The organism is Aquibium sp. A9E412, from assembly GCF_030398335.1.
Classification (GTDB): domain Bacteria; phylum Pseudomonadota; class Alphaproteobacteria; order Rhizobiales; family Rhizobiaceae; genus A9E412.
Genome location: NZ_JAOAOP010000008.1, coordinates 53,765 through 102,631, shown reverse-complemented (window position 1 = coordinate 102,631; position 48,867 = coordinate 53,765). Strand labels below are relative to the sequence as shown.

General features: G+C 72.0%; 46 protein-coding genes (1 of these 46 running past the window's edge). 29 read left to right on the top strand and 17 right to left on the bottom strand.

Annotated features, from left to right (window positions below; genetic code table 11):
• Nucleotides 1-79 precede the first annotated feature (79 nt).
• From N1F89_RS05840 to purH, 3 genes are all read left to right on the top strand, one after another.
• Nucleotides 80-1,471: an RsmB/NOP family class I SAM-dependent RNA methyltransferase gene (locus N1F89_RS05840; protein WP_290082478.1), complete on the top strand. Its 1,392-nt coding sequence runs from the start codon at nucleotides 80-82 to the stop codon at nucleotides 1,469-1,471.
• 131 nt (nucleotides 1,472-1,602) lie between these two features.
• Nucleotides 1,603-3,276 carry a heparinase II/III family protein gene (locus tag N1F89_RS05835; protein ID WP_290082482.1) on the top strand — a complete coding sequence of 558 codons (1,674 nt, stop codon included), beginning with the start codon at nucleotides 1,603-1,605 and terminating at the stop codon, nucleotides 3,274-3,276.
• A 252-nt stretch (nucleotides 3,277-3,528) separates the two neighbouring features.
• Nucleotides 3,529-5,145: a bifunctional phosphoribosylaminoimidazolecarboxamide formyltransferase/IMP cyclohydrolase gene (purH, locus tag N1F89_RS05830; RefSeq protein WP_290082477.1), complete on the top strand. Its 1,617-nt coding sequence runs from the start codon at nucleotides 3,529-3,531 to the stop codon at nucleotides 5,143-5,145.
• A gap of 165 nt (nucleotides 5,146-5,310) precedes the next feature.
• On the opposite strand, the gene N1F89_RS05825 is transcribed toward purH, so the two are convergent.
• Both N1F89_RS05825 and N1F89_RS05820 read right to left on the bottom strand, forming a co-directional pair.
• Nucleotides 5,311-6,699 (bottom strand): MFS transporter, encoded by a 1,389-nt coding sequence (locus tag N1F89_RS05825; RefSeq protein WP_290082481.1) that lies wholly within the window; start codon nucleotides 6,697-6,699, stop codon nucleotides 5,311-5,313.
• A gap of 44 nt (nucleotides 6,700-6,743) precedes the next feature.
• Complete coding sequence (locus N1F89_RS05820) at nucleotides 6,744-11,561, bottom strand: NAD-glutamate dehydrogenase (protein WP_290082476.1); 4,818 nt, start codon at nucleotides 11,559-11,561, stop codon at nucleotides 6,744-6,746.
• Nucleotides 11,562-11,681: 120 nt separating this feature from the next.
• On the opposite strand from N1F89_RS05820, the gene N1F89_RS05815 reads away from it, so the two are divergent.
• Nucleotides 11,682-12,248 (top strand): peroxidase-related enzyme, encoded by a 567-nt coding sequence (locus N1F89_RS05815; protein WP_290082475.1) that lies wholly within the window; start codon nucleotides 11,682-11,684, stop codon nucleotides 12,246-12,248.
• A gap of 12 nt (nucleotides 12,249-12,260) precedes the next feature.
• On the opposite strand, the gene N1F89_RS05810 is transcribed toward N1F89_RS05815, so the two are convergent.
• Complete coding sequence (locus N1F89_RS05810) at nucleotides 12,261-12,767, bottom strand: L,D-transpeptidase family protein (protein ID WP_290082474.1); 507 nt, start codon at nucleotides 12,765-12,767, stop codon at nucleotides 12,261-12,263.
• A 172-nt stretch (nucleotides 12,768-12,939) separates the two neighbouring features.
• Here N1F89_RS05810 and N1F89_RS05805 point away from each other — a divergent pair, with 172 nt between their 5' ends.
• Together N1F89_RS05805 and N1F89_RS05800 are read left to right on the top strand one after the other, a co-directional pair.
• The gene (locus tag N1F89_RS05805; protein ID WP_290082473.1) at nucleotides 12,940-13,623 is read left to right on the top strand and encodes a response regulator transcription factor; all 684 of its coding nucleotides are present in this window, start codon (nucleotides 12,940-12,942) and stop codon (nucleotides 13,621-13,623) included.
• Nucleotides 13,624-13,680: 57 nt separating this feature from the next.
• Nucleotides 13,681-14,136, top strand: a complete 456-nt coding sequence (locus tag N1F89_RS05800) for a cyclic nucleotide-binding domain-containing protein (RefSeq protein WP_290082472.1) — start codon at nucleotides 13,681-13,683, stop codon at nucleotides 14,134-14,136.
• Between the two features lie 36 nt (nucleotides 14,137-14,172).
• Here the strand turns inward: N1F89_RS05800 and N1F89_RS05795 are convergent, their stop codons facing one another.
• From N1F89_RS05795 to tesB, 6 genes are all read right to left on the bottom strand, one after another.
• On the bottom strand, nucleotides 14,173-14,979 hold the full coding sequence (locus N1F89_RS05795) for an exodeoxyribonuclease III (RefSeq protein ID WP_290082471.1): 807 nt from the start codon (nucleotides 14,977-14,979) through the stop codon (nucleotides 14,173-14,175).
• 303 nt (nucleotides 14,980-15,282) lie between these two features.
• The gene (locus tag N1F89_RS05790) at nucleotides 15,283-15,942 is read right to left on the bottom strand and encodes an outer membrane lipoprotein carrier protein LolA (RefSeq protein ID WP_290082469.1); all 660 of its coding nucleotides are present in this window, start codon (nucleotides 15,940-15,942) and stop codon (nucleotides 15,283-15,285) included.
• Nucleotides 15,943-16,148: 206 nt separating this feature from the next.
• A complete protein-coding gene (locus N1F89_RS05785) occupies nucleotides 16,149-18,665 on the bottom strand; it encodes a DNA translocase FtsK (protein ID WP_290082467.1) in 2,517 nt (838 codons plus the stop codon).
• A 219-nt stretch (nucleotides 18,666-18,884) separates the two neighbouring features.
• A complete protein-coding gene (gene amt / locus N1F89_RS05780; protein ID WP_290082466.1) occupies nucleotides 18,885-20,240 on the bottom strand; it encodes an ammonium transporter in 1,356 nt (451 codons plus the stop codon).
• Between the two features lie 28 nt (nucleotides 20,241-20,268).
• Entirely contained in the window at nucleotides 20,269-20,607 is a 339-nt protein-coding gene (locus tag N1F89_RS05775) for a P-II family nitrogen regulator (protein WP_290082464.1), read from the bottom strand.
• Between the two features lie 227 nt (nucleotides 20,608-20,834).
• Nucleotides 20,835-21,701, bottom strand: a complete 867-nt coding sequence (gene tesB / locus N1F89_RS05770) for an acyl-CoA thioesterase II (protein ID WP_290082462.1) — start codon at nucleotides 21,699-21,701, stop codon at nucleotides 20,835-20,837.
• A 116-nt stretch (nucleotides 21,702-21,817) separates the two neighbouring features.
• Between tesB and N1F89_RS05765 the strand changes: the two genes are divergently transcribed.
• From N1F89_RS05765 to rplS, 4 genes are all read left to right on the top strand, one after another.
• The gene (locus N1F89_RS05765; protein WP_290082461.1) at nucleotides 21,818-23,089 is read left to right on the top strand and encodes a ubiquinone biosynthesis hydroxylase; all 1,272 of its coding nucleotides are present in this window, start codon (nucleotides 21,818-21,820) and stop codon (nucleotides 23,087-23,089) included.
• Nucleotides 23,090-23,129: 40 nt separating this feature from the next.
• On the top strand, nucleotides 23,130-23,729 hold the full coding sequence (rimM, locus tag N1F89_RS05760) for a ribosome maturation factor RimM (RefSeq protein ID WP_290082460.1): 600 nt from the start codon (nucleotides 23,130-23,132) through the stop codon (nucleotides 23,727-23,729).
• Complete coding sequence (trmD, locus tag N1F89_RS05755; protein WP_290082458.1) at nucleotides 23,726-24,442, top strand: tRNA (guanosine(37)-N1)-methyltransferase TrmD; 717 nt, start codon at nucleotides 23,726-23,728, stop codon at nucleotides 24,440-24,442. The genes rimM and trmD overlap by 4 nt, the downstream gene beginning before the upstream one ends.
• A 221-nt stretch (nucleotides 24,443-24,663) precedes the next feature.
• Complete coding sequence (rplS, locus tag N1F89_RS05750; protein ID WP_290082457.1) at nucleotides 24,664-25,188, top strand: 50S ribosomal protein L19; 525 nt, start codon at nucleotides 24,664-24,666, stop codon at nucleotides 25,186-25,188.
• A gap of 210 nt (nucleotides 25,189-25,398) precedes the next feature.
• Here rplS and N1F89_RS05745 read toward each other — a convergent pair whose 3' ends face one another.
• On the bottom strand, nucleotides 25,399-26,397 hold the full coding sequence (locus N1F89_RS05745) for a zinc-binding dehydrogenase (protein ID WP_290082456.1): 999 nt from the start codon (nucleotides 26,395-26,397) through the stop codon (nucleotides 25,399-25,401).
• A 248-nt stretch (nucleotides 26,398-26,645) separates the two neighbouring features.
• On the opposite strand from N1F89_RS05745, the gene N1F89_RS05740 reads away from it, so the two are divergent.
• The 6 genes from N1F89_RS05740 to N1F89_RS05715 all read left to right on the top strand — a co-directional run bounded on the left by N1F89_RS05740 (nucleotide 26,646) and on the right by N1F89_RS05715 (nucleotide 31,980).
• Nucleotides 26,646-27,281 carry a class I SAM-dependent methyltransferase gene (locus N1F89_RS05740; protein ID WP_290082455.1) on the top strand — a complete coding sequence of 212 codons (636 nt, stop codon included), beginning with the start codon at nucleotides 26,646-26,648 and terminating at the stop codon, nucleotides 27,279-27,281.
• 83 nt (nucleotides 27,282-27,364) lie between these two features.
• On the top strand, nucleotides 27,365-27,910 hold the full coding sequence (locus tag N1F89_RS05735; RefSeq protein WP_290082451.1) for an MgtC/SapB family protein: 546 nt from the start codon (nucleotides 27,365-27,367) through the stop codon (nucleotides 27,908-27,910).
• A 222-nt stretch (nucleotides 27,911-28,132) separates the two neighbouring features.
• Nucleotides 28,133-29,542: a 3-isopropylmalate dehydratase large subunit gene (leuC, locus tag N1F89_RS05730; protein ID WP_290082449.1), complete on the top strand. Its 1,410-nt coding sequence runs from the start codon at nucleotides 28,133-28,135 to the stop codon at nucleotides 29,540-29,542.
• Nucleotides 29,543-29,732: 190 nt separating this feature from the next.
• A complete protein-coding gene (locus tag N1F89_RS05725; protein WP_290082445.1) occupies nucleotides 29,733-30,932 on the top strand; it encodes a GGDEF domain-containing protein in 1,200 nt (399 codons plus the stop codon).
• Nucleotides 30,933-31,033: 101 nt separating this feature from the next.
• Entirely contained in the window at nucleotides 31,034-31,435 is a 402-nt protein-coding gene (locus N1F89_RS05720) for a hypothetical protein (RefSeq protein WP_290082442.1), read from the top strand.
• On the top strand, nucleotides 31,423-31,980 hold the full coding sequence (locus tag N1F89_RS05715) for a hypothetical protein (protein WP_290082439.1): 558 nt from the start codon (nucleotides 31,423-31,425) through the stop codon (nucleotides 31,978-31,980). Before N1F89_RS05720 ends, N1F89_RS05715 begins: the two co-directional genes overlap by 13 nt.
• A gap of 12 nt (nucleotides 31,981-31,992) precedes the next feature.
• Here the strand turns inward: N1F89_RS05715 and N1F89_RS05710 are convergent, their stop codons facing one another.
• The 3 genes from N1F89_RS05710 to N1F89_RS05700 form a co-directional block, all read right to left on the bottom strand.
• Nucleotides 31,993-32,835, bottom strand: coding sequence for an ATP-dependent Clp protease proteolytic subunit (locus N1F89_RS05710; RefSeq protein WP_290082438.1), 843 nt, complete (start codon nucleotides 32,833-32,835; stop codon nucleotides 31,993-31,995).
• The gene (locus N1F89_RS05705; protein WP_290082436.1) at nucleotides 32,832-34,175 is read right to left on the bottom strand and encodes a hypothetical protein; all 1,344 of its coding nucleotides are present in this window, start codon (nucleotides 34,173-34,175) and stop codon (nucleotides 32,832-32,834) included. The genes N1F89_RS05710 and N1F89_RS05705 overlap by 4 nt, the downstream gene beginning before the upstream one ends.
• 74 nt (nucleotides 34,176-34,249) lie before the next feature.
• Nucleotides 34,250-34,603 (bottom strand): hypothetical protein, encoded by a 354-nt coding sequence (locus tag N1F89_RS05700; protein ID WP_290082434.1) that lies wholly within the window; start codon nucleotides 34,601-34,603, stop codon nucleotides 34,250-34,252.
• A 130-nt stretch (nucleotides 34,604-34,733) separates the two neighbouring features.
• On the opposite strand from N1F89_RS05700, the gene N1F89_RS05695 reads away from it, so the two are divergent.
• From N1F89_RS05695 to msrA, 9 genes are all read left to right on the top strand, one after another.
• Entirely contained in the window at nucleotides 34,734-35,195 is a 462-nt protein-coding gene (locus tag N1F89_RS05695; RefSeq protein WP_290082432.1) for a GNAT family N-acetyltransferase, read from the top strand.
• A 47-nt stretch (nucleotides 35,196-35,242) separates the two neighbouring features.
• Entirely contained in the window at nucleotides 35,243-35,584 is a 342-nt protein-coding gene (locus tag N1F89_RS05690) for a hypothetical protein (protein WP_290082430.1), read from the top strand.
• Between the two features lie 229 nt (nucleotides 35,585-35,813).
• Complete coding sequence (gene sdhC, locus N1F89_RS05685; protein ID WP_290082427.1) at nucleotides 35,814-36,233, top strand: succinate dehydrogenase, cytochrome b556 subunit; 420 nt, start codon at nucleotides 35,814-35,816, stop codon at nucleotides 36,231-36,233.
• 2 nt (nucleotides 36,234-36,235) lie between these two features.
• Nucleotides 36,236-36,619, top strand: a complete 384-nt coding sequence (gene sdhD / locus N1F89_RS05680; RefSeq protein ID WP_290082424.1) for a succinate dehydrogenase, hydrophobic membrane anchor protein — start codon at nucleotides 36,236-36,238, stop codon at nucleotides 36,617-36,619.
• A gap of 7 nt (nucleotides 36,620-36,626) precedes the next feature.
• Nucleotides 36,627-38,456: a succinate dehydrogenase flavoprotein subunit gene (gene sdhA / locus N1F89_RS05675; protein WP_290082420.1), complete on the top strand. Its 1,830-nt coding sequence runs from the start codon at nucleotides 36,627-36,629 to the stop codon at nucleotides 38,454-38,456.
• 91 nt (nucleotides 38,457-38,547) lie between these two features.
• Nucleotides 38,548-39,324: a succinate dehydrogenase iron-sulfur subunit gene (locus N1F89_RS05670; RefSeq protein ID WP_290082418.1), complete on the top strand. Its 777-nt coding sequence runs from the start codon at nucleotides 38,548-38,550 to the stop codon at nucleotides 39,322-39,324.
• A gap of 171 nt (nucleotides 39,325-39,495) precedes the next feature.
• Entirely contained in the window at nucleotides 39,496-39,750 is a 255-nt protein-coding gene (locus N1F89_RS05665; protein ID WP_290082415.1) for a DUF1902 domain-containing protein, read from the top strand.
• 3 nt (nucleotides 39,751-39,753) lie between these two features.
• Nucleotides 39,754-39,951 carry a type II toxin-antitoxin system HicA family toxin gene (locus N1F89_RS20685; RefSeq protein WP_354670307.1) on the top strand — a complete coding sequence of 66 codons (198 nt, stop codon included), beginning with the start codon at nucleotides 39,754-39,756 and terminating at the stop codon, nucleotides 39,949-39,951.
• A gap of 121 nt (nucleotides 39,952-40,072) precedes the next feature.
• Nucleotides 40,073-40,720, top strand: a complete 648-nt coding sequence (gene msrA, locus N1F89_RS05660; protein ID WP_290082413.1) for a peptide-methionine (S)-S-oxide reductase MsrA — start codon at nucleotides 40,073-40,075, stop codon at nucleotides 40,718-40,720.
• Between the two features lie 165 nt (nucleotides 40,721-40,885).
• Here msrA and N1F89_RS05655 read toward each other — a convergent pair whose 3' ends face one another.
• Nucleotides 40,886-42,007: a Glu/Leu/Phe/Val dehydrogenase dimerization domain-containing protein gene (locus tag N1F89_RS05655; RefSeq protein ID WP_290082411.1), complete on the bottom strand. Its 1,122-nt coding sequence runs from the start codon at nucleotides 42,005-42,007 to the stop codon at nucleotides 40,886-40,888.
• Between the two features lie 285 nt (nucleotides 42,008-42,292).
• Here N1F89_RS05655 and N1F89_RS05650 point away from each other — a divergent pair, with 285 nt between their 5' ends.
• From N1F89_RS05650 to N1F89_RS05635, 4 genes are all read left to right on the top strand, one after another.
• Nucleotides 42,293-43,219, top strand: a complete 927-nt coding sequence (locus N1F89_RS05650; protein ID WP_290082480.1) for a tyrosine recombinase XerC — start codon at nucleotides 42,293-42,295, stop codon at nucleotides 43,217-43,219.
• Nucleotides 43,220-43,304: 85 nt separating this feature from the next.
• Nucleotides 43,305-44,372, top strand: a complete 1,068-nt coding sequence (locus N1F89_RS05645) for a TraB/GumN family protein (RefSeq protein WP_290082408.1) — start codon at nucleotides 43,305-43,307, stop codon at nucleotides 44,370-44,372.
• A gap of 95 nt (nucleotides 44,373-44,467) precedes the next feature.
• Complete coding sequence (locus N1F89_RS05640) at nucleotides 44,468-44,659, top strand: hypothetical protein (RefSeq protein ID WP_290082406.1); 192 nt, start codon at nucleotides 44,468-44,470, stop codon at nucleotides 44,657-44,659.
• Between the two features lie 438 nt (nucleotides 44,660-45,097).
• Nucleotides 45,098-45,415, top strand: coding sequence for a hypothetical protein (locus N1F89_RS05635; protein WP_290082403.1), 318 nt, complete (start codon nucleotides 45,098-45,100; stop codon nucleotides 45,413-45,415).
• A gap of 94 nt (nucleotides 45,416-45,509) precedes the next feature.
• On the opposite strand, the gene lpdA is transcribed toward N1F89_RS05635, so the two are convergent.
• The 3 genes in view from lpdA to N1F89_RS05620 are tightly spaced (at most 30 nt apart) and all read right to left on the bottom strand, a layout consistent with a single transcriptional unit that may run on beyond the window.
• Nucleotides 45,510-46,922, bottom strand: a complete 1,413-nt coding sequence (gene lpdA, locus N1F89_RS05630; protein ID WP_290082401.1) for a dihydrolipoyl dehydrogenase — start codon at nucleotides 46,920-46,922, stop codon at nucleotides 45,510-45,512.
• Between the two features lie 28 nt (nucleotides 46,923-46,950).
• On the bottom strand, nucleotides 46,951-48,621 hold the full coding sequence (gene odhB, locus N1F89_RS05625) for a 2-oxoglutarate dehydrogenase complex dihydrolipoyllysine-residue succinyltransferase (protein ID WP_290082400.1): 1,671 nt from the start codon (nucleotides 48,619-48,621) through the stop codon (nucleotides 46,951-46,953).
• Between the two features lie 30 nt (nucleotides 48,622-48,651).
• On the bottom strand, nucleotides 48,652-48,867 hold the end of the coding sequence (locus N1F89_RS05620) for a 2-oxoglutarate dehydrogenase E1 component (protein ID WP_290082398.1). Its footprint extends 2,781 nt past the window's final position; only the last 216 of its 2,997 coding nucleotides appear in the window; its start codon lies beyond the right edge, outside the window — the gene reads right to left on this strand; it ends in the stop codon at nucleotides 48,652-48,654.

Sequence of the window (48,867 nt, the reverse complement as noted above, 5' to 3'; positions counted from 1 at the left end):
CGGCCGGCGCCGGCGACGACCGGGCGCCGCCGATGCCGTGGGGCCGCGGCGGCGGGAACGGGCCGCAGGGCCCGTGGTCGTGAGCCGCGCGCGCCCGCGCCGCACCGACAGAGCCGCACGCCACCCCGCCGCGCCGAGCGCCGACGGCGCGCCCGGGCTTGCAGCGCGCCAGGCGGCAGCCCGGCTGCTGGCCGCCGTGGTCGACGCGCGCACGCCGCTCGACGCGCTGACCGACGCCGAGAACGGCCACCCGCAATACCGCGCGCTCTCGCCGCGCGACCGGCTTCTGGTGCGCGCCATCGTGGTCAGCGCGCTGCGCCATCGCGTGACCATCACGCGGATGATCGAGGGCCGGCTGGAGCGGCCGCTGCCGGCCAAGGCGCGCACGCTCATGCACGTGCTGCATGTCGGCGCCGCGCAGCTCTTCTTCCTCGACGTGCCCGACCGCGCCGCGGTCGACCTCGCCGTCGCCCATGCCAAGGCCGATCCGCGCACCGCGCGCTTCGCCGCGCTCGTCAATGCCGTGCTGCGCGGCCTGCAGCGTGGCCGCGACGAGGCGCTGCCGCGCATGCTGGCCGAGACGCGCGACGCGCCGGACTGGCTGATCGAGCGGCTGACGGCGGCCTACGGCGCGGCGACGGCCGACGCCGTGCTGGCCGCCCACCGCGAGCCGCCGCCGACCGACTTCACCGTGCGCGCGGATGCCGCGGCCTGGGCCGCGCGGCTCGGCGGCATCGTGCTGCCGACCGGCAGCGTGCGCCTCGCCGAGCTGCCCGGTCCGGTCGCCGGACTGCCCGGCTATGCCGAGGGCGCCTGGTGGGTGCAGGACGCCGCCGCCGCGCTGCCGGCGCGGCTGCTCGGCCCCGTCGACGGCCTCGCCGTGCTCGACCTGTGCGCGGCGCCCGGCGGCAAGACGGCGCAGCTCGCCGCCGCCGGCGCGCGCGTCACCGCCGTCGACCGCTCGACGAACCGGCTCGCCCGGCTCGAGGCCAATCTCGCGCGGCTCGACCTCGCCGCCGAGACGGTGGCGGCCGACGCGCTCGTCTACCGGCCCGATGCGCCGTTCGACGCCGTGCTGCTCGATGCGCCCTGCTCGTCGACCGGCACGATCCGCCGCCACCCCGACGTCGCCTGGACCAAGACGCCGGCCGACATCGCCACCCTCGCCGAGCTGCAGGGCCGGCTGCTCGCGCATGCGGTCACGCTGGTGCGGCCGGGCGGCGCCGTCGTCTTCGCCAACTGCTCGCTCGACCCGGCCGAGGGCGAAGACCTGCTGGAGGCGTTCCTCGCCTCGCCGGCCGGTGCCACGGTCGCGCTCGAGCCCGTCGCGGCCGATGAGGTTCCCGGCATCGCGCCCTTCGTCACGGCGCAGGGGACGCTGCGCACGACCCCCGCCGGCATGCCCGGCACGACGGCCCGGCTGTCCGGCCTCGACGGCTTCTTCGCCGCCCGCCTGCGCCGCATGGCCTGAGGTCTTCCGCCGCACCGTATTTTCGCCTTCGCACAAATCGTTGAATCATTTAGACTCTTGTGAAAGCGGGGGCGTTCACGGAGAGGGTGCGGGGCTTGGCGAAGGCGAAGGGCGATGCCGGCCAACTGGCGATGCTTGTCGTCCAGCAGGCTTGGCGCCGGCTGCGCCGGCGGCTGCGCACCGGCCCGGTCTACCGCTGGCGCTACACCGGCCGCACGCCCGAGCGGGTGCTGATCGCGCCGCCCGACCTGCGGCTGGCCGACCCGCAGATCGCCAGCGAGATCTACCACGGCCGCTTTCCCTTCGCCGGCCGCATGGTCGAGGCCGGCGGCCAGTCGCCCTTCCAGCTCGACGTCGCCCATCGCGGCTGGCTCGAGGCGCTGCACGGCTTCCGCTGGCTGCGCCACATGCACGCCGCCGACAGCGAGCTCGCCACGGCCAACGCGCGCGCGCTGATGGCCGACTGGATGGCGAGCCACGGCCGGCGCATCGCCGGCGTGGCGTGGGACCCGGCCGTCACCGCGCGCCGCGTCATCGCCTGGCTGCAGCATTCGGCGGTGGTGCTCAAGGGCGCCGACTTCGCCTTCTACCGCCAGTTCCTGCGCTCGCTGTCGCTGCAGATCCGCTATCTGCGCTCGATGGCGCCGGAGATGGCCGACGGCGAGGAGCGGCTGCGCGCGCGCATCGCGCTCGCCTTCGCCGCGCTGTCGCTGCCGGTGCCGACGCCGGTGCTGCGCCATGCCACGCGCCAGCTCTGCCGCGAGCTCGACCGCCAGGTGCTGCCCGATGGCGGCCATGTCTCGCGCAGCCCGCACGCGGTGCTGGAGCTGCTCGCCGACCTGCTGCCGCTGCGCCAGACCTACGCCAACCAGGCCGAGGCGCCGCCCGGCGCGCTGGTCGGCGCGGTCGAGCGCATGCTGCCGATGCTGCGCTTCTTCCGCCACCGCGAGGGCAGCCTGGCCCGCTTCAACGGCATGGGCGTCACCGTGCACGACCGGGTGGCGGCGATCCTGCGCCACGACGACACCGCCGGCGCGCCGCTGCTGCACGCGCCCTATTCCGGCTACGAGCGGCTGGCGCTCGGCACCACGACGGTGATCGCCGACACCGGCGCGCCGCCGCCGCCGGAGCTGTCGCACGAGGCGCATGCCGGCTGCCTGTCCTTCGAGCTGTCGTCGGGGCGCACGCAGGTGATCGTCAACTGCGGCATCGACCGCTTCGGCGCCGACGACTTCCGGCCGCTCGGCCGCGCCACCGCGGCGCATTCCACCGCCACGGTCAACGACACCTCGCAGGCGCGCTTCAACCTGTCGGGCCGCCTCTGCGGCCTGCTCGGCACGCCGCTGGTCGCCGGGCCGCGCACGGTCGACTGCCGGCGCCACGACGGCGACGGCCGGCACGGCTTCCGCGCCAGCCACGACGGCTACCTGTCCCGCTTCGGCCTGGTGCACGAGCGCGCGCTGGCGCTGTCGGCGGATGGCGGCGTGCTGGACGGCGTCGACCGCTTCCTGCGGCCGGGCGGCATCCCGTCGGGCGGCGGCGCCGACCGCGTCGCGCTGCGTTTCCACCTGCATCCCGACATCGCGCTCGCGGAAGGCGACAAGGGCCGCCTCGTGCTGGCCGCCAGCAACGGCGAGACCTGGACCTTCGCCTGCGCCCACGCGCGCCCCGAGATCGAGGAATCGATCTTCCTGGCCGGCATCGCCGGGCCGGTGCGCAGCCGCCAGATCGTCGTCTATCTGGCGCCGGACGAGCGCCCCGAGCTGCACTGGCGGCTGTCGCGGATGGGCGCCAGCGAGGCATAGCGCGTTGCCAGGCGAAGTGGAAACCGGTTCGCCGTCCACAAACGCGTCAAGACAACCGGTTGGAGCCGATCTGCGATTTTGTGAAGAGCAGAGCGGCTCCGGCGCGCGGTGCGGCCGGGCCGGCGCGCCCGGCCGCGCAGCCGGCAAGACCGTTCGAGAGGCCGCGGTGGCGGCGCCGCGACGCCGCGCGCGCTTGCAAAGGCGCGGCGCTGTGCTACCTCCGGGCCGCGCAAGAACGGAGACCCGCCGCCGATGCCCGCCAAGCCCGCCGCCACCGCCATTCCCGATCTCGTGCCGGTGCGCCGGGCGCTGCTGTCGGTGTCCGACAAGACGGGCATCGTCGCGTTCGCGGCCGCGCTCGCCGAGCGCGGCGTCGAGCTGGTGTCGACCGGCGGCACCGCGGCGGCGCTGTCGGCGGCCGGGCTCGCCGTGCGCGACGTCGCCGAGCTGACCGGCTTTCCCGAGATCATGGACGGCCGCGTCAAGACGCTGCATCCGGCCGTGCACGGCGGCCTGCTGGCGGTGCGCGGCAACGCCGAGCACGAGGCGGCCATGCAGGCGCACGGCATCGCGCCGATCGACCTTGCGGTCATCAATCTCTACCCCTTCGAGGCGGTGCGCGCGGCCGGCGGCGACTACGCCACCACGGTGGAGAACGTCGACATCGGCGGCCCGGCGATGCTGCGCGCGGCGGCCAAGAATCACGCCCATGTCGCCGTCGTCACCGACCCGCAGGACTATGCGGCCGTGCTCGCCGCGCTCGGCGAGAACGACGGCGCGCTGCCCTATGCGCTGCGCCAGCGCCTGGCCGCCACCGCCTATGCCCGCACCGCCGCCTACGACGCGGCGATCTCCGGCTGGCTGGCGGCCGAGACCGGCAGCGCCATGCCGGCCTGGCGCGCGTTCGGCGGCCATCTCGCCCAGGTGATGCGCTACGGCGAGAACCCGCACCAGACGGCCGGCTTCTACACCACCGGCGAGGCGCGCCCCGGCGTCGCCACGGCGCACCAGGTGCAGGGCAAGCAGCTTTCCTTCAACAACATCAACGACACCGACGCCGCCTTCGAGCTGGTCTCCGAGTTCGACCCCGCGCGCAGCGCCGCCGTCGCCATCATCAAGCACGCCAATCCGTGCGGCGTCGCCGAGGGCGCCACGCTCGCCGAGGCCTACGGCCGCGCGCTCGCCTGCGATCCGGTGTCGGCCTTCGGCGGCATCGTCGCGCTCAACCGGCCGCTCGACGCGGATGCCGCGCGCGCCATCGTCGAAATCTTCACCGAGGTCATCATCGCGCCCGACGCCGACGAGGCGGCCCGCGCCATCGTCGCCGAGAAGCGCAACCTGCGCCTGCTCCTGACCGGCGGCACGGCCGATCCGCGCCAGCCGGGGCTGGCCGTGCGCTCGGTCGCCGGCGGCCTGCTGGTGCAGTCGCGCGATGCCGGCACCGTCGATGCGGTCGAGCTTCGGGTGGTCAGCAAGCGCGCGCCGAGCGCGGCCGAGCTGGCCGATCTGCGCTTCGCCTTCCGGGTCGCCAAGCACGTCAAGTCGAACGCCATCGTCTATGCCCGCGGCGGCGCCACGGTGGGCATCGGCGCCGGCCAGATGAGCCGCGTCGATTCCGCCCGCATCGCCGCGCGCAAGGCCGAGGACATGGCCGCCGCGGGCGGCCTTTCCGAGCCGCCGACGCGCGGCAGCGTCGTCGCCTCCGACGCCTTCTTCCCGTTCGCCGACGGCCTGATGTCGGCGGTCGAGGCGGGCGCCACGGCGGTTATCCAGCCGGGCGGCTCGATGCGCGACGACGAGGTGATCGCGGCGGCCGACGCCCACGGCATCGCCATGGTCTTCACCGGCATGCGCCACTTCCGCCACTGAAGCGTTTCCAGGCGAAGTGGGCACCGGTTCGCCGTCCGGAAACGCGGCACGACAAAGCGTTTCCAGGCGAAGTGGAAACCGGTTCGCCGTCCGGAAACGCGGCACGACAAAGCGTTTCCAGGCGAAGCGGAGAGACCGGTTCGCCGCGCCGCGCGCCGGGCGGTCTCAGGCCTGCGCCAGCGTCTCCTGGTGGCGGCTGCGCACCAGCGGCAGCAGCGCCAGGCCGATGGCGAACAGCACGATGATCGGCGTCACGCCGAGCCGCTGCGCGTCCTCCGGCGCCAGGCCGAAGGCCTCGCGCGAGAAATAGGCGGTGGCGAAGGCGATCGACAGCGGCCCGATGAAGGTCGTCGCCTTGCCCGACAGGGCGTAGAGGCCGAAGGCCTCCGTCACCCTCTCGCGCGCCACCTGGTCGACGAGCAGGGTGCGCGAGGCCGCCTGGATCGCGCCGCCCGCCGCGCCGATCAGCGCTCCGGCGACGTAGAACACGATGTCGGGCAGGCTGGAGCCGTCGCCGCCGGCGACGCTGACGAACAGCACCTCGCTGCGCGTCGTCGAGATCACCAGCAGGCAGCAGAAGGTGAGGATGAGGATGGCGCCGGTCACCACCGTCTTCGGCCCCAGCGCCTGGTCGATGCGGCCGCCGAGCCAGGCGCCGAGCGCGCCGGTGATGTTGGCCAGGATGCCGAAGATGCCGATCTGGATGATCGACCAGCCGAGCACGCCGGCCGCGTAGATGCCGCCGAAGGCATAGAGCGCGTTGAGCGCGTCGCGATAGAACATGCTCGACATAAGGAAGCCGAAATAGCTGCGCTGCCCGGGCAGCCCGCGCAGCGTGCGGCCGAGCTGGGCGAGACCGCGCGACACCGCGCCCTGCGCCGAGGGCCGGCGCGGCGCGTCGGGCGTGAACAGGAACATCGGCAGCACGAAGACGACGTACCAGATGGCCGTCAGCGGCCCGGCCGCGCGGTCGCCCTCGCGCGCGGCCGCGTCGAGGCCGAGGATCGGCTCGAGCCCGAGCAGCGTGCGGCCGCTTTCGGGCGTCGCCGCCATGAAGCCGAGCACCAGGATCAGCGACACCAGCCCGCCGAGATAGCCGAGACCCCAGGCCGAGCCGGACAGCCGGCCGAGCTCGGCGCGCGGCACCAGGCCCGGCATCATCGCATTGGTGAAGACGGCGGCGAACTCCATGCCGAAGACGGCGAGCGCGATGGCGACGAGCACGAAGGTCAGGTCGTCGAGGCCGGGCGCGGCAAACCACAGCGAGAAGCAGGCGATGACGCCGATCACCGAGAAGCCGAGCACCCAGGGCTTGCGCGGGCCCGACGCGTCGGCGATGGCGCCCAGCACCGGCGAGGACAGCGCGATCATCAGCCCGCCGAGGCCGGTCGCCAGCCCCCACAGCTCCTGTCCGCGCGCCGCCGTCGGCGCCACCGCGGCGGCGAAATAGGGCGCGAAGACGAAGGTGATGATCAGCGTGTGGAAGGGCTGCTGCGCCCAGTCGAACAGCATCCAGCCCCAGATGCCGCGGCGCGGGGCCCTCTCGTCCGTCATCTCGCTCACGCCCCCTCCCCGCCGTCCCGCCGATCTGAAGCCGGCTAGATCCCTGTCAGATCGGCGATCAGCCCCGATGCCACGGTAAGCCGCGACACGGTGATCTCGCCGCCCTCCGTCAGCGCCTGCAGCCGCTCGCGCACGCGCGCCACGCGCTCGCCGCCGGCCTCGAACCAGGCGGCCGCCGGATCGGCCGCCTCGCCGTGGCCGCACAGCGCCGAGCTGGCGATGCCGCGCCTGGCCGCGCTGATCATGTCCGTCGCGCGCGCCAGCGCAAGCCCGTCATAGTAGTCGGCCGGCGAGATGGCGCGCGCCGCCTCCTCGATGCGGCCGACCCGGAAGGCCTCGCTGATGGCGAAGAACACCTTCGCCGCCTCGACAGGCTCGGCCTTGGCCGCGTCGGCGACCAGCGCGATGTCGGGCACCATGGCCGAGATCGGCAGGAAGGCGAGCCGCGCGGCGAGCGCCTCCGGCACGCCGCCGGCCGCAAGCCGCTCCTCCTCGGCCGCGACCCGCTCCTTGAGGAAGGCCGGCAGCATGGCGCCGAGCGTCGGCTCCAGCGTGCCGCGCGCCTCGGCCAGCCGCTCGATGCGCGCGCCGACCGCGCCGCCGGCGGCGTCGTACTTGAGGAACCAGGCGGTCGTCGTGTGGATCAGCCGCCACACGCGCTGGTAGAGATCGAGCTGCAGCTCGCCGTCGATCCGCGTGTCGAGCGCGTCGATCTCGCGGTAGAGCGCCGGCAGCCCGTAGCCGTCGCGCACCACCGCGAAGGCGGCGACGATGTCGTGCACCGGCCGGCCGGTCAGGTCCTGCAGCCGGGTGATGAAGGTCGGCCCGCCGCGGTTGATGACATCGTTGGCGAGCTCGGTGGCGATGATCTCGCGGCGCAGCCGGTGGCCGCAGATCTCCTCGACGTAGCGCTCGCGCATCTGGCGCGGGAAGTAGGCCAGCAGGTCGGTCTCGAAATGCGCCTCGTCGGGCACCGGGCCGGCCACCAGCTCGTCGAGCAGCACGATCTTGGCATAGGCGAGCAGCACGCCGATCTCCGGCCGTGTCAGCGGCTCGCGGCGGCTCTCGCGCTCCTCCAGCGCCTGCGGCGAGGGCAGCGTCTCGACCGCGCGGTCGAGCAGGCCGCGCGATTCCAGCGCGCTCATCATGCGCGCCTGATGGCCGAGCTCGCCGATGCCGCGCCGCTCGACCATGGAGAGCGCCAGCGTCTGCTGGTAGTTGTTGGCGAGCACCAGGTCGGCCACCTCCTCGGTCATCTCGGCCAGCAGCGTGTCGCGCGCCGGCCGGGTCAGCGAGCCGTTGCGCATCGCCGCGGCGAGCGCGATCTTGATGTTGACCTCGACGTCGGAGGAGTTGACGCCGGCCGAATTGTCGATGGCGTCGGAGTTGCAGCGTCCGCCGGCCAGGCCGAACTCGATGCGCGCGCGCTGGGTGACGCCGAGATTGGCGCCCTCGCCGATCACCTTGACGCGCAGCTCCGGCGCGGTGACGCGGATCGCGTCGTTGGCCCGGTCGCCGACATCGGCGTTGGATTCGCCCGAGGCGCGCACATAGGTGCCGATGCCGCCGAACCACAGGAGGTCGACCGGCGCCTTCAGGATCGCGGCGATGATCTCGGCCGGCGAGCCGCTCTTGCGCGCAAAGCCGATCGCGGCGGCCGCCTCGCGGCTGAGCGACACCGACTTCTGGCTGCGCGAGACGATCATGCCGCCCTTCGACAGCTTGGCCGTGTCGTAGTCCTGCCAGCTCGACCGGCCCATCGCGAACAGCCGCTCGCGCTCGGCGAAGCTGACGGCGGGGTCGGGATCGGGGTCGATGAAGATGTCGCGGTGGTCGAAGGCGGCGACCAGCCGCGTGCAGCGCGACAGCAGCATGCCGTTGCCGAACACGTCGCCCGACATGTCGCCGACGCCGACGGCGGTGAACGGCTCGCTCTGGATGTCGCGGTTCATCTCGCGGAAATGCCGCTTGACCGCCTCCCAGCCGCCGCGCGCGGTGATGCCCATCTTCTTGTGGTCGTAGCCGGCCGAGCCGCCCGAGGCGAAGGCGTCGTCGAGCCAGAAGCCGTGCGCCTGGCTGATGCCGTTCGCGGTGTCGGAGAAGGTTGCCGTGCCCTTGTCGGCGGCGACCACGAAATAGGGGTCGTCGACGTCGTGCCGCACCACGCCAGGCGGCGGCAGCACCGCGTCGCCGTCCAGGTTGTCGGTCACCGACAGGAGGCTGGTGATGAAGTTGACATAGGCCTCGCGGCCGGCCTCGAAGACGGCCTCGCGCGTGCCGCCGTCGGGCAGCCGGCGCGGGAAGAAGCCGCCCTTGGCGCCGACCGGCACGATGACGGCGTTCTTGACCTGCTGCGCCTTGACCAGGCCGAGCACCTCGGTGCGGTAGTCCTGCGGCCGGTCGGACCAGCGCAGGCCGCCGCGCGCCACCGGGCCGAAGCGCAGGTGCACGCCCTCGACCTGCGGCCCGTAGACGAAGATCTCGCGCCACGGCCGGGGCTGCGGCAGGCCGGTGATGGCGCGCGAATCGAGCTTGAAGGCGAGCGACCGGTCGAGCGCATGCGCGGCCGGCGCGAAGTGGTTGGTGCGCAGCGTCGCCGCGACCAGGTTGAGGAAGCGGCGCAGGATCGTGTCCTCGTCGAGGTTCGGCACGTCCTGCAGCGCCGCCTCGATCGCCTCCTCGATGCCGCGCGCCGCCTCGCCGGCCTCGTCCTCGGCGGCGCGCTCCGGCTCGAAGCGGCTGACGAACAGCGCGAACAGCATGCCGGCGATCTTCGGATGCCGGTTGAGCACGGCGGCGATGTAGCCCTGGCTCTGCGGGATGCCGGCCTGCTGCAGGAAGCGGCTGTAGGCGCGCAGCACCGAGATGTCGCGTGCCCTCAGCCCGCCGGTGTGGGCGAGCGCGTTGAGCCGGTCGTTGTCGTGCTCGCGCCGCCACACGGCGAGGAACAGCTCCTCGAACAGCGCCCCGCCGTCGCTGAGGTCGATCGGCCGGTCGAAGGCGCTCTCCATCTCCATGTCGTGGATGAAGACCGCCTCGCCGTCGGCGTTCTCGACCTCGAAGGTGTGCTCGCTGATGACGCGGAAGCCCATGTTCTCGAGCAGCGGCACGCGCTCCGACAGCGCCACCGGCTCGCCGTGATGATAGATCTTCAAGGCCGCGCCGCGCTCGTCCTGGTCGCCGTGGCGGTGGAAGTCGATGCCGATCGGATTGTCGCCGGCAAGCTCGGCGATGCGCCGCGCGTCGGCGAGCGCGGTCTCCGGGCCGAAGCTGTTGCGGTAGCGCATGGGGAAGCGCTGGGCGAGCGCGGCATAGGTCGCGTCGGCGTCGCCGTCCTCGGCCGCCTCGCGCAGCGCGTCGTCCCAGGTGCGCACGATGTTGCGCACCGCCGCCTCGAGCGTCTCGCTGTCGATCTTCGGCGTCTTGCCGCCGGAACGGCCGATGATGAAGTGGACGCGCGCCAGCCGGCCTTCGGGAAAGGCCGGATAGTAGGCCGAAAGCCGGCCCTCGAAGGCGGTCTTCAGGTGGTCGCCGATGCGCTCGCGCACGCGCGAATCGTAGCGGTCGCGCGGCACGAAGACGAGCACCGAGACGAACCGGTCGAACTGGTCGACCCGGTGCAGCACCCGCACCCGCGGCCGCTCGCCGAGCGTCAGGATCGCCTCGGCGTGCTTGCGCAGCGTCGGCACGCTGACCTGGAACAGCTCGTCGCGCGGGTAGGATTCCAGCACGTTGAGCAGCGCCTTGCCGGAATGGTCGGTCGGCGCGAAGCCCATGCGCTCGATCACCGCCTGCGCCTTGGAGCGCAGATAGGGGATGCGCGTCACCGAGCGCGTGTAGGCGGTCGAGGTGAACAGGCCGACGATGCGCAGCTCGCCGGTCAGGTTGCCGTCGTCGTCGAAGGTCTTGACGCCGATGTAGTCGAGATAGATGCGCCGGTGGACGACCGACTTGCCGTTCGCCTTGGTGACGATCAGCGGATCGGGGCCGTGCAGGAAGGCGCGGATCTCCGGCGTGGTGGCGAGCTGGCCGCGGCCGCGCCGCAGCACCAGCACGTCGGGATCGGCCAGGATGCCGAGGCCGCGCTGGTCGGAGCGCGACAGCGTGCCGCTGTCCTCGCCGCCGCTGTAGACGAACTCGCGCATGCCGAGGAAGGTGAAGTTGTCGTCGCGCAGCCACTCCAGGAAGGCGATCGCCTCGTCGACCGCCTCCTTGTCGAGCGGGATCGGCGCGTAGCGCAGCTGCGTGATCTGCCGGTCGAGCCGGGCGAGCATCGGCCGCCAGTCGCTGACCGCCGCGCGCACCTGCGTCAGGATGGCGATCAGCCGGTCGCGCAGCGCCGCGCACTGCTCGGGCGCAAGCCGCGGCACATGCACGTGCACCACGCTCACCTTGTCGGCCCCGCGCTCGCCGCGCGCGCTCGCCGCGTCGCCGATCACCTCGTCGATTCCCGCCTTGCCGTGCCGCACCAGAAGCACCGGGTGCAGCACCAGGAGCGGTTCGCCGGCCGATTCGGTGAGCTCGCCGAGCACCGAATCGAAGATGAACGGCATGTTGTCCTTGACCACCGTCACGGTGGTGACGGCGCGGCCGAGATGGCGGATGTCGTCTTCCGTCTCGACGGTGACGATGCTCTCGCCAGGCTTGTGCTTCTCCAGCGCCGCCATCACGCGCGCCGCGCTGGCGGTCAGCGCGTCGGGCTCGTAGGGCTTCAGGTCCTCGGCTGGCGCGCGCGCCACCAGGATGTCGCGCAGCCGCTTGATCGCGCCCCCGTCGTCGCGCGCGGGCTTGCCGCGCGCCGCCGGTTTCTTGCGCGCCGACGCGGCGGAGCCCGATCGCGCCCGTTCTGCCATGACGTTCGTCTCCCCTGAGCGGCGTTTCGCCTGTATCGTACACACGGGCACAATTGGCCAGCCGCCGCAACCGCCTGCCCTCATACAGTCGACACGCCCGATTAAAAAGAGATGACAGCGATGACGAACGCCGTGACAGCCCTCGACCTGCCGCCAGCCGACGACCTCAGCGAGGAGACCCGCGCCTATTTCGCCAAGTGCGACGAGAAGCTCGGCCTCGTGCCCAACGTGCTTCTCGCCTACGCCTTCGACGAGGCGAAGCTGCGCGCCTTCACCGCCATGTACAACGACCTGATGCTCGGCGATTCGGGCCTCAGCAAGCTCGAGCGCGAGATGATCGCGGTCGCCGTGTCGAGCGCCAACCACTGCTTCTACTGCCTGGCCGCGCACGGCGCCGCCGTGCGCCAGCTCTCCGGCGACCCGGCGCTCGGCGAGATGATGGTGATGAACTACCGCGCCGCCCCGCTCGACGCCCGGCAGAAGGCGATGCTCGACTTCGCCGCCAAGCTGACCGAGACGCCCGACCGCATCGAGGAGGCCGACCGCGCCGCGCTGCGCGACCATGGCTTCTCCGACCGCGACATCTGGGACATCGCCGCGACCGCCGCCTTCTTCAACATGTCGAACCGCATGGCCGTCGCCGTCGACATGCGGCCGAACCCCGAATACCACGCCATGGCGCGCTGAGCGGCGGCCGCCTCAGCGCGTCACGACGAGCCGCGTGCCGCGCCGCACCAGCCCGAGCAGCCGCGCCATCGTCGGCCGGTCGACCGCCACGCAGCCTTCCGTCGGCGCGAAGCCCGGCCGCGCCAGGTGCAGGAAGATGGCGCTGCCGCGGCCGCGCCGGCGCGGCCTGAGGTTCCAGTCGAGCACCAGGCACACGTCGTAGAGGTGGTCGTCGCGGCGCATGCGCTCCGCGCTCGCCGGATAGGGCAGCCGCACCGGCCGGTTGTAGTTGCGGTCGGACGGCGCGTCGCACCAGCCGAGATCGGCGCCGATCGGCGCCAGGTCGAGCCGCGCGGCCGGCCGGCGGCCGGCCCGGCGCGGTCGGAAGTAGCCGCCGGTCAGCGGCATCGCCGCCAGCGGCGTGGCGCCATCGCCCTCGCGTTTCAGGACGGTGGTTGCGCCGCGCCCCAGCGCGCAGCGCCGCACCGTGCCGGCGAAGGCGATCAGCCCCTCGCGGGGATGCCCCGGCCGCGGCCGCACGACGAGCGGCGCCGCACGCGCGCTTTTGCCGCGCGAAACCTTCCGCTCACGTTTTTTGGAGTATGCTCGCATCGCGCTACACTTCACCGTGATGCCCTTTCGCGCCGGCGTCGAAGTGCATAGACGGTACGCGCCAGCGCGGCCAGACAGGAAAGGCACGGACGGGTCACCCATGACGTCACGCACCATACTGATTGTCGACGATGACGAGGACCTGCGGGCGACCCTCGTCGAGCAGCTCTCGCTCTACGAGGAGTTCGAGGTGCTGCAGGAGCCGACGGCGACCAAGGGCATCCAGACGGCGCGCGGCGGCGTCATCGACCTGCTCATCATGGATGTCGGCCTGCCCGACATGGACGGCCGCGAAGCGGTCAAGCTGCTGCGCAAGGGCGGCTTCCGCGCGCCGATCATCATGCTGACCGGGCAGGACACCGATTCCGACACCATCCTCGGCCTCGAGGCGGGCGCCAACGACTACGTGACCAAGCCGTTCCGCTTCGCCGTGCTGTTGGCCCGCATCCGCGCCCATCTGCGCCAGCACGAGCAGAGCGAGGACGCCACCTTCACCATCGGGCCCTACACCTTCAAGCCGAGCCAGAAGCTGCTGATCGACCAGCGCGGCGGCAAGATCCGGCTGACCGAGAAGGAGGCCTCGATCATCAAATATCTCTACCGCGCCGACCAGAAGGTGGTGACGCGCGACGTGCTGTTGGAGGAGGTGTGGGGCTACAATTCCGGCGTCACCACCCACACGCTGGAGACCCACGTCTACCGCCTGCGCCAGAAGATCGAGCGCGATCCTTCCAATGCCGAGATACTTGTGACAGAAAGCGGCGGATACAAGCTCGTTCCGTAAGACCGCGCGCACGCCGGGGGGCCGTCCGCTGTCGGAGGGGGCGCGGGGACAGGCTGCATGGCGCTGGACGACGACATTCGCGTTCTCTCGGGCGTGAACCTCTTCGACTGCTTTACCCGCGAGCAGGTGCGCCTGCTCGCCTTCGGCGCCGAGACGATCCCGCTGGGGTCGGGCCGCACGCTCTATCGCGAGGGCGACAAGGCCGACTGCGCCTTCGTGGTCGCCGAGGGGCGAATCGGCCTCTACCGCCGCAACGGCGAGGAGGCGCGGCGCGTCGCGCTCGTCGGGCCGCATGAGATCCTCGGCGAGTACGCGCTGATCGCGCCGGGCGTGCGGCTGACCGACGCGGCGGCCGAGACCGACGCGCAGCTCATCCGCATCAACCGCACGCTGTTCCGCCGCATCCTCGAGGAGTATCCCGACACCGCGCTCGCCCTGCAGCAGCGGCTGACCGGCGAGCTCGAGGCGCTGATGGCGAAGATCGAGGCGGTCGCCGCCCGCCTCGGCCGCTGAGGCGGCAATCCGCCGCGCCCCAACGCGGCGCCTGCGTCAGCCGAAGGCGAAGCGGGCGATCACGGGCACATGGTCGGACGGCCGCTCCCAGCCGCGCGCGGCGCGCAGCACCGAGACCGACTCCAGCGCGCCCGCCAGGTTCGCCGACGACCAGATGTGGTCGAGCCGGCGGCCGCGGTCCGAGGCGCTCCAGTCGCGCGCCCGGTAGCTCCACCAGGTGTACAGCCGCTGCTCGGGCGGGATGTGCCGGCGCACCAGGTCGACCCAGCCGCCGGCGCGGCGCATCGCCTGCAGGCTCTCGGTCTCGACCGGCGTGTGGCTGACCACCTTGAGGAGCTGCTTGTGCGACCACACGTCGGTCTCGAGCGGCGCCACGTTGAGGTCGCCGACCAGCACGCTCGCCGTCTCCGCCGAGGCGGCGGCCGGCACGCCGTGCATCTCGGCCAGGAAGTCGAGCTTGTGGCGGAACTTCGGATTGATCGCCGGGTCGGGCTCGTCGCCGCCGGCCGGAACGTAGAAATTGTGCAGCGTCAGCCGCGGCCCGCCCGTCTCGATCGAGACCGCCAGATGGCGGCTGTCGCCGACGCCGCAGAAGTCGCGCCGCTCGACCACCGTGATCGGCCGCCGGGCGATCGTGGCGACGCCGTGGTAGCCCTTCTGGCCGTGCATGGCGACATGCTCGTAGCCGAGCTTGCGGAACGCGGCGAGCGGGAACTGCTCGTCCCGGCACTTGGTCTCCTGCAGGCACAGGACGTCCGGCCGGTGCGTGTCGAGGAACTGCGCGACCAGCGGCAGGCGCAGGCGCACGGAGTTGATGTTCCAGGTGGCGAGCGTGAAGGGCATGGCGGGTCCGCGCGGCGTGGGCGGCGCAATCTGGCGCGCCGGCCCGTCCTGCGCAACCGCGCGGGAGACCTTTTCCACCGCCCGGCCGGCCGCGCGCCGCGCCGGCATCCTGGGCGCCGCCTCGCGGCGAGGCCCCGCGTCCCGAGTTCCGGGCAGCGCGTCCTTGCCGGCGCAAGGCCGGTGCCTGCGGCGCGCGCGGCCGTAGAGCCGGTCCGCATTTCAAGCGATCGCAGATCGGCTCCAAGTCATCGTCTTGACGCGTTTGCCGACGGCGAACCGGTTTCCAGTTCGCCTGGAACCGCTTCAGCGGCCGTGCTTGCGCTGGTTCATCTCGTCGACGCGGCGGTAGTTGATCTCGAACACGCTGGGGTCGAACTGGACGCCCTGCTGCACGTTGAAGATCATCACCGTGGTGTCCTTGCCCTGTGCGTCGGTGATGGTCCACTGGCGCAGCTCGTAGGAGTCCGGATCGAACATCATCGAGATCGTCGAATCGCCGAACACCGAGCGGTCGGCGAGCTGGATCGTCGTCAGATCCTCCTCCTCGCGCACCGCCTGGACCTTGCCGTCCGTCAGGTCGATGCGCTCGTCGAGCAGCAGCTTGAGCGGCGTCTTCGACAGCGGGTAGAGGTCGGCCGTGCGCAGCTTCTCGTTGTGGATGACCACCGACTGGCCGTCCGACACCACGCGATAGCCCGACGGCTGCTCGTAGTCGAAGCGCAGCCGGCCGGGCCGCTCGATGTAGAACTTGCCGCCGGTCTGCTCGCCGCTCGGGCCGAACTGCACGAACTCGCCGGTCATCGTGCGCACGCTGGAGAAGTGGTTGGCGATGCGCTGCGCCGGGTCGGCGGCGGCCTGCACCGCGGCGCTGCCGAGCGACAAGAGCGCGGCGAGCACGCCGACGGCGAGCCGCGGCGCCTGCCGCCGGGCGGCGTTGCTTGCCTGCTTTGCAAAACGGATCATGGGCCTTGCCTTTTCTTCTGCCTTCGCCCGATAGGCGCTCAGTGGGGCCGAAATTTGGCCGTGTCGGGGGCAACGGCGGCAGCCGGCACCGCGTTCCCGGCCGCCCGCGCCCGCGCGCCGTCCTGCTTTCCCGCGGACCGGCCCCAACGTCCCGTCCCGACGCGTTTCCGGACGGCGAACCGGTGTCCACTTCGCCTGGAAACGCTTTAGAACTCCTCGTTCTCCGTCGGCACCAGGATCTCGCGCTTGCCGGCATGGTTGGCCGGGCCGACGACGCCCTCCTGCTCCATGCGCTCGATGATCGAGGCGGCGCGGTTGTAGCCGATGCCGAGCCGGCGCTGGATGTAGCTGGTCGACGCCTTGCCGTCGCGCAGCACCACCGCCACCGCCTTGTCGTAGGGGTCGTCGGACTCCTCCAGGTTGCCGCCGCCCGAGCCGCCGCCGGCCGCCTCGTCGCCGTCCTCGTCCTCGGTGATGGCGTCGAGATACTCCGGCGTGCCCTGCACCTTGAGATGGGCGACCACCTGCTCGACCTCCGAATCGGAGACGAACGGCCCGTGCACGCGCTGGATGCGCCCGCCGCCGGCCATGTAGAGCATGTCGCCCATGCCGAGCAGCTGCTCGGCGCCCTGCTCGCCGAGGATCGTGCGGCTGTCGATCTTCGACGTCACCTGGAAGGAGATGCGCGTCGGGAAGTTGGCCTTGATCGTGCCGGTGATGACGTCGACCGAGGGGCGCTGCGTCGCCATGATGACGTGGATGCCGGCCGCGCGCGCCATCTGCGCCAGGCGCTGCACGGCGCCCTCGATGTCCTTGCCGGCGACCATCATCAGGTCGGCCATCTCGTCGATGATGACGACGATGTAGGGCATCGGCTCGAGGTCGAGCTCCTCGCTCTCGTAGATCGCCTCGCCTGTCTCGCGGTCGAAGCCGGTCTGCACCGTGCGCGTCAGCCGCTCGCCCTTGCGGTTGGCCGCGCCGACCCGCTGGTTGAAGCCGTCGATGTTGCGCACGCCGAGCTTCGACATCTTGCGGTAGCGCTCCTCCATCTCGCGGACGGTCCATTTGAGCGCCACCACCGCCTTCTTCGGGTCGGTGACGACCGGCGTCAGCAGATGCGGGATGCCGTCATAGACCGACAGCTCGAGCATCTTCGGATCGATCATGATCAGCCGGCACTGGTCGGGCGTCATGCGGTAGAGGATCGACAGGATCATCGTGTTGATGGCGACCGACTTGCCCGAGCCGGTGGTGCCGGCGACGAGCAGGTGCGGCATCTTGGCGAGATCGGCGATCACCGCCTCGCCGCCGATCGTCTTGCCGAGCGCCAGCGCCAGCTTGGCCTTGGAGACCTCGAAGTCGCGGCTGGCCAGGAGCTCGCGCAGGAACACCGTCTCGCGGCCGCTGTTGGGCAGCTCGATGCCGATTGCGTTGCGCCCCGGCACGACGGCGACGCGCGCGGCGATGGCGCTCATCGAGCGGGCGATGTCGTCGGCCAGGCCGATGACGCGCGACGACTTGATGCCCGGTGCCGGCTCCAGCTCGTACAGCGTGACGACCGGCCCCGGCCGCACATGGATGATCTCGCCCTTGACGCCGAAATCCTGCAGCACGCCCTCCAAAAGCCGGGCATTCTGCTCGAGCGCCTCGTTCGACAGGCTGGAATCGCGCGCCACCGCCTTCGGCTCGGCGAGGAAGTGCAGCGCCGGCATCTCGAAGCTGTCGGCGCGGATCAGCGGGGGCTGCGCCTCGCGCCGCACGCGCTTGCCTTCGACCGGGCGCGGCGCCGGCGTCTCGACGCGCGCGGGCTGCCGGGCGGCACGCACCGTGCCGTCGGCGGCGATGTCGAGCGCCGCCTCGTCGTCCGGCCCGTCTGCCGCCTCATCCCGGTCGGCGAAGGCGGGCTCGAAGTCGTCGTCGAGATCGTCCTGCGCGGCATCCTCGAGCGCCGGCTCGACACGCCGGCCGGGCGCCCGCCGCACCGCCTGCGGCCGGCCGCGCGCGGTCGCGCGGCGCAGGTGCGCGCGCAGCGACAGCCACCAGTGGGTGACGATGCCGAGCAGCACGAAGCCGCCGGCCTCGTCCGCCTCGTCGGCATCCTCCTCCTCCTCGTCGGCCGCGCCGTGCGGCACCGGCGCGGCAGCCGCGGTGCGGCCGAAGGCGCCGCCGGCGTAGAGCAGCAGCCAGCCGGCCGGCACGGCCAGCAAGAGCGCGGCGACGATGCCGAGGACGCCGGAGGGATAGACGCCCAGCACGAGCGCCGGTGGGCGCAGCGCCAGATCGCCGACGACGCCGCCCAGCCCGGTCGGCAGCGGCCAGGCCTGGCTCACCGGCAGGCAGCCGAAGGCCGCCGCCGCCAGCGCTGCGCCGCCCGCCCAGGCGGCGGCCCGCCGCGCGCTGCGCGCCAGCCGCCGGCCGGCGGCGAGCGTCACCCCCCACAGCACCGCCGGCACCAGCGCGGCGAGCGCGGCCAGGCCGAGAAACTGCATGGCCAGGTCGGCGACGACCGCGCCGGGATAGCCCATCGCGTTGGTCACCGGGTTGGCGGTGGCGTGGCTGAAGCTCGGGTCCGACACGGACCACGTCGCCAGCGCGGCGACGGTGAAGGCCACCGCCGCGAGCACCAGCACGCCGCCGAGCCGCGCGGCCAGTCGGCGCAGCAGCGGCGCCAGCCCGAAGCCGTCCTCGGTGAAGGCGAGTGCTGCGGAGGATCCCGAACGCATGCGATTCCTCTTTGTCCGTCGGCATTGGCTTCGCCCGCGCCACGACCGGCGGGCGACGGATTCCGCGCCGACACTAGCGGCGCGATGGTTAAGGCGGCATTAACCATGGCGCACGCCGCGCGGCCGGTTGCGGGCGGACGAAAAAAGGGGCCCGGCGAACCGGGCCCCAGGTGGCGCCGCCGTCCGCGGCGGCGCGACGGGATCGTCGTGCCGCCTCGTCTAGCGCACGCGCGAGGCGATGAACTCGGGATAGGCCTCGACCCCGACCTCGGCGACGTCGAGGCCGTTCATCTCCTCCTCGTCGGAGACGCGCAGGCCGACGGTGGCGCGCAGGATGGCCCACACGGCGAGCGCCACGGCGAAGGTGAAGATGCCGTAGGCCAGGATGCCGACGATCTGCGCGCCGAAGCTGGCGTCGGCGTTGGTGAGCGGCACCACCAGCGTGCCCCAGATGCCGGCGAGCAGGTGGACCGGAATGGCGCCGACCACGTCGTCGATCCTGAAGCGGTCGAGCAGCGGCACCGTGAGGACGACGATGACGCCGCCGACCGCGCCGATCAGGATGGCGGCGAACGGCCCGGGCGTCAGCGGCTCGGCGGTGATCGACACCAGGCCGGCGAGCGCGCCGTTGAGCACGAAGGTGATGTCGACCTTCTTGTAGAGCAGCTGCGTGAGGATCAGCGCGGCGACCACGCCGCCGGCCGCCGCCAGGTTGGTGTTGGCGAAGATGCGGCTGATGTCGGAGGCGTCGGCGTTGGAGCCCAGCGCGAGCTGCGAGGCGCCGTTGAAGCCGAACCAGCCGAGCCACAGGATGAAGGTGCCGAGCGTGGCGAGCGCCATGTTGGAGCCGGGGATCGGCTGCACCTCGCCGCCGGTGCCGTACTTGCCCTTGCGCGCGCCGAGCAGCAGCGCGCCGGCGAGCGCGGCCCAGCCGCCCACCGAGTGGACGATGGTCGAGCCGGCGAAGTCCTGGAAGCCCATGCCGTCGAGCCAGCCGCCGCCCCACTTCCACGAGCCGGTGATCGGGTACATGAAGCCGGTCAGCACGACGACGAAGATCAGGAACGGCCACAGCTTGATGCGCTCGGCGAGCGTGCCCGACACGATCGAGGCGGCGGTCGCCACGAACACCATCTGGAAGAACCAGTCGGAGGCGACCGAGTAGTCGCCCTCGTTGGCGGTGCCGGCGGCCGGCCAGGAATAGGGCCACAGCGTGCCGAAATAGCCGTTCACGTCGACATACATCAGGCTGTAGCCGACCAGCCAGAACATCAGCCCGGCGATCGAGTAGAGCGAGATGTTCTTGAGAAGCTGCATGGACACGTTCTTCGAGCGCACCATGCCGGCCTCCAGCATGGCGAAGCCGGCGGCCATCCACATGACCAGGAAGCCGCCGATCAGGAACAGCAGCGTGTTGAAGATGAAGGCGGTGTCGGCCGCGCTGGCGAATTGCGGTGCGGCCTCGGCCGCCTCCTGCGTCGCCTCCTGGGCGAAGGCGGGCAGGGCGAGGAAGGCGCCGGCGGCCAGGATGCCGAGGCTCGCGCGGCGCGCCGTGACGTGGTGAGACAGTTTCATCGTATTCCCCTTGTCTTGTGCGGGCGGCCTACAGCGCGTCGGCATCGGTTTCGCCGGTGCGGATGCGCACCGCCTGGTCGATGCCCCAGACGAAGATCTTGCCGTCGCCGATCTGGCCGGTCTTGGCGGCACGGCCGATCGCCTCGACGGCCTTGTCGACCATGCCGCTGTCGACGGCGATCTCGATCTTGAGCTTGGGCAGGAAGCTCACGGCGTATTCGGCGCCGCGATAGATCTCGGTGTGCCCCTTCTGCCGTCCGTAGCCCTTGACCTCGGTGACGGTCAGGCCCTGGATGCCGACCGCGGTCAGCGCTTCGCGGACCTCGTCGAGCTTGAACGGCTTGATGATTGCCATCACGATTTTCATCAGGCTTCACCCCTGTTGTCGCGGGTCTCCGCGATTGCGAGAAACCGCCGGGCGGCCCGTGGCGGGCTGCCGGCCGGTCGGTCACAGGGGATTCAAGCTTTGTGCCAGATGCGCCGTCGCATGGCCAAGGTCTTGATCTTCAAGAAGAACATGCGGCGCGCCGGCAGCCGGTTGTGCACCGCAGCACAACCGGACTGGCTATCGATTGGGCAATATTGGCGCGTTGCCTACTTCTTGCGCAGGCGCACCAGCCCCTCCTGCGCGACCGAGGCGACCAGCGCGCCCTGCCGGGTGTAGAGCGCGCCGCGCGAGAAGCCGCGCGAGCCGATCGCGTTGGGGCTGTCCTGGGTGTAGAGCAGCCAGTCGTCGAGCCGCGCCGGCCGGTGGAACCACATCGCGTGGTCGAGGCTGGCCATCTGCAGGTCGGCGTCGAAGCCCGAGCGGCCATGCGCGAAGGTCGAGGTGTCGAGCAGCGTCATGTCGGACAGATAGGCGAGCACCGCCGCCTGCAGCGCCCGGTCGTCGGGCACCGGCCCGGTGGTGCGCACCCACACGTTCTGGCACGGCGGCAGCTTCTCGCGGCTGGTGTAGTGCTCGACATTGACCGGCTTGACCTCGAGCGGCCGCTCGCGCGCCCAGTACTTGCGGATCGCCTCCGGCACGTGGCCGCCGATCGCCTCGAGCAGCTCGTGCTGCGTCTTCAAGGCCTCCGGCCCCGGCACGCCCTCGGGCATCGCCATCTGGTGCTCGAGGCCCTCCTCGTCGACCTGGAAGGAGGCCTCCAGCGAGAAGATCGCGTGGCCGTGCTGGATCGCCACCACGCGCCGCGTGGTGAAGCTGCCGCCGTCGCGGATGCGGTCGACCTCGTAGATGATCGGCACCGCCGGATCGCCCGGCCGCATGAAATAGCAGTGCAGCGAGTGCACGTGGCGACGCCGGTCGACCGTGCGCTGCGCGGCGACCAGCGCCTGGCCGATCACCTGGCCGCCGAACACCCGCTGCCAGCCGACCTGCGGACTGCGACCACGGAACAGGTTGTGTTCCAGCTTCTCGAGGTCGAGAATGGCGAGAAGCTCCTGCATGGCCGATGACATGGGCTGGGGGTCTCCGCGACGGTGGACGTGCCGGGTTTCCAAGCCGAAGCGCCGGGCTAAGTCAAGGAGAGGGCGCCCGGCGCGCCGACCGGCAGGACGGAAGAAGGATGAAGGCCATGGCTACGGTGACGGCGGACAACGACGCGCGCGGCGACGGTGCGGATGGCGCGGGCGCCCGCTTTGACGTGCTGATCGCGGGGGCCGGCTATGTCGGCCTCGCCACGGCGGTGTCGATCCGCCAGGCGCGGCCGAACCTGTCGGTCGCCGTCGTCGACGCCGCGCCGCCCGGCGTGTGGCAGCGCGACGGCCGCGCCTCGGCGATCGCGGCGGCGGCCTGCCGCATGCTGCAGCGTCTCGGCTGCTGGGACGAGATCGCGCCGGAGGCGCAGCCGATCGTCGACATGGTGGTGACCGATTCGCGCACCGCCGATCCCGTGCGCCCGGTGTTCCTCACCTTCGGCGGCGAGGTGGCGCCGGGCGAGCCGTTCGCGCACATGGTCGCCAACACGGTGCTGAACGGCGCGCTGCGCCGGCGCGCCGACGCGCTCGGCATCGACCTTCTCGAAGGGGTCGCGGTCGAGGGCTACGACACCGAGACCGGGCTCGCCCGGGTGCACCTGGCGGACGGCGTGAGCGTGGAGACGCGGCTGCTCGTCGCCGCCGACGGGGTGAAGTCGCGGCTGCGCGACATGGCCGGCATCAAGACGGTGCACTGGGACTACGGCCAGTCGGGCATCGTGTGCACCGTCGCCCACGAGCGGCCGCACAACGGCCGCGCCGAGGAGCACTTCCTGCCGGCCGGCCCGTTCGCCACGCTGCCGCTCAAGGGCAACCGCTCGTCCATCGTGTGGACCGAACGGACCGAGGTCGCCGAGCGCCTGGTCGCCGAGGACGACGTGGTCTTCGAGCACGAGCTCGAGCAGCGCTTCGGCCTCAAGCTCGGCGACATCCGCGTCGAGGGGCCGCGCCGCGCCTGGCCGCTCGGCCTGACGCTGGCGCGCGACTTCGTGGCGCCGCGCCTGGCGCTCGCCGGCGACGCCGCGCACGGCATCCACCCGATCGCCGGCCAGGGCCTCAATCTCGGTTTCAAGGACGCCGCCGCGCTCGCCGAGGTGGTCGTCGAGGCCGACCGGCTGGGCGAGGATTTCGGCCAGATCGACGTGCTGCGCCGCTACGAGCGCTGGCGCCGCTTCGACACGGTGCAGATGGGCGTCACCACCGACGTGCTCAACCGGCTGTTCTCCAACGATTTCGGCCCGCTGCGCGCGGTCCGCGACTTCGGCCTGGGGCTGGTCGACCGCATGCCGGCGATGAAGAGCTTCTTCATCCGCCAGGCCTCCGGCCTGGCCGGGCCGACGCCGCGCCTGCTGCGCGGCGAGGCGATCTGAGGGGACCGCGGGACCGGGGCATGAGCGCAGGACAACGGGCATGACCGCGCGCGACCCGGTGCGCATGGCCGTCCTCGGCGCCGCGCACGGCATCCGCGGCGAGATCAGGGTGCGCGCCTTCACCGAGGACCCGATGGACTTCGCCGCCTACGGGCCGCTGCGCAGCGCCGACGGCCGGCGCTTCACCGTCACCGCCGTGCGGCCCGGCAAGGCCGGCCCCATCGCCCGCTTCGCCGAGGTCGCCGACCGCAGCGCCGCCGAGGCGCTGGCCGGCACCGAGCTGTTCGTCGAGCGCGCCGCGCTGCCCGACGATCTCGAGGAGGACGAGTTCTACCAGGCCGACCTTATCGGGCTTGCCGCGCGCACGGCCGACGGCGGCGCGCTCGGCCGCGTCGTGGCGCTGCACGATTTCGGCGCCGGCGACATCCTCGAGCTGGCGCTCGCCGACGGGCGCAGCGCCATGATCCCGTTCAGCCGGGCGGCCGTGCCCGCCGTCGACCTGGCGGCCGGCACGCTCACCGTCGAGCCGCACGCGGCCGGCCTCCTCGCGAGCGACGACGATCGTGACGACGGCGAGACCGGCGAGGCCCGCGCGCCCGCCCCGGCGCCGCGCAGCACGGCCGACGGAGGTGCGGCGTGAGCTTTCGCGCCAGCGTGCTGACGCTCTATCCCGAGATGTTTCCCGGTCCGCTCGGCCTGTCGCTCGCCGGCCGCGCGCTCGAGGAGGGGGCGTGGTCGCTGCACACCGTGCAGATCCGCGACTTCGCCACCGACCGCCACCGCAGCGTCGACGACACGCCGGCCGGCGGCGGCGCCGGCATGGTGATGCGCGCCGACGTGCTGGCGCGCGCCATCGACCACGCCGCGCCGCCGGACGACCCGCGGCCGCGCCTGCTGATGAGCCCGCGCGGCCGGCCGCTCGACCAGGCCCGCGTGCGTGCGCTTGCCGCCGGTCCCGGCGCCGTCATCCTGTGCGGCCGCTTCGAGGGCGTCGACCAGCGGCTGATCGAGACGCGCGCGCTCGAGGAGGTGTCGATCGGCGACTACGTCCTGTCGGGCGGCGAGCCGGCCGCGCTGGTGCTGCTCGACGCGGTGGTGCGGCTGCTGCCGGGGGTGATGGGCAACGCGCTGTCCGGCCATGAGGAAAGCTTTGAGAGCGGCCTGCTCGAGCACCCGCACTACACCCGCCCGCAGCTTTTCGAAGGCCGGCCGATCCCCGAGGTGCTGACCTCGGGCAACCACGCCCGCATCGCCGCCTGGCGGCGCGCCGAGGCCGAGGCGCTGACGCGGCGGCGCCGGCCCGACCTCTGGGCCGCCTACCGCGCCGACCGGGAGACCGACGACACCGCATAGGCGCGGCCGCGCGGCCGCTCGCGGAGCGCCCGCCCCTGTTGATTCGCGCCGCGATGTCGTGTATGCGCGCTGCACGCAGACGGCCGAGGCCGGATGGCTCAATCCATGAACGCGTGAACCCGCTCCTGCCCCTCTGCGCGAAGGGCACTCTTCCAGGCGGTCGCAGACTGCCGTCGAGACGAGCGCTCTGACGGTTCGAGAAGAACAAGAGGACAAGTGCAATGGACCTGATCCGTCAGATCGAGGCCGAGCAGGCCGCCAAGATCGAGGAGAAGCGCAAGCTTCCCGAATTCCAGGCCGGCGACACGGTGCGCGTCCAGGTGCGCGTCACCGAGGGCACCCGCACCCGCGTGCAGGCCTATGAGGGCGTGTGCATCGCGCGCGCCGGCTCCGGCTTCCAGGAAAGCTTCACCGTGCGCAAGATCTCCTACGGCGAGGGCGTCGAGCGCGTCTTCCCGGTCTATTCGCCGCTGGTCGAGGCGGTCGAGGTCGTGCGCCGCGGCAAGGTGCGCCGCGCCAAGCTCTATTACCTGCGCGAGCGCCGCGGCAAGTCGGCCCGCATCACCGAGAACACCGGCGTGCGCGCCCGCCGTCTGAACGACGCCGAGCGCGAGGCGGTCGCCGCCGAGAAGCGCCGCGCCGAGGCCGAGAAGGTCGCCGCCGCCGAGGCGCTGGCCGCCGAGAAGGCCGCGCAGGAGGCCGCCGAGGCCGCCGCCAACACCGAGGCGGAAGCCAAGAGCGAGTAGCCGTCCGCGCCTTCGGGCGCGACCGGGCATCGAACGGGCGCGGCGGTCAGCCGCGCCTTTTTCGTTTCGCACGGTCATTGCCGAGGGGCAGCGCGAGCGTGTTCCGGGCCGTGCGCGACCCGGTCGCCGCCGGCGAGCGCGGCGCGCCGCGGCGCTGGCGCCGACCGGTGGACGGCGGAGCGGCGCGGCCCCGCCGGCCGCACCCGTGCCTCACAGCCCCGTCGTCACCACCACCTTGCCGTGGCGCTCGCGCGGCTGGCTCAGATAGTCGAACGCCTCGCGATAGGCTTCCATCGGGTAGACGCGGTCGATCTCCGGCTTCAGCGTGCCGTCGGCCAGCCGGTCGTAGACGAAGGCCGTTCCCCTGGCGCACATGGCCGGCGCCTCGACATAGTTGAACAGCGAATAGGGGTGGAAGACGGCGTTCTTCTGGAACATGTCGACGATCGGCAGCGTCGGGAACGCCGCGTCGAGCGTGCCGTAGAAGCAGATGCGGGCGTCGCGCGCCAGCGCCGGCGCATAGCGGCCGATCAGCCCGGCGCCGACCGGGTCGAAGGCGAGCACCACGCCCTTGCCGCCGGTGATCGCGTCGAGTTCGGCCGCCAGGTCGCCCGCGCCGGGCACCACCACGTGGTCGGCGCCCTTGGCTTCCAGGTAGGCGCGGTTGCGCTCGAAGCGCGTGGTGCCGATCATCGTCGCGCCCAGGTAGCGGCCGATCTGCAGCGCGGCCGCGCCGGCCGTGCCGGTGGCCGCGGTGACGAGCACGTCGTCGCCCGGGCCGACCCGGGCGATCTCGGCGAGCGGAAAATAGGCCGTCATGAACTGCATCCACACCGAGGCGCTCTCCACCGCGCTCAGCCCCTCGGGTGCCGGCGTCACGTAGCGCCGGTCGATGACCAGCTCCTCCGTCGAGGCGCCGCGGTTGCCGTAGAAATAGGGCAGCGTGCAGCAGCGCTGGCCGATCGCCAGGTCCTCGACCCCCGGCCCCAGCGCGTCGACGATGCCCGCCGCCTCGATGCCGACGCGCGCCGGCAGCTCGGGAAACGAGAACGAGTAGCGGTCCCACATCAGGTCCATGTCGCCCCAGTTGAGCGCGAAGGCCTCGACGCGCAGCCGCACCTCGCCCGGCCCCGGCTGCTGCGACGGCACGTCCTGGAACGTCAGGCACTGGTAGCCGGCATAGCGCGGGAGGAGCCAGGCGCGGGGCATGGGCGGATCCTTTCGGGAGCTTGCGGACAGCCGGGAGCGGCCGTCGTCGGGGAGGAATTTTAGTATGGCTAAAATCACGCCCATGCAGCGGCCTGTCAAGCCGACCGCGCGGCGGGCCGCGCGGCCCGGCCGGCCCGGCCGGACCGGCCGGTTCGGAACCGCGGCGCCGATGACGTATACCGGGGGCGGACCGATTCCGGCCGCCGGCGCCACGCCGGCGCCAACCAGCGATGGAAGGGAGCAAAGCCATGACCGCCGAGCAACAGAGCGACGCGCTGAACCGCGTCTACGCCGCCGACAGCCGCGACGCGCTGGCCGACGCCTATGGCGACTGGGCCGCCGCCTACGACCGCGAGACCGCCGCGCTCGGCTACTGCCTGCCCTATCTGGCGACCGCCTGGCTCGCCCGCCACCTGCCGGCCGACGCCGGGCCGCTGCTCGACGCGGGCTGCGGCACCGGCCTGTCGGGCCCCTATCTCGCGGCGCTCGGCTACCGGCCGATCGAAGGCCTCGACCTGTCGGAGGCGATGCTGGCGCATGCCGCCGAGCGCGGCGTCTATGCGCGGCTGGTGCGCGCCGCGCTCGGCGAGGCGCTGCCCTTCGAGGACGGCCGCTTCGCCGGCTTCCTGGCCGCCGGCGTGTTCACGCAGGGCCACGCCCCGGCCGCCGCCTTCGACGAGCTCGTGCGCGCCACCCGGCCCGGCGGCATCGGCGTGGCCACCGTGCGCGACCGGCTGGTCGAGGAGGCGGGCTTCGGCGCGACCTTCGCCGCGCTCGAGGCGGCCGGTCGCTGCCGGGTGATCGAGAAGAGCCCGCCCTTCCGCGCCTTCGCGGTGGCCGAGCCCGACGTCTTCGTGCATGCTTACGTGCTGCGCGTCGGCTAGCTGGCGCAGCCGGGCAAAGGCGTCGGCCGGACCGTCGGCGCGATGAGGAGGAACGGACGCATGGCAGGCGCGTTCTCGCCGCGATGAACGAGATACTCGCGGATTTCGTGCCGGGAACGACCCTGGCCTGGCAGGTGATCGCCGCCCGGCTCGGCGTCGCCGTGCTGCTCGGCGCCGTGCTCGGCTTCGAGCGCGAGCTGGTCGAGCGGCCGGCCGGGCTGCGCACGCACATGCTGGTGTGCCTCGCCTCGGCCACCTTCGCCATCATCGCGCTGGAGATCGTCTCGCTGTCGGCGTTCCGCGGCGACCACATCCGCGCCGACCCGATCCGCCTGGTCGAGGCGATCACCTCCGGCGTCGCCTTCCTGGCGGCCGGCTTCATCATCTTCAAGCGCGGCGCCGTGCGCGGGCTGACCACGGGGGCGGGCATGTGGCTCGCCGCCGCCACCGGGCTGGCTGCCGGTCTCGGCCTGTGGGTGGTTGCCGCGCTCGCCTGCCTGCTCGGCACGATCGTGCTGACGCTGGTGCGCTGGTTCGAGACCTCGCTGAAGTTCAAGCATCCGCGCCGCCGGCACGGCTATGCCGCCGACCGCGAGGCGCGCGCCGCCCACGCCAACGAGCCGGAGTGAGGCCGTCGCGCCGATTGCCCAAGCCGCCGCGAGTTGGTATGGACCTTTGCATGGAAGCGCTGTTCGCACATCCGGCCTATCGCCGCTTCGCCCTGCAGGACCGCAAGCGCCTGCCGGGCCGCTTCTTCGCGCGCTTCGCCGGGCTCGCCTCCGGCCGCGCCGGCTGACGCGCCGCGCCCGCCGCGCCGCCGCCCGAGACGCTTCTTTCAGGAACGAGAACCGATGACCAAACCGCGCACGCTCTACGACAAGATTTTCGACGACCACCTGGTCGAGCGCCAGGAGGACGGCACCTGCCTGATCTACATCGACCGGCATCTGGTGCACGAGGTGACCAGCCCGCAGGCCTTCGAGGGTCTCAGGCTGGCCGGCCGCGCCGTGCGCCATCCCGGCCGCACGCTCGCCGTGGTCGATCACAACGTGCCGACGACGCCGGACCGGGTCAACGGCATCCGCAACGAGGAAAGCCGCATCCAGGTCGACGCGCTGGCCAGGAACGCCGCCGACTTCGGCATCGAGTACTACGACCAGGCCGACCGCCGGCAGGGCATCGTCCACATCGTCGGCCCCGAGCAGGGCTTCACGCTGCCCGGCATGACGATCGTGTGCGGCGACAGCCACACCTCCACGCACGGCGCCTTCGGCGCGCTCGCCCACGGCATCGGCACCTCCGAGGTCGAGCACGTGCTGGCCACCCAGACGCTGCTGCAGTCGAAGGCCAGGAACATGCGCGTCGAGGTCGACGGCGCGCTGCCCGAGGGCGTGACGGCCAAGGACATCATCCTCGCCATCATCGGCGAGATCGGCACCGCCGGCGGCACCGGCCATGTCATCGAATATGCCGGCGAGGCGATCCGCGCGCTGTCGATGGAAGGCCGCATGACGGTGTGCAACATGTCGATCGAGGGCGGCGCGCGCGCCGGCATGATCGCTCCCGACGAGACCACCTTCGCCTATCTGAAGGACCGGCCGCGCGCGCCCAAGGGCAAGGCCTGGGACATGGCGCGCGCCTACTGGGAGACGCTGCACAGCGACGAGGGCGCGCATTTCGACCGCGTGGTGCGGCTAAACGCGGCCAACCTGCCGCCGCTCGTCACCTGGGGCTCCTCGCCGGAGGACGTCGTGTCGGTCACCGGCACGGTGCCGGACCCCGACGCGATCGCCGACGAGAACAAGCGCAAGTCGAAGCGGCGCGCGCTCGAATACATGGGCCTGACGCCCGGCACGCCGATCACCGAGATCGCGCTCGACCGCGTGTTCATCGGCTCGTGCACCAACGCCCGCATCGAGGACCTGCGCGCCGCCGCCAAGGTGGTCGACGGCCGCAAGGTGCACGAGCGCGTCGGCGCGATGATCGTGCCGGGCTCCGGCCTGGTGAAGGCGCAGGCCGAGGCCGAGGGGCTCGACAAGGTCTTCATCGAGGCCGGATTCGAGTGGCGCGAGCCGGGCTGCTCGATGTGCCTGGCGATGAACGAGGACCGGCTGAAGCCCGGCGAGCGCTGCGCCTCGACCTCGAACCGCAACTTCGAGGGCCGGCAGGGCTTCCGCGGCCGCACGCATCTGGTCTCCCCCGCGATGGCGGCGGCCGCCGCCGTGGCCGGCCGCTTCGTCGACATCCGCGACTGGCGCTGAGGCGCCGGCCCGCCGCGGCCTCCTTCGCACCCCGCCCGCCGGCCACCCGGCCGGACGGGGGTCGTGCATCGGGCGCATCGGCATCGCCCGGACGCGGGATGGCGAATTTTCCGCGTCGCCGCCCCCGGCATTAACCTCCCCTTGCGAACCGCTGCGCTAGGACGTGCCGACACGCGAGCGGGAGCCGGGCATGAGCGCCGCCGGATACATTCTGGCAATCAACCTCCTCGTCGCCGGCCTCTTCGCCGGCGCGTTCGGCCTGATCGGCACCTATGACAAGGTGCGCGTGCCGGCCCGCTGGATCGCGCTGTCCTTCCTTCTCGCGGCGGCCAACTTCGCGGTCGAATGGTCGGTCTCGGCCGTCGACCACCCGCGCCTCGTCGTCTTCACGGCCTTCGCCATCTCGCTCGCCGGCCTTGCCGTGCTCAATGTCGGGATCCTGAAGCACTATGCGGTGCCGATCCCGTGGCGGCTGCTGGCCGGTCTGTTCGTCGTGTCGCTGGCGCTCAATCTCGCCATCTACGACATGCCGCGCGCCTCCTTCCTGCGGGTGCTGCTCTACCAGGCGCCCTATGTCGCCGTTCAGGCGACGGCGGCGCTGCTGCTTCTGCGCGTGCCGGACAAGCGGCCGCTCGACCTGGCGCTGCTCGGCCTGCTCGCCGCGGGCGCGCTGCATTTCCTCGCCAAGCCGTTCTTCGCCGTCGTCTTCGGCGCGGGCGACCGGCCGCAGAGCTATGTCGACAGCATCTACGCGCTGATCTCGCAGTCGATGGGCGCGGTGCTGATCGTCGCGGTCGGCCTGATGATCGCCGTCATCCTGGTGCGCGACCTGCTGATCGACGCCACCGCCAAGTCCGAGACCGACGCGCTGACCGGCCTGCTCAACCGGCGCGGCTTCGAGCAGCGCGTGCCGCAGGTCGTGCGCCTCATGGCGGAGACGCGCCTGCCGGCGTCCATCGTGCTGTGCGACCTCGACCACTTCAAGATGGTCAACGACAGCTACGGCCATGCCGGCGGCGACCTCGTCATCCGCGCCTTCGCCGCGCGACTGGCCGAGGCGCGGGCGGAAAGCCACATCGTCGGCCGCATCGGCGGCGAGGAGTTCGCCGTGCTGCTGCCGGGCGCCAACGTGGCCGCCGCCCGCCTGTTCGCCGAGGGCATCCGCAGCGCCTTCGCCGCCGCCGCGGTGCCGGGCCTGCCCGAGACGATGCGCTTCGCCGCCAGCTTCGGCGTCGCCGAGCTGCAGGTGCACGACACCATGTCCGACATGCTGCGGCGCGCCGACATCGCGCTCTACGCGGCAAAGAACGCCGGCCGCAACCGCGTGCGGGTCGCCCCGCCCGGCGCGCGCGACGGCGGCGAGCGCCGCGCCCACCGCCCGGCGCGCTGATACCGCCGGCGCGCGCCTGCGTCGTTTTGCGTTGACAGCGGCCCGCCGATCCACAACCTTGCCGTGAGGTGCAGCATGCTGCACGCCGCGTCGGGGGCGCCATGAGCGAGACGGGCGAAAACGGTGGCGGCGGCCGGGATCCGGCGGCCTTGGGCTCGCTCGCGGTCGCCGTGCTGGCCCTCGTCCTGTCCGGGCTGTCCTACTGCCAGGTGCAGGGCGTCGAGACGCGCGAGCTGGCGGACGGCCTGGCCGCCGACGTCGCGGTCGCGCGGCAGAGCATCAGCGACTGCCTCGACACCGCGCCGGGCTGCGGGGCGGAGACGCTGCGCTTCCACCTGTTGTCCTACGAGGAGGCATTGTTGCGCGCGCAGACGCGCGCCGTGCCGATCGACGGCTATGTCCGGCCGGACGATCCGCAGGCCGGCTTCTGCGGCCTTGTCGCCGCCTTCAACGACCGTGCCGAGGTCGCCCAGCCCATGGAGTCGCGCCTATGCGAAGACTGATCGCCGCCCTCGCCCTCGCCCTTGCGTTGAGCCTGCCGGCGGGCCTTGCCGCCGCCGGCCCCGACGAGGCGCTCGCCGACCGTCTCAAGCAGACCGAGCTGGCCGGCCGGGTCGAAAGCCTCGCCTGCAGCCTCGGCGCCGGGCTCCAGGCCGGGCTCGAGCAGAACACCGAGGGGCTGGCGCGCCATCTGGGCGAGCTCGGCGAGACGGCGGCCGGGCTGGCGCGCGCCGCCGCATCCGCCGCCGAGACCGGCGGGCAGGAAGCCACGCCGATCGAGTACACCGACTGGGAGCGGGCGCTGATCGAGACGCGCTTCGGCGACGCCGCCTTCTTCGAGACCCACGAAGCGCTGTTTGCCGAGATCGCGCGGCGCGGCAGGGCGATCGCCGCGCATGTCGAGGCCGTGCTCGACGACGACGGCAATCTGCGCGACGGGCTCGAGCCGGCGGCGCTGCAGAAGGCCTTCGTGGCGGTGACGCGCGAGACGAGCGCGCTGCTCGACCTGTTCGGCATCGTCGCGGCCAAGCAGTCGAGCGTCGCCTGAGGCGGCCGCGCCCTACCGCTGCTGCGCGACGGCCGCGGAACCGGTGACGAGGCCGTAGCCGCGCATCTCCTCCGCGCTCAGATAGTAGAGCGCCTGCGGCGGCGTATCGAGCGCGTGCAGCCACAGCGCCGGATCGACGCCCATCGTCGCCAGGTGGCGGCTGATGCGCGCGGTGGTGAGCTGCGCGTCGGCCATCGCCTGCGCCGCCGAGGTGCCGCTGTCGGTGCCGGCGTAGAACTGGTGCACGCCGACCGCCGCCTCCGGCGCCACGCTGCGCGTCACCCCGCCGGCCAGCACGAGCGGACAGGACGAGGCGCACAGCGCGCCGTCCTCGACCCGCACCGCGATGGCGCGCTCGCGCAGCATGCGCGCGATCGCGATCGCGTCGTCGAGCGCGCCGCCCGGCGAGTTGAGCGAGACGGTCTCGACATATTCGCCGCGCGCGGCAAGCTCGTCGGACAGCCGCGCCGCCGCGCCGACATCGATGCTGCCCTCGGCGTTCAGCACGCCGCCGGGCTGCAGGGTGAAGCGGATCGGCCGGCTGAGCGCCGTCTCGTCGCCGCGCAGGAAGTCGCGCGGATCGATAGAGCGGCTGCCCGTCTCGCCGCCCTCCACCGCCGGCGGCAGCACCGGACGGGCGATCTCGGCCGGCGCGGCGCCCGAATCCGGCGCGCCGGCGCCGTTGGCGTCCATCAGCGCGCCGAAGTCGAGCACCAGCACGCCGACCGCGCCGGCGACCAGGCCACGGAAGGCCCAGCGCATCACCTCGCCGTCGTCGAAGCGGGCGAAATAGCGGCCGAGCACGCCCTTCGCCCGGGCGCTGGCGGATCGGAAGGGGCTGTCGCTGCGTGTCATGGGTCGCTCCGCTTGCGCTCGCCGCGCGCCAGCGGCGTCACGTTCTCCGGCGCGGCGGGTTCGTTCGGCTCGGCCGGTTCGGCCGGTCGGCCGGCCTGCGGCGCTTCCGCGCTGCCGCTCGCCGGCCCCTCTTCGCCCGCGCCATGCCGGCGCGCCGCCGTCAGCGCGTCGTGCAGGTCGAGCGAGCGCAGCATGTCGGCCGCGCTGATGCGCTCGGCGTCCGACAGGCTCTCCTCGTCGCGGCGGATGGCGCCGTAGACCACCGCCAGGACGCCGACCAGCACGCCGGGCAGCAGGTCGATCGAGATCGCCCCGGCCCAGCTCGGCAGGAAACTCGAGGCGTATTGCAGCACCGCCTCGGCCGACGACAGCGGCACGTAGCGCCGGTCGGGCACCGGCGGCTGCGCCATGATCTCGGCCGCCGCCTCCGACAGCGCCTTAGACTGGGCGTCGACCGAGCTCCGGACGGTCGCCATCACCGTGTCCTGGCGGCTGGCGAGATCGGCCGTGCCGCCGTCGGCCACCGGCGCGATGAAGCCGGCCGACAGGTCGGCCGCCGCGCGCGCCACCGACGGCGCGATCGAGGTCTGCTCGAGCGCGGCGATGACGCCGGCCAGCGCCACCGCCTCCTCGGCGAAGCGGTCGGAGCGCGGCGTCACCGGCCCGGCGCCGGAGACGAGGCCGCGCATCTCGGCCAGATGCTGCTGGCCCTCCTCGAACAGCGTGCGCACGGTCTCGCGCGAGCCCTGGATGGTCTCTTCCAGCTCGCGCATCTGGGCGGCCATCTGGGTGAGGAGCTGCACCACGCTGCCCGAGCCCGAGGTGCCGGTGAGCGCGCCGGATTCGCGCTCCTCCGCGGCCAGCCGCGAGAAGCGCTCGGCCGCCCGCTGGATGTCGGGCAGAAGCGACAGCGCGCCGAGCGCGTTGCCGTGCGCCTGGTCGAGGTCGCCGGTGTAGTCCTCCAGGGTCTCGGCCAGGTGCTGCTCGACGGCGGCCGAACCGGCGAGCGCGGCGGCGTTGAGCCACGACGACATGGCGACGATCATCAGCGAGCCGAGCGCCATGACGCCGATCAGCGTGGCGCGCGAGGCGGCGTCGCGCATTTCCGGCAGGAAGCGCGCCAGATAGGTCCAGAAGCCGTAGATGCCGACCGAGACGGCGGCCGAATAGACGACCGCGGCGAAGAAGACGAGCGGCGCCGAACCGTCGAGCAGGCTGCGCACGCCGAGATAGGTGTAGACGCCGCTCGCCAGCGCCAGCGTGGCGAGCACGAAGCGGGTCATGGTCTGCAGCGAGGCGACGTGGTCGCGCAGCTGGCGTGCGGAGCGGGCTTGGTTCATGGCGTCCTCTCCCCTTCACGGAGCGGAGAAAGATGACGAAAGCGGGGCCGGCGGCGAGGCCGGCGGCGACCCGGTCAGCGGCAGGAGCCCTCGAGCACCGGCAGCGCGCCCTCGGGCAGGCCGTACATGTAGCTGCGCCCCTTGATCAGCGCGCCGTAGCGCGTGCAGTCGCGGCGGTAGACCACGCGGTCGGTCTTGCGCAGGTAGAGCACGTCGGGGCGCTCGGCCGCCGCATACTCCTCGGCCAGATGGCCGCGCCCCACGACGATGCGCTTGTAGCCGGCCGGGCTGTAGACGACGAGGTTGCCGAAGGAATCGGCATAGACGTGCTCGTGGCCGGCGCCGGCGGCGACCGGCAGCGCGCCGGCGGCCAGCAGGCCTGCGGCAAGGGCGAAGGCCGGGCTTCGCATCGATCGGGTCTTGCGCATGGCGCGCCTCCTTGTCAGCTCCGCCCCCTCCGAGCCGAACTTAACGCTTTCTTAACGCTTGTCACGCCGCCGGCGCGTCCTTCCTCCACCGCGATTGACAGACATGGTTAATTTCGCCGATGGAGAGGCCATGACCGATCAGAGCCCTCCCGCCGTTTCCCTGCTGCACCTCAAGGACGCCCACGAACTGGCCCCGCTGCTGGCCGCCTACGCCCAGGCGCTGAAGCGTGGCGCGCCGCGCCGGCCCGACGAGTTCTACGCCGAGACGCTGCTGCAGGACCGCCGCGCCGAGCTGCTCGGCGCCCGCTTCGGCGACCGGCTCGCCGGCTTCGCCATCTTCCACGACCTGCCCGAGCCGGTGTCGGGCATGCGCTACGGCCTGTGCGACCACCTCTACGTGCACCATGCCGAGCGCGGCCGCGGCGTCGGCAAGGCGCTGGTCGACGCGCTCGCCGCCCATGCCGAGGAGCGCGGCTGGTCGCGGCTGATGCTCAACGCGCCGCGCTTTCCCGAGGACGGGCGCCGGCTCTACGCCCGGCTCGCCGAACCGGCCGACTGGTCGAGCTTCGTCATCCGCTTCGAGCACGGCTGAGCGGTGACGGGATTGATCGGCCGTCGGACAAGCGGCTAGCTGGCGCCATGACAGCGATTCGCCCCACCGCCGCGCGGGCCGCGACCGCCCTGCTGGCAGCCCTTCTCGCCGCCGGCTGCACCGCGACCGGCAACGACGCAGCACCCCAGACCGCCGACCCGCAGCCGCGCGAGGCGACCTATCGCTGCGAAGAGGAGGGCGACCTGGCGATCGTCAACCGGCGCGCGGCCGTCGACGTGGTCAGCCCGCGCGGCGTCGAGGTGACGCTGCCGGCCGCCCCCGCAGGCCAGCACAGCCGCTATGGCGCGCCGCCCTACGCGCTGGTGCTGGAGGGCCGCGACGCGCTGTGGATGGCGACCGGCAAGACGCCGATCAGCTGCCGCCGGTAGGCGCGCGGCGGTGCCGGTGCGCAGGGCGCGAACCGCGCGCGAAAGCGCCCGCCACTTAATCGGTTGAAGCCGGCGCCGTGCGCTGGTCGCCGCGGGGGGTCGTCCTAAATGCGCATGCGATCACGCTTTTTGCGGCTTTGACGCAGTGCGAAAAGCGCTTTAGAAAGCCGGTGCCCGCGAGCCGCGCAAGCGCGTCGGCGCCGGTCCGGGCAGCCAATTTGGGGGAGTCATGACGAAATCCGCAACCGGTCGTGCCCCGCTGCGTCCGCGGCCGATCTCTCCGCATCTCCAGATCTACCGCCTGATTCCCACCATGGCGATGTCGATCGTCCACCGCATCACCGGCGCGGCGCTCTATTTCGGCACGCTGCTGGTGGTCTGGTGGCTGGTCGCCGCGGCCACCTCGCAGGCGCAGTTCGAGCTCGTCAACGGCATCTTCGGCTCGTGGCTCGGCCGCCTGGTGCTGTTCGGCTACACCTGGGCGCTGATCCACCACATGCTCGGCGGCGTGCGCCATCTCATCTGGGACACCGGCCACGGCCTCGGCAAGCGGACCTCGACGCGGCTCGCCTGGGCGACGCTGATCGGCTCCGTCACGCTGACGTTCATCGCCTGGATCGCCGGCTACGTGGCAAGGGGAGGCTTCTGACCATGGCGCACATGCGCACACCGCTTCGCACCGTCCGCGGCCTCGGCTCGGCCAGGGAGGGCACCGACCACTTCTGGCGCCAGCGCCTGACGGCGCTCGCAAACCTGCCGCTGGTGCTGTTCTTCATCGGCTTCGTCATCGCGCTCAACGGCGCCGACTACGAGACCGTGCGCGGCGCGCTCGCCAACCCGCTGGTCGCGCTGATCCTCGGCCTGACGCTGGTCTCGGTGCTCTACCACATGCGCATCGGCATGCAGGTCATCATCGAGGACTACGTTCACGCCGAGGGCCCCAAGGTGGCGCTCATCGTGCTCAACACCTTCTTCCCCATCGTGGTGGGAGCCGCCGCGCTCTTCGCCCTTCTGCGCATCGCCTTCGGAGGCTGACCGATCCATGGCAGCGGACAACAAGGCCGGCACGGCCTATGATTTCGTCGATCACAAGTTCGACGTGGTGGTGGTGGGCGCCGGCGGCGCCGGCCTGCGCGCCACGCTCGGCATGGCCGAGCAGGGCCTGAAGACGGCCTGCATCACCAAGGTCTTCCCGACGCGCTCGCACACGGTGGCCGCGCAGGGCGGCATCGCCGCCTCGCTGCAGAACATGGGCCCCGACCACTGGCAGTGGCACATGTACGACACGGTGAAGGGCTCCGACTGGCTCGGCGACGTCGACGCCATGGAGTATCTCGCCCGCGAGGCGCCGGCCGCCGTCTACGAGCTCGAGCATTACGGCGTGCCCTTCTCGCGCACCGAGGAGGGCAAGATCTACCAGCGCCCCTTCGGCGGCCACATGCAGAACTTCGGCGACGGCCCGCCGGTGCAGCGCACCTGCGCGGCGGCCGACCGCACCGGCCATGCCATCCTGCACACGCTCTACGGCCAGTCGGTCAAGAACAACGCGCAGTTCTTCATCGAGTATTTCGCCCTCGACCTGATCATGTCGGAGGACGGCGTGTGCACCGGCGTCGTCGCCTGGAATCTCGACGACGGCACGATCCACCGATTCGCCGCCAAGACGGTGGTGCTGGCGACCGGCGGCTACGGCCGCGCCTACTTCTCCTGCACCTCCGCCCACACCTGCACCGGCGACGGCGCCGGCATGATCGCGCGCGCCGGCCTGCCGCTGCAGGACATGGAGTTCGTCCAGTTCCACCCGACCGGCATCTACGGCGCCGGCTGCCTGATCACCGAGGGCGTGCGCGGCGAGGGCGGCTATCTGGTCAATTCCGAGGGCGAGCGCTTCATGGAGCGCTACGCGCCGTCGGCCAAGGACCTCGCCTCGCGCGACGTCGTCTCGCGCTGCATGACGGTGGAGATCCGCGAAGGCCGCGGCGTCGGCAAGGACAAGGACCACATCTACCTGCACCTCGACCACCTCGACCCGGCGGTGATCCACGAGCGGCTGCCCGGCATCGCCGAATCGGCGCGCATCTTCGCCGGCGTCGACGTCACCCGCGAGCCGATCCCGGTGCTGCCGACGGTGCACTACAACATGGGCGGCATCCCGACCAACTACTGGGGCGAGGTGCTCAACCCGACGGCCGACGACCCCGACCGCCTGGCGCCCGGCCTGATGGCCGTCGGCGAGGCGGGCTGCGCCTCCGTGCACGGCGCCAACCGGCTCGGCTCCAACTCGCTGATCGACCTCGTCGTGTTCGGCCGCGCCGCGGCGATCCGCGCCGGCCAGACGATCGACCGCGAGGCCAAGGTGCCGCCGGTCGACGAGCGCGCCTGCGAGCGCATCATGGAGCGCTTCGACCGGCTGCGCCACGCCGACGGCGCGACGCCGACCGCCGCGCTGCGCGAGAAGATGCAGAAGGCCATGCAGGAGGACGCCGCCGTCTTCCGCACCCAGGAGACGCTCGAGCAGGGCCGCGACCGCATCCAGGCCATGTGGGGCGAGCTCGCCGACCTCAAGGTCTACGACCGCTCGCTGATCTGGAACTCCGACCTGGTCGAGACGCTGGAGCTGGAGAACCTGATGGCCAACGCCATCACCACCGTCCATTCGGCCGAGGCGCGCAAGGAGAGCCGCGGCGCGCATGCCCGCGAGGACTTCTCCGAGCGCGACGACGCCAACTGGCGCAAGCACTCGCTCGCCTGGGTCGACGAGGCCGGCACGGTGCGGCTCGACTACCGCCCCGTGCACACCGAGCCGATGCTGAAGGCCGAGGACGGCGGCATCGACCCGGCCAAGATCGCCCCCAAGGCGCGGGTGTACTAGATTGGGACCAGGAGGCCCGGATGAGCGGGCCGCGACGGGTTCGCTCAAGGCGCGCGTTCCCATGTTGCCCGGTTGATCAAAGAGCAAGGCAATGGTTGAAATCACCCTCCCCAAGAACGCGCAGGTCACCGAAGGCAAGGCCTGGCCCAAGCCGCAGGGCGGCAATCTGCGCGAGTTCCGCGTCTACCGCTGGTCGCCCGACGACGACGCCAACCCGCGCGTCGACACCTATCACGTCGACCTCGACGACTGCGGCCCGATGGTCCTCGACGCGCTGTTGTGGATCAAGAACAAGGTCGACCCGACGCTGACGCTGCGCCGCTCCTGCCGCGAGGGCATCTGCGGCTCCTGCGCGATGAACATCGACGGCACCAACACGCTGGCCTGCACCAAGGGCATGGACGAGATCGACGGCGCGGTGAAGGTCTACCCGCTGCCGCACATGCCGGTGGTCAAGGACCTGGTGCCCGACCTCACCGTGCCCTACGCGCAGCTTTCCTCGATCGAGCCGTGGCTGCAGACCGTCTCGCCGGAGCCGGCGAGCGAGTGGCTGCAGAGCCGCGAGGACCGCGCCAAGCTCGACGGGCTCTACGAGTGCATCCTGTGCTTCTGCTGCCAGACCGCCTGCCCGAGCTACTGGTGGAACGGCGAGCGCTATCTCGGCCCGGCCGTGCTGCTGCAGGCCTATCGCTGGCTGATCGACTCCAGAGACGAGGCGACCGGCGAGCGGCTCGACAATCTCGAGGATCCGTTCCGGCTCTATCGCTGCCACACCATCATGAACTGCACCCAGGCCTGCCCCAAGGGGCTCAACCCGGCCAAGGCGATCGCCGAGATCAAGCAGATGATGGTCGAGCGGCGCGTCTGACCGGCACGGCGGCCGCGCGCCTCTCCGTCCTGCGCGCCTGCGGCGACGCGGCGAAGATCGGCCGGGTCGCCGCCGCACGGCTTGCATGGGCGTGTTGCACGGCCGCGAACGCGCGATATATGGTGCCTTGGGTGTACGGATCTGCTTAGAACGCACCTGAAGGAGCCTGAGATGACAAAGCGCACATTTCGCGTGAAGGCACTTTGGGACGAAGATGCGCGGGTCTACTATGCGGAAAGCGACATTGTCGGGCTGCATATCGAGGCCGCAACCATCGACGAGTTCGAGGACCTCATGATGGATCTGGCGCCCGAGCTGATCGTCGCCAATCATCTCAGCGCAACGGACTTGGCCCGCAAGCCGTGCAAAGACTTGATTCCGGCCATTCTCTGGCAACGCCCGGAAAAGACCCCTGCCGCCGCCTGAAACCTGGCCGAAGGTTTCTATAACGACGTCTGCAAGGAAATCGCCGCTCTCGGCTTTCGCTTCTGGAAGCCCGCCAAAGGATCGCACGAAAAGTGGCGGAACGAGAAGACCGGAACGGTGCTTCTCGTTCCGCGCCATCTGAGAAGCCGGCATACAGCAAACGGCATCCTCAAGGACGCGGGTGCGACGAAGCGGTTCTGAAAACGCCGCGCGCCCGGCGCTGCGTGCCCGCCGGGCCGCTCACGCAAGCGTGTTGCGGCTTGAATTGAAACCCGCGGGCGCCCTGTTACGTCTTTTCCCGACACACGGGAGAAACGAGACCATGCTGCGCACCATCGCCGCCGCCTTCGCCCTGTCGCTCGCCGGCTTCGTCGCCGCGCCGGCCGTTGCCGCCGAGGAGAAGACCGCCATCTTCGCCGGCGGCTGCTTCTGGTGCGTGGAGGCGGATTTCGACAAGGTGCCGGGCGTCACCTCCACCGTGTCGGGCTATATCGGCGGTACGAGCGAGAACCCCACCTATCGCGACCACGCCTCGACCGGCCATCGCGAAGCGGTGAAGATCGGCTACGACCCGGCCGTCGTCTCCTACGAGACGCTGCTCGACGTCTTCTTCCATTCCGTCGACCCGACCGACGCCGGCGGCCAGTTCTGCGACCGCGGCCACAGCTACACCACCGCCATCTACACGCTCGACCCCGACCAGGCCGCCGCTGCCGAGGCGGCCCGGCAGGCCGCCGCCAACGAGCTCGGCCAGACGGTGGTCACGCCGATCGAGCCGGCACCCGCCTTCTGGCCGGCCGAGGACTACCACCAGGGCTACTACAAGAGCGAGGAGAAGGTGCTGACGCGCTTCGGCTATATCGACCGCGCCGACGCCTACCGGCGCTACCGCGAGGGCTGCGGCCGCGACGCCCGGCTAAAGGCGCTGTGGGGCGACGAGGCGCTGCGCGGCATCAAGGCCGGCTCCTAAGGCGTTTCAAGGCGAAGCGGAAACCGGTTCGCCGTTCGGAAAAATTGCGCCAGGGCAGCAGGATGGCGCCGGTGTGCCACCCTGTGAGACGCGGAGGCGCGGACAGGAGAAAGGCCCGCCCGGTCGGCGACCGGCGGGCCTTTTTTTCGCGCCGCGGGCGAGGCGTCAGCCGTTCGCCGCGGCGATGCGCTCCTCGGCAATCTCCTGCGCCACGTCGTTGGTCGGCCGGCCGGCCGCGTCGGAGCGGCGGAAGATGTCGAGCAGCGTCAGCGGGATCTCCGACACCTTGGCCATCGCCGCCTTGCGGTCGTAGCCGCCGGGCGCCAGCTCGGCCGCCACGTTGATGAGCCCGCCGGCATTGATGACGTAGTCGGGTGCATAGAGCACGCCGCGCTCCATCAACCGCCGCGCGTCGTCGTGCTCGGCGAGCTGGTTGTTGGCCGAGCCGGCGACGATGCCGGCCCCCAGCCCGGGGATGATGTCGCGCGACAGCGCGCCGCCCAGCGCGCAGGGCGCGAAGACGTCGGCCGCGACGCCGGCGATCCGGTCCGTGTCGACTGCCTGCGCGCCGAAAGCCTGTTGCGCCCGCGCGAGCTGTGCGCCGTCGATGTCGGCCACCGTCAGCCGGGCGCCCGCGGCATGCAGCTCCTCGCACAGCGCGTAGCCGACCGAACCGAGGCCCTGGACGGCGACATGCACGCCGGCCAGCGCATCGCTGCCGCGGGCATGGCCGAGCGCGGCCTTGAGGCCGAGGAAGACGCCGTGCGCGGTGACCGGCGAGGGGTTGCCGCTGCCGCCCACCGTCGTGCCCGTCACGTTCGGCGTGCGCGCGCGCAGGAAGTCGGCGTCGGCGACCGTCAGCCCGACATCCTCGCCGGTGTAGAACTGGCCCTCGAGCGCGGCCAGCATCTCGGCATAGGCCTCGAGCAGCGCCGGCGTCTTGCCGGTCCTGGAATCGGCGACGATCACCGCCTTGCCGCCGCCGAACGGCACGTTGGCGATGGCCGACTTGTAGGTCATGCCGCGCGACAGCCGCAGCGCGTCGGTGAGCGCCGCCTCGAAGCTCTCGTGCGGCCACACCCGCGTGCCGCCCAGCGCGGGGCCGCGCGCGGTGTTGTGGATGGCGACGATGCCGGTCAGGCCGCGCGCCTCGTCGCGGCCGAGCCAGATGCGCTCGTGACCGTCGAAGGCCTTGAGCTTGCCGGCCTCGCCGGTGATGTCGGTGATCTCCAGCGTCATGGCTCCACCCGGCCGGCGCAGCGAGCGCGGCTCGCGAACATGCAGCATGAAACATCCTCCCGTGGATTGCGCATTGGCCGAAGTCTACCCTCCGCGACCGGTTCTTTGGTTGCGAAGTCAACGGCCGGCCGGCCCTTCCGTTGCGCGAGGCGCCTGTTTCGGTTGCGAATCTGTCCGCCGGCAGGCGCGGCCCGGCGCCACGGCATTCACGCCGCGCTAACCGTCGCCGCGCCATGCTCGCCGGCGGCGCGGAGCGCGTTCGCCGCACGCCCCCGCCTGGAGAAATCGGCGCGCGAGAAGGGTGAAGCGACGGTGGACGACTTCCTCGTGTCCATGCAGCCGGCACTGCAGAAGGCGCGCGGCGAATGGCTCGACGGGCTGGCGCGCGAGCGCCGCCTGGCGCCGCTCACCGTCGAGGCTTACGAGCGCGACACGCGGCAGTTCCTGCAGTTCCTCACCGGCCATTGCGGCGGGCCGCCGGGCCTCGCCGAGCTCGCCGAGCTCCGGCCAGCCGACCTGCGCGCCTTTCTCGCCCATCGGCGCAAGGCCGGCGCCGGTCCGCGCAGCCTGTCGCGCGGGCTCGCCGGCGTGCGCTCCCTGCTGCGTTTCCTCGAGCGCCGCGGGCTCGCCAACGCGGCCGCCGCGGGGGCACTGCGCGCACCGCGCCAGCCGCGCGGCCTGCCCAAGCCGCTGACGGCGGCCGACGCCCGACGCGCCGTGTCGGCCGGCGCGCAGCTCGCCGAGGAGCCGTGGATCGCCGCGCGCAACGCCGCCGTGCTCACCCTGCTCTACGGCGCCGGTCTGCGCATCTCCGAAGCGCTCGGCCTGACCGGCGAGCGGCTGGCCGGGCCGCGCGAGACGACGCTGCGCGTCGCCGGCAAGGGCGGCAAGACGCGGCTGGTGCCGCTGCTGCCGGCCGCGCTCGAGGCGGTCGCCGCCTATCGCCGCCTGTGCCCCTACCATCTGGAGGCCGGCAAGCCCCTGTTCCGCGGCGCCCGCGGCGGGCCGCTGCAGCCGGCTATCGTGCAGCGCGAGATGAAGCGGCTGCGCAGCGCCCTCAACCTGCCCGACACCGCGACGCCGCATGCGCTGCGCCACTCCTTCGCCACCCACCTGCTGGCCGCCGGCGGCGACCTGCGTGCCATCCAGGAGCTGCTCGGCCACGCCAGCCTGTCGACCACCCAGGTCTACACCGGCGTCGACACCAGCCGGCTGCTCGACATCTACGACGCCGCCCACCCGCGCGCCCGCCGCGCCTGACGGCCCGCCGCGCCGGCCGCGGATGCCGACAATCCGGCCTCTCCGCTTAACCGTTTGGCCGCCTTTCGCCGCTAGGATCGGCGCCATGACACCTGACCGCACCACCACCGACCGCATCGCCACGGCAGGCCTGTGGCTGGCCGCCGCCGCGCACGCGCTGTTTCTCATCAGCCTGTTCGCCGCCATGCTGCTGGCCGCCGGCCGCGCCGGTGCGGCGGAGGCCGGGTGCGGCGACGACCTGATCGCGGCGCTGGCGGCGGCCGACCCCGCCCGGCACGCCGCGATGCGGGCGCAGGCCGACGCCACGCCGAACGGCGCGGGGCTGCTGTGGCGCGTCGAGACGGACGGCGCGGCGCCGTCGCATCTCTTCGGCACCATGCATGTCAGCGATCCGCGCGTCACCACGCTGCCGGCCGCCGCCGAGACCACCTTCGCGGCCGCCGGCACGGTGGTGATCGAGACCACCGGCCTGCTCGATCCGGCGAAGGCGATGGCCGGCCTCATGGCCCGGCCCGAGCACACCATGCTCGCCGACGGCGTGACGCATGCCGACCTGCTCGACGGCGCCGACGCGGCCGCCCTCGCCGACGCGCTCGCCGCGCACGGCGTGCCGCCGGAAAGCGTGGCGCGCATGAAGCCCTGGCTGCTGATGGGCATGCTGGTGAAGAATGGCTGCGAGGCCGCGCGGCTGGCCGCCGGCGAGGCCGTGCTCGACGTCGCGCTCGGCCGCCGTGCCGAGGCTGCGGGCAAGCGGCTCGTCGGGCTGGAGACGGTCGAGGAGCAGGTCGCCGCGCTCGCCGGCCTTCCCGACACGCTGATGCTGGAATCGGTCGTCACGGCGCTGCGCCTCGACGTCGACGACGTGTTCGAGACGATGACGCGGCTCTACGTCGCCGGCGACACGGGCATGTTCGGTCCGTTCATGACGATGCTGGCGCCGCCCGAGGCCGACGCGGCGGAGACGCAGGCCGCGCTGGCGCTGTTCGACGCGGCCATCATCGATGGGCGCAACGCCACCATGGCCGACCGCATGGCGCCGCTCATCGACGCCGGCGGCGCCTTCGTCGCCGTCGGCGCCATGCACCTGCCGGGCGAAACCGGGCTGGTCGCCCGCCTGCGTCAGGCCGGCTATAACGTCACCGCCGTGCGCTGAAGCCGGCGCGCCGCACCGCTGAACAAACTGTGATTTCGCCGCCGCCGGCGGGCCTGCTACTCTGTGCGCCTTCGTTCGCAAGGAGGAGAGCGCCAATGAAGATCGCCCTTCTGGCCGCAGCCGCATTCGGCGCATCGGTCGCCACGGCGAGCGCCGCCTGCCCGGCGCACACCGCGCAGGCCGACGTCGACAAGAACCTGACGGTCGCCAGCGTCGCCACCGACGACAAGGCGATGACCGCCGCGCAGCCCGACGCCGCACCGCCGGCCGACGAGGTCGTCGAGTAGCGTTTCGCGCAGGCATGTCGGCCGCCGTTCCCGCGCCGGTCGCGACGCGACCGGCGAGCGGGTGAGCACGCCCTCCGGGTCGATCCGACCGCATCGGGCACGGGGCGAGCGATGGCTGCAGTGCGGACCTGAGACCGCGTGCCTTCGCGCGTCGCCGGCCCTGGAGCCCGGCCTTTGCCGCCCGCCCGGGCGCGGCAAGATCTGACCTTGCGCCCGTCGCGCTGCCGGCGCCTGCCGCCGGCCCGCGCCGCCGGGCGTCCCATGCGATCCCCTTTTTGCCCGCGCCGTTTGTCGTCCCCGCCGCGTGCTGCGCGACGTGACGGCGCCGTTCGGCCGTGCATGGCGGCCTGCGGCGGAGCGTCGCTGGCGGCCGCGTGGCGGAACGGCTGGTGCCCGTACCGCGTTTAAAGCCATCGAGACGAGGGATGGAGATCTCCGATGGCCGACCCCAGGCACACCGACGACACCCGACCGCCGGCGCAGGACCCGGCCGCCCCGCCGCGCGAGGGCGAACCGACCACCACGCACCAGACCATCGTGCACGAGCGCCGCAGCGGCTCCACCGGCGTGGTGCTGGCGGCGATCGTCGCCGCGCTTCTGGTGCTGCTGTTCCTGTTCTTCGGCGGCTTCGACCTGTTCCGCGGCGAGCCCGTCGTCGCGCCCGACCCGGATGCGGTCGTCGTGCCGGATGCGGGCGAGAGCGCGCCGGCGCCGGACGACGCCGAACCGGCCACGGGCGACGGCGCCACCGAATAGACGGGCCGCGGCCCGGGCGGACGTCACGCCCGCCGCGAGGCCGGACGGCTGAGCCGTGTCGCGGCCGGGCAGAGTGGCCCGGCCGGACTCGCGGCTACAGGTGGATCGGCTTGGCGAAGGTCGCCAGCGCCGCCTCGCGCACGGCCTCCGACAGGGTGGGGTGCGCGTGGCAGGTGCGGCCGAGATCCTCCGACGAGCCGCCGAACTCCATCAGAACGGCGGCCTCGTGGATCATCTCGCCGGCGCCGAAGCCGACGATGTGCACGCCGAGCACCCGGTCGGTTTTCTTGTCGGCGAGAAACTTCACGAAGCCGTCGGTCTTCAGCATGGAGCGGGCCCGCCCGTTGGCGCTGAACGGGAACTTGCCGGCGACGTAGTCGACGCCGTCGGCCTTCAGCTCCTCCTCCGTCCTGCCCACCGAGGCGACCTCGGGCGCCGTGTAGACCACCGAGGGAATGACGCCGTAGTTCACGTGGCCGGACTGGCCGGCGAGGATCTCGGCCACGGCCACGCCCTCGTCCTCGGCCTTGTGCGCCAGCATCGGCCCGGCGATCACGTCGCCGATCGCGTAGATGCCGTTGACCGAGGTGCGAAAGTGCCGGTCGACCTCGACCCGGCCGCGCTCGTCGACGACCACGCCCGCCTGCTCCAGGCCGAGCCCTTCGGTGAAGGGCCGGCGCCCCGTCGCCACCAGGACGGCGTCGGCCTCGATGGTCTCGGCCTCGCCGCCCTTGGCCGGCTCGAAGGTGACGCGCGCGCCCTTCTTGGCCTTCTCCACCGCCGTCACCCGGGCGCCCATGCGGAAGGTCATGCCCTGCTTGGCGAGCATGCGCTGGAACTGCTTGGAGACGTCGCCGTCCATGGTGCCGAGGATCTTGTCGAGATACTCGACCACTGTCACCTCGGCACCGAGCCGGGCCCACACCGAGCCGAGCTCGAGCCCGATGATGCCGCCGCCGACCACGACCAGCCTGCCCGGCACCTTGTCGAGGTCGAGCGCGCCGGTCGACGACACCACGACCTTCTCGTCGAAATCGACCTCGACGCCGGGGATGCCGGCGATGTCGGAGCCCGTCGCGATGACGATGTTGCGCGTCGCGAGCTCGCGCTCCTCGCCGTCCTCGCCGGTCACCGACACCTTGCCCTCGCCGCGGATGCGGCCGGTGCCCTGGAAGGCGTCGATCTTGTTCTTCTTGAACAGGAAGTCGAGGCCCTTGACGTTCTGCTCGACCGTCTTGTCCTTGTGCGCCAGCATGGCCTTGAGGTCGAGCTTCGGCTTGCCGACGTCGACCCCGAGCTCGGCGAAGGAATGGCCGGCCTCCATGAAGACCTCGGAGGCGTGCAGCAGCGCCTTGGACGGGATGCAGCCGACATTGACGCAGGTGCCGCCGTGGCTCGCGCGCTTCTCGACGACGGCGGTCCTCAGGCCGAGCTGCGCGGCCTTGATGGCGCACACATAACCGCCCGGCCCGCTGCCGATGACGATGACGTCGTAGGTGGTGGACATGGTCTGTCTCCTGGAAGGGGGCTGCGGCTCAGAGGTCGAGCACCAGCCGCTCGGGATCCTCCAGCACCTCCTTGACGCGCACCAGGAAGGTGACGGCCTCCTTGCCGTCGACGATGCGGTGGTCGTAGCTCAGCGCCAGATACATCATCGGCCGCACCTTGATCTCGCCGCCCACAACCATCGGCCGCTCCTGGATCTTGTGCATGCCCAGGATGCCCGACTGCGGCGCGTTGAGGATCGGCGTCGACATCAGCGAGCCGTAGACGCCGCCGTTCGAGATGGTGAAGGTGCCGCCCTGCATGTCGGCGAGCGCCAGCTTGCCGTCGCGCGCGGCGGCGCCGAGCCGGCCGATCTCCTTCTCGATCTCGGCGATCGTCATGCGGTCGGCGTCGCGCACCACCGGCACAACCAGGCCCTTGTCGGTGCCCACGGCGACGCCGATGTGGCAGTAGTTCTTGTAGATGATGTCGGTGCCGTCGATCTCGGCATTGACCGCCGGGATCTCCTCCAGCGCGTGGCACACCGCCTTGGCGAAGAAGCCCATGAAGCCGAGCTTCACGCCGTGCTTCTTCTCGAACAGGTCCTTGTAGCGCTTGCGCAGGTCCATGACGGCGCTCATGTCCACCTCGTTGAAGGTGGTCAGCATCGCCGCGGTCTGCTGCGCGTCCTTCAGCCGGCGCGCGATCGTCTGGCGCAGCCGGGTCATCTTGACCCGCTCCTCGCGCGCCTCGTCGTCGGCCGGCGAGGGGGCGCGCGCCGCGCGCGGCTTTTCCGTCGGCTCGCTCGGCGCGCCGCGGCTTTCGGCCGGCGGCGGCCGCTGGCCGGCGTCCTTGCCGCGCTCGATCGCCGCCAGCACGTCGCCCTTGAGCACCTGGCCCTCCTTGCCGGAGCCGGCGATCTGGTTCTGCCGCAGCCCGTGGTCCTCCATCAGCTTCTGCGCCGCCGGCGAGGGCGGACGCGCCGATTCGGTGCCGCCGCCGCCGTGCCGCGCGTCGCGCGCCGCCGTCGAGCCGGCCTCGCCCGGCCGCACGTCCGCGTCCGCCGCCTCGCCGGCCGGTTCCTCGGCCCTCGTCGCGGCGGCCGCGCCGGCGCTGGCGCCCTCCTCGATGCGCGCCAGCAGCGCGCCGACCTCGACCTCGTCGCCCTTGGCGACCGCGATCTCGGCGATCACGCCGTCGACCGGCGCCATCACCTCCTGGGCGGCCTTGTCGGTTTCCAGCTCGAGGATCGGCTCGTCAGCCTTCACCGCGTCGCCGGCCTTCTTGTAGATCTCGCCGACCTGCGCCTCGGTGACCGATTCGCCGGCCGCCGGCACGGTCACGTCGACCAGCTTGCCGCCCGGCTTGCGGCCGCCGCCCTGCTCGGCCGCCTCCGCCTTGGCAGCGGGCTTTTCCTGCGCCTGCTCGGCGTCGCCGTCCGTCTTCGCCTCGGCCTTGCCGGCGCCGCCGGCCGCCGCGCCGTCGCCGGCGCCGATCGTGCCGAGCAGCGCGCCGACCTCGACGGTGGCGCCCTCTTCCGCGGCGATCTCCTCCAGCGTGCCGGCCGCCGGGGCCGGCACCTCGACGGTCACCTTGTCGGTCTCCAGCTCAACCACCGGCTCGTCGACCTCGATCGCCTCGCCGGGCTTCTTGAACCACCGGCCGATGGTCGCCTCGGTGACGGATTCCCCGAGCGTGGGGACGCGGATTTCGGTTGCCATGATCTGTGTCCGTTTCCTCTGCCGCCGGCGCTATTCGCCGAGCGCGTCTTCCAGGAAGGCTTCGAGCTGGGCCAGGTGCTTCGACATCAGGCCGGTGGCCGGCGAGGCGGCGGCCGGCCGGCCGGCATAGCGCACCCGCTTGTACTTGGCGTCGATGTGCTGCAGCACCCACTCCAGATACGGGTCGATGAAGGCCCAGGCGCCCATGTTCTTGGGCTCCTCCTGGCACCACACCATCTCGGCGTT

Bases quoted from the DNA above. Each gene is read 5' to 3' on its own strand.
- N1F89_RS05835 (WP_290082482.1), top strand. From the start codon at position 1,603: ATGCTTGTCGTCCAGCAGGCTTGGCGCCGGCTGCGCCGGCGGCTGCGC.
- purH (WP_290082477.1), top strand. From the start codon at position 3,529: ATGCCCGCCAAGCCCGCCGCCACCGCCATTCCCGATCTCGTGCCGGTG.
- N1F89_RS05825 (WP_290082481.1), bottom strand. From the start codon at position 6,699: ATGACGGACGAGAGGGCCCCGCGCCGCGGCATCTGGGGCTGGATGCTG.
- N1F89_RS05820 (WP_290082476.1), bottom strand. From the start codon at position 11,561: ATGGCAGAACGGGCGCGATCGGGCTCCGCCGCGTCGGCGCGCAAGAAA.
- N1F89_RS05815 (WP_290082475.1), top strand. From the start codon at position 11,682: ATGACGAACGCCGTGACAGCCCTCGACCTGCCGCCAGCCGACGACCTC.
- N1F89_RS05805 (WP_290082473.1), top strand. From the start codon at position 12,940: ATGACGTCACGCACCATACTGATTGTCGACGATGACGAGGACCTGCGG.
- N1F89_RS05800 (WP_290082472.1), top strand. From the start codon at position 13,681: ATGGCGCTGGACGACGACATTCGCGTTCTCTCGGGCGTGAACCTCTTC.
- N1F89_RS05795 (WP_290082471.1), bottom strand. From the start codon at position 14,979: ATGCCCTTCACGCTCGCCACCTGGAACATCAACTCCGTGCGCCTGCGC.
- N1F89_RS05790 (WP_290082469.1), bottom strand. From the start codon at position 15,942: ATGATCCGTTTTGCAAAGCAGGCAAGCAACGCCGCCCGGCGGCAGGCG.
- N1F89_RS05785 (WP_290082467.1), bottom strand. From the start codon at position 18,665: ATGCGTTCGGGATCCTCCGCAGCACTCGCCTTCACCGAGGACGGCTTC.
- amt (WP_290082466.1), bottom strand. From the start codon at position 20,240: ATGAAACTGTCTCACCACGTCACGGCGCGCCGCGCGAGCCTCGGCATC.
- N1F89_RS05775 (WP_290082464.1), bottom strand. From the start codon at position 20,607: ATGAAAATCGTGATGGCAATCATCAAGCCGTTCAAGCTCGACGAGGTC.
- tesB (WP_290082462.1), bottom strand. From the start codon at position 21,701: ATGTCATCGGCCATGCAGGAGCTTCTCGCCATTCTCGACCTCGAGAAG.
- N1F89_RS05765 (WP_290082461.1), top strand. From the start codon at position 21,818: ATGGCTACGGTGACGGCGGACAACGACGCGCGCGGCGACGGTGCGGAT.
- rimM (WP_290082460.1), top strand. From the start codon at position 23,130: ATGACCGCGCGCGACCCGGTGCGCATGGCCGTCCTCGGCGCCGCGCAC.
- rplS (WP_290082457.1), top strand. From the start codon at position 24,664: ATGGACCTGATCCGTCAGATCGAGGCCGAGCAGGCCGCCAAGATCGAG.
- N1F89_RS05745 (WP_290082456.1), bottom strand. From the start codon at position 26,397: ATGCCCCGCGCCTGGCTCCTCCCGCGCTATGCCGGCTACCAGTGCCTG.
- N1F89_RS05740 (WP_290082455.1), top strand. From the start codon at position 26,646: ATGACCGCCGAGCAACAGAGCGACGCGCTGAACCGCGTCTACGCCGCC.
- N1F89_RS05735 (WP_290082451.1), top strand. From the start codon at position 27,365: ATGAACGAGATACTCGCGGATTTCGTGCCGGGAACGACCCTGGCCTGG.
- leuC (WP_290082449.1), top strand. From the start codon at position 28,133: ATGACCAAACCGCGCACGCTCTACGACAAGATTTTCGACGACCACCTG.
- N1F89_RS05725 (WP_290082445.1), top strand. From the start codon at position 29,733: ATGAGCGCCGCCGGATACATTCTGGCAATCAACCTCCTCGTCGCCGGC.
- N1F89_RS05720 (WP_290082442.1), top strand. From the start codon at position 31,034: ATGAGCGAGACGGGCGAAAACGGTGGCGGCGGCCGGGATCCGGCGGCC.
- N1F89_RS05715 (WP_290082439.1), top strand. From the start codon at position 31,423: ATGCGAAGACTGATCGCCGCCCTCGCCCTCGCCCTTGCGTTGAGCCTG.
- N1F89_RS05710 (WP_290082438.1), bottom strand. From the start codon at position 32,835: ATGACACGCAGCGACAGCCCCTTCCGATCCGCCAGCGCCCGGGCGAAG.
- N1F89_RS05705 (WP_290082436.1), bottom strand. From the start codon at position 34,175: ATGAACCAAGCCCGCTCCGCACGCCAGCTGCGCGACCACGTCGCCTCG.
- N1F89_RS05700 (WP_290082434.1), bottom strand. From the start codon at position 34,603: ATGCGCAAGACCCGATCGATGCGAAGCCCGGCCTTCGCCCTTGCCGCA.
- N1F89_RS05695 (WP_290082432.1), top strand. From the start codon at position 34,734: ATGACCGATCAGAGCCCTCCCGCCGTTTCCCTGCTGCACCTCAAGGAC.
- N1F89_RS05690 (WP_290082430.1), top strand. From the start codon at position 35,243: ATGACAGCGATTCGCCCCACCGCCGCGCGGGCCGCGACCGCCCTGCTG.
- sdhC (WP_290082427.1), top strand. From the start codon at position 35,814: ATGACGAAATCCGCAACCGGTCGTGCCCCGCTGCGTCCGCGGCCGATC.
- sdhD (WP_290082424.1), top strand. From the start codon at position 36,236: ATGGCGCACATGCGCACACCGCTTCGCACCGTCCGCGGCCTCGGCTCG.
- sdhA (WP_290082420.1), top strand. From the start codon at position 36,627: ATGGCAGCGGACAACAAGGCCGGCACGGCCTATGATTTCGTCGATCAC.
- N1F89_RS05670 (WP_290082418.1), top strand. From the start codon at position 38,548: ATGGTTGAAATCACCCTCCCCAAGAACGCGCAGGTCACCGAAGGCAAG.
- N1F89_RS05665 (WP_290082415.1), top strand. From the start codon at position 39,496: ATGACAAAGCGCACATTTCGCGTGAAGGCACTTTGGGACGAAGATGCG.
- msrA (WP_290082413.1), top strand. From the start codon at position 40,073: ATGCTGCGCACCATCGCCGCCGCCTTCGCCCTGTCGCTCGCCGGCTTC.
- N1F89_RS05655 (WP_290082411.1), bottom strand. From the start codon at position 42,007: ATGCTGCATGTTCGCGAGCCGCGCTCGCTGCGCCGGCCGGGTGGAGCC.
- N1F89_RS05650 (WP_290082480.1), top strand. From the start codon at position 42,293: ATGCAGCCGGCACTGCAGAAGGCGCGCGGCGAATGGCTCGACGGGCTG.
- N1F89_RS05645 (WP_290082408.1), top strand. From the start codon at position 43,305: ATGACACCTGACCGCACCACCACCGACCGCATCGCCACGGCAGGCCTG.
- N1F89_RS05640 (WP_290082406.1), top strand. From the start codon at position 44,468: ATGAAGATCGCCCTTCTGGCCGCAGCCGCATTCGGCGCATCGGTCGCC.
- N1F89_RS05635 (WP_290082403.1), top strand. From the start codon at position 45,098: ATGGCCGACCCCAGGCACACCGACGACACCCGACCGCCGGCGCAGGAC.
- lpdA (WP_290082401.1), bottom strand. From the start codon at position 46,922: ATGTCCACCACCTACGACGTCATCGTCATCGGCAGCGGGCCGGGCGGT.
- odhB (WP_290082400.1), bottom strand. From the start codon at position 48,621: ATGGCAACCGAAATCCGCGTCCCCACGCTCGGGGAATCCGTCACCGAG.